Raw genomic sequence first — 55236 nt, 5'->3', positions numbered from 1 at the left:
ATCTCTATCGGACGCTCACCGAATCTCGCGCAGAGCAAGACTTCGCCGAGCCCGGGCCCGGGCGTGGCCTGTGGTCCGACCGGAGCTTCCTGCCATCTCCCCCGCCGATGCGAGCACGCACAGCGAAGGGCTGAAGTTAGTACCCACTCATAAAAGGAGACACATCATGAGTGACGATCTGAATGCGAAAGTCCGGGAGCGCGCCTATGCCATCTGGGAACGGGAGAACCGGCCCGAAGGCAAACACCTCGATCACTGGCTCTGCGCCCAGGCGGAGATCGAAGCCGAGCAATCGCCCGTAGGGGACCAGCCGGCGTCTATGCAGACCGAGTCGATAGACGCGGCTGAATCCGCATCTGGAGGAGGCGGCGGGGCCAAGAAGCGATCCAGCTGAGCCCGGTGTAGGTCCGTCCGGTCGCTCTGGAAAGCTTGCTTCTTCTTCGTCGACATCAACGCGGACGAGTATGAGACGGGTCCGGAGTGACTGGACCTTTGGGAATTTTCGGCCGCGGCCTACACAGCGACTTTTTCGGCTGATCTCGTTCCGTGGCGCGAGACCAGACCGACCGCGAGGATGACGAAGACAATACCGGCGAGTTGCGGCCACTCCAAGGTTTCGTCAAAGAACAGAGCGCCGATCGTCAGACCAAAAATCGGGATTAGAAAGCTGAAGGCATTGGCCCTGTTGAGCGGCGTCTTCTCGAGCACCGAGAACCACAGCCAGTAGACGAGCGCCGTGCCGAGCAGGCTGAGCGCGAGGAGGATGCCGACGAACGTAAACGACCATCTGACCGTTGCCGGCTCCTCCGTGGCCCAGGCGATAAGAACGAGGGGGATACTGCCGATCAGCATCTGCAGTCCCATGGCCATGAGGGGATCGACCTTGCCCGCGATGCGCTTGATCACGACGTTGCTGACGGTGACGCCCAACGCGGCAAGGATGATATAGGCAACGCCGAAAATGTAGCTCTGCTGCCCCGGGGCTACAAATTGGGGCGCGGCGATGCTGAGAATGCCGATGAAGCCCAGGAGCAGCCCCGTGATCCCCCGTGCCGTGAGTCGTTCATCGAGGATCAGGCCTGCCAGCATCGCCGCCAGCAATGGCTGGGTGTTGGCGATCACCGTGGCGATGCCGGGCGAGACGAACTCCGCAGCATGAAACATCCCCAGGAAGCCCAGGCTCGTCGCTCCCAAGCCTACGATGGCCAACATCGCCCAGTGCGGCAAACCCTTGGGCAGCGGCCGATGCAGCGCGAGGGCGAGCATAGTCAGCGTAAGGCCTGCCAGGAGCGCGCGCATCGCAGCGAAGGTCAGGTGCGGAGCGAGGTCCAGACCGGCGGTGATCAGGGGGAAGCAGGCAGCCCAAAGCAGCATGACCAGAATGATCTGCGCGATCGTTACGGCAGTCATCTCTGAAGGATCTCCTTTTCTGGCCGTCCGCCAAGAAACTGTCCGGCGATACAATCCGCGGCGATCATGATTCCGTGACCGGAACTTCGCGGATAGGCGACAAGCACGACGGTTCCGAATACTCCGCAGCGCTCGTCGACGCCCGTCTGATCTCTGGCCTTCGTGCGATTTGCATTGACCACCGCTGCTCGCTGACGGGGCGCCCAACTTGTATTGAATGCGGCGCGGCGACGCTCCTTTCCGCAGGACCAAGGCGACAACACGCGTCTCCCGCGGACACTCAGGTGACGGACGATGCGGTTGATCACACCATCTTTTCCCGCGGCGTCATGACCTTCGATCAGGACGAGGACCTTGTCGCGCAGCGGATGAAGTGCTTCCGAGCTTTGCCAGTTCGAACGTTCGAACTACAGACTGTGGAGAACGGCTCGGTAGTCGCCCTCCACGGTCTGGTTGTCGGCAGCCGATGGTGCATCCGGCGACGCGCTCTTGAAGTTTTCTTGGCCATGCGAATTACTGATGGGCCGGGCAACGCAGCGCGGAACCTCCCGCTTGATGGAAGCGGCCCGCGCCAGATATCAATCAAAGAGACGCTTCGGTGATGGCGGCATTACACGCTGGTGCATCTCGTCCGCCCCGATGGCGCCCGTGGGACTCCGGCGCGCAATCGCAGTTCCCGAATCCGCCAACACAGCACGCCCCACAGCGCTCCTCGATCTTCTCCTTCAGGGCCCGGCGCGCCCGATGCAGCCGGACACCGATATTGTTGGTGGTGAGACCGAGGTCGACCGCGATCCGCTCGCGCGACTCCTCCTCGAGATCGGCCCGGCGAATGATCTCGGCATAGTCTGGCCGGAGTGTTGGAACGATGTTCCGGACGCAGCTGCATGGATTTTCAAGCTGGACCGTTCCCGGTTGAACCACCGGTTCTGGAGCCTCCGCTTCGTATGCGGCCTCGGCCCGCTGCCGCGCCGCCCGGCGCCGATAATAATCGGTCAGCGTGTTGCGCAAGACCCGACTGAGCCAAGCGTCGATCTTGCCGGTGGTCTTAGGCTTCTCCGTGGCTCGCACCACTTTGAGGCAGAAGTCCTGGAAGGCATCTTCGGCATCCTCCTGACGGCTCAGGCGCCGTCGGAAAAAGCGCACGAATTCCGATCGGCACTCCGTCAGACGCTGAAGGGTAGCAGCGTCGGGAGCGACGCTTTGGGATGGGACAGGATCAGGGCGTGAAAGGGCTGTCATTGTGATGACTCCATGCGCAGAGGATGGTCGAGCGGTATCGCGACGCGCAGGGAGTATCGAAGCCCGCGGGCGCGTCGGTCAGACGTGCACAGGGAGACGGGGCGGGCGGAATTGACGATCGCTGATCGTGGATCGCTGGTAACGCGGCGGTTGGGGAATCCAACCGCCGGATTGCGGTGCGTGGAAGACGGTAGAAGAGCCCACCGGGAGAAAAGCGCAGGACGCCGGCGAGTGGCAGTGGGATACCGTAGGCGATGTGCCGAGCGTTGCGTCACTGGGCGGATCGGAGACGAGTAACACACCGCTCGCTACGGCCGTCTCCGTCCCGGCGGCCGAAGGATCGGCGTGGGCCATGTGGAAACTCAGACCGGCTATAATCAGCAGGGACAGGAGGAACATCACCCAAGCTCGGGGCGCGCTCCTTCTGAATCGCTCTCGATTGTAGTGGTACATCGAACTTCGCACAGACCATCCATCTTCGGCAAGCTTATGCCACAAAGATAGCTTCGTTATTGATCGAGATCAAACGGCGGTGCGAGACGGGCTTCCTGAGACCTTTGAAGACCTCTACAACACGGTCGGGCTTTCTTGCAGGTTCGTCACGATTCTGTCGCAATCGCTCGCACCTGGCTGCGCATTCCCTCATAGAGTCGTTCGACGTCCTCCCGCCGACACAATCCCGTACCGGCTGATAGGACGGCGGCAGCGCCGGCGGCCATGCCATAGGCGAATGCGTCTTCGGAATCGCGCCCTTGAGCCAAGCCTAAGGTCATGGCCGCGGTAAAGCTGTCGCCGGCACCGACGGCACTTTTTGCAACTACGTCGGGCGCGGCCAGGCGCAGCATGCCTTGGCTGGTCGCGAGCAGCGCACCATCACGGCCCAAGGTCAGCGCGACCAGTTCGGCCACGCCCGAGCCGATCAGCTCTCGCGCCGCTTGCTCCTGCGACGCCTGGTCGGGAAGCTTCCGATCGACCAGGGTCTCGAGTTCACCGAGACTGGGTTTCACCAGATGGACGCCGCGTGCGAGCCCGGCACGAAGCGCGCTTCCCGAGGTATCGAGCATAAGCTTGGCGCCCTTGCGGCGGGCGAGGTCCGCCACGGCGACGTAGAAATCATCGGGGACGCCGCGCGGCAGGCTGCCGCTCGCGACGAAGTAGTCGCAGTCAAGATCCTCCAGCGATTCCAGGAACACTCGCCATTCCGATTCCCCGACCAAGGGGCCAGTGGGCACGAAGCGGTATTCCTGGCCGCTCGATCGCTCATAGACTGCGTGGCTGATGCGGGTGTGGTCCTGGATCGGGACGCGCCGCCGCGGGATGGCCGCGGCGTCGAGCAGGTCGTCGAGAACGCCGCCGGTGGCGCCGCCTGCGAGATAGATGGCGAGCGTCGGGCCGCCGAGTTCCTGGACGACCCGCGCGACGTTGATGCCGCCGCCACCCGGATCGTAGCGTTCGTCCGAGGTCCGGATCTTGTGGATAGGACGTACGACCTCCGCCTCGGCGGCGCCATCGACCGACGGGTTCAAGGTCAATGTGACGATGGCTTTCATCTCATAAATCCTCACGATCGTCGTGCTACAGGGTGGCGGCGCAGTTCAAGTGCATGGCGGCATGCAGGATTTCCCACCGGGATTGGCAAGACACATCTAAACCGACGCCACCACCCTGAGGCGGGTCGCGGCGATAGCTAGAAGGACGGCGCTCGTGCGTGTCCATTACGCCTCGGCATAATGACAAGCTCGGTTGCCCGGACGTACGAAGCGCTCTCAGGAGGGAGAAGCACGGCGTCCCAAAAACGTAGTCCCGGCCCTCCCGACTGTAAGACCGGCGCTACCTTTGGCGTCCTTATCTTCGACATGCGCGATCAACGGTGCGGCCAAGTTCCGATCCGACCTGCATTTGCAGTGGCGCTGCAAAGCCGTCTCAACCTGTTCTTCCGTGATCTATCGGCGCGAGATCTATTGGCTTTGCTTCGCCGGAAGTCGCTGGGGTATCCACTAACGCAGCCTCGCAGGGGACGGTCCTTCCATCCTCGTCCATCGGCGAAGTGCGAAATCATGACCACACAGCCGCTGAAACAAGAGTTCGAGATGTTCCTCAACGCCGCATGGCCAAACCGGGATATCGCCTATCGAGAGGAGGAGCATTCCAGAATTACGGATCCGGAAACTGCGCAAATCTAACTCTAAATAGACAAAAGCAGCGACAGCGACGAATGACGATCGATGTGCGACATCTCGATTACCTTGTCGCCGCCGCCGAGAGCGGGAGTTTCCGACGGGCCGCAGAAGCGCTTCATGTGCGACAGTCGAGCGTCAGCCGGGCAATCCGACAACTCGAGGATGATCTGGGTGTCTCGCTGTTCGAACGACGAGCTACGGGTGCACATCTGACGGACGCCGGACGGCGCCTACTGCACGAGGTGCGACCAGCGCTAGAGCAACTTGAGTTCGCCCGCAAGGCAGCGACCGCCGCTGGCCGCGCGGAGATCGGCGTCGTGCGCGTCGGGATTCTCACTTCGCTCGCCGGAGGATTCTTAAGGGAACTCGTTCGCTACTACGGCCACCGGCACCCTGAAATCACGATCGACATCCGGGATGGCGGCCGTAACGATCATGTCAGCGCGATCAGGAGACGAAAGCTGGATGTGGCGTTCGTGACCGGAGATCGTGGCATTGCAGATTGTCAGATCGCGCCACTTTGGGAGGAGAGGGTTCACGTCGCGCTTCCTGAGGGACATGACTTGGCCGGCAGAAGGCAGGTCGACTGGCCCGACCTGCAAAGCGAGTGCTTTATCGTTAGCCGGTCTGCGCCCGGACCGGAGGTGCACGATTACATCGTCCGCAGGGCGGCCGACTATAGCACCTACCCGAAGGTCCTTTACAAGGCGGTGGTGCAGGAGACACTGATGAACCTCGTTGGCCTTGGGCAGGGGATCACGTTGGTGTCTGCCGCTTGGGCGGATGTAAAGTTCCCCGATCTCGTGCTGCGTCCTTTGAGCGATCCGGCCGACATCGTGCCGTTCAGCGCCGTCTGGTCCCCGGCGAACGATAATCCCGCCCTGCGTCGTTTCATCAGCGTCGCCCATACCTTGGCCGGACGCGTTCGGCGTGGCACCTCCGATTGGGCATCGGAAGCGCTGGCGCTCACTCGAACTGGGCGCGAGTCTTCCGCAAGCGGGCAAAAGCCCGATCCGTCGCCATGAATCGCTTCAGCATGGGCGGAATGAGCTTAGTCGGTTCCGGCGTTGCCTGACCCGTTTCCCGGGCCATGATCTCCGCATAGGCGAGAAGGTCGCGATGGACCTCCGGGGCAAGCTCCACGGTCAGTTTGATGGGCTTGTCGTCAGGAACTGACGAGAGCTTCAACTTAACGGTCATGGCTCAGTTTCTCCATACGGTTCGAGCATGAGATCCCTGGTGACGATGACGCGGACCGGGAAGCCCGGCCTGATCGTCAGCGTCGGTGCGACCTGCAACTGGCGCTGGACGATCTGTTGTCCGGCATCGTTGACCGTGTCCTGCGCGCCGTTGCGGATCGCCTGGATCAGGCGGCCGTCGTCGTCCATGGTGAGTTCGGCTCCGACCGAAAGCAGCGTGGAGAGCCCGGCGGCCTTGGCCAGATCCCACCAGTGGTAGTCCACCCCGTCCTCCAGGCCGGCATAGCCTTGGGTGTCGGCCCCCGGTTGGCGTTCCAGGACGATGGAGCGGCCGTTGGGAAAGATCAGCCGGTTCCAGACGAGGAGCACGCGTCTATCACCGAAGCCGACGTCATTGCTGTACTCGCCGATGATGCGTGTGCCCTGCGGGATCAGCACCATGCTGCCGGTCGGACTGTCATAAATGTGCTGGGTGACCTGTGCCGTGATCTGCCCAGGGAGATCGGACCGGATGCCGGTGATCAGCGCTGCGGGAATGACCGAACCCGCTTGAAGCACGTAGGGTGACGCTGGCGCCATCACCCGATCGGGCGCGACGGTGCGACGGTCCACGGGACCATTGAGGAAAGCGAGATCGCTGTTCTGAGCGGCTGACGGCTGAGCGCCGAGGTTAAGCCCTGCGATCGTTGGCGTTGGGGTTTCGCGCGCTGCACCCGGTGCGGTCTGGAAGAAGACCCGGCTCGTGCGCGCCGCCTCTTCCTCGGCCAGGCGACGTTGCTCCTCTGGATCGACAGCAGGTGCGTTGATTGCTGGCGGCGGGACAGGTTGCCCGCGCTCCTGAGCGTCAAGAATCGGACGACCGAGATCGCCGGGCAAAGCAGGACCGAGCATGGGACCGGTATAATCGCTGGGCAACTCGTTGAGCCCATCGGCAGTGTTGCGATTTTCGGTCGAATAGAGTTCGTCACCGCCGTTTCCGTTCTCCGGTGCCTGGAGCGCGTAGATCAGGGCGCCACCGACACCGAGGGCCGCGACCAGGACGAGGCCCGCCACAACACGCCGAGACAGCCGCGTCACGCGCGGGGGATTTCCCCGCAACCGCATCGGTTCGGCGGTATCGGCGGACGTCGATTCGAGCGGCGCGCTTTCTTCCCTGTTGTCGTCGACATCGCTCATGATGCTGGCCTCCCGTCGGTACGTACGATCCTGACGGTCTGTCGCCGGTCGCCACTGCCAAGGCGTAGTTCGGCGGCCGCAAAGATACGGTCCACGATCAGGATGTTTCGGTAGATGCGGCTGTTGACGATTTGCGGCTCGCCGTCGGAGCCGAGCACGAAGAGCGGCGGCATCTCGCCCTGCACGATCCCGGTGGGGAAGACGATGTAGACCCGCCGCCCGTCGTCGAAGACCGAGACCGGCCGCCAGGGCGGGCTGTCGCCCTGCAGGCCGTAGCGGTAGTGGCGTGCGGAGGCCGCCGGAATCCTAGGGGTGGTCGGTGTCGCGCGCTGTGTGGCGGGCGGCTGCGGATAGGCCCAGGCGACGGCCGGCATATAGGGATCGTCGCGCGAGCGCAGCTCGATCATATAGGTCCGGCGATCGGTGGTGATCACCAAATTGGTCGCGATGTCTGGCCGCGTCGGCTTGACGAGGATATGGACGCGCCGGGATGTGCCCGAACCGCTCTCCGTGTCACCGATGATCCAGCGGGCGGTGTCGCCGGCGGCAATCGGCCCGGCGCCGGTCAGCGCTTCACCCGGTTCGAGCGCGATATTGGTGATCTGGCCGGGCGTGGCATAGACCTGATAGAGTGCGCCCTCGCTCCAGGGATAGATCTGGATGGCGTTATAATAGCCTTCCTGTCGGGGTTCGACACGCGCGGCCGCATTGGCATTCTCGACCTTGCCGGCCGGCGTGGACGCATCCGGGCCACCTCGCGCGACCGTCCAGGCCGGCGGCGTCTGGAGCGGACGCGGGCGTTCGTCGGTCGCGGGGCGCTCCACCGTTGGCAGCGGCGGCACGCTGTCGTCGTAGCTGATCTCGGGCGGACGGTATGTGGCGCATCCGGCGAGCGTCGATGCGGAGATCAGTGCAAGCACGGGTCCGGCTTTACGGAAAGCCGGAAGTGCGGGTTTGCGGACAATCGTGCTCATTGGCCCATCTCCCGCGACCAGTTGATGGCGTTGACGTAGATGCCGAGCGGGTTGGCGCGGAGCCTCTCGGCGTTGCGCGGCGGCTGGATGACGATGGTCAGGATCGCCGTCCATCGCTCGGTGGTGGAGAGCTGGCCGTTCTCGTAGTGGCGTTCGGTCCAGGCAACGCGAAAGGAATTCGGCGAGGCGCGAATGACGCTTGAAACCTCGACTGCGATCTGCTGACGCCCGACCCGCGTGAACGGGTCGTTGGCACGGGCATAGTCATTGAGGGCGAGTGCGCCGCGATCGGTGGTGAACTCGTAGGCGCGGAGCCAGTTCTGGCGCACGATGATCGCGTCGGCGGGGATCGCGCGCACCTGCTCGATGAAGCGCGCGAGATGGAAGGCGATCTGCGGATCGCTGGGCTCGAAGTCGGCTGCCGCGGGGCCGACCGCGTGCGCCTCGCCGAGATTGTCGACCTCGACGACCCAGGGCACGACCGAACCGGTCGTCGATTGCCAGACCAGGGCGCTCGCGAAGCCGCCGGAGAGGATGAGGCACCCAAACGCCATCAGCCGCCAGTTGCGCGCCTGGACCCGCGCCGACCCGATGCGCTCGTCCCAGACCTGGGCCGCGCGCTGATACGGTGTCTCGGGATCAGCGGACTTGCCGTAATGGGTGGTGGATCTCTTGAAGAAGCTCATGAGCGATTCCCCTCGGAGAGATTGACAGAACTGGCGCCGCCATGGCTGTCGCCCGAGCGCACCGCGTGGGCGGCGGCCTGGACGCCATGGGAAAGGCGCTGCGAGCGCTTCATGCGCTTCGCCCAATCAGGCGCACCGTCAGTGGGTGTGGATGGGATTGCGGCGGACCCCGCCGTGCTGCCGCCGTCGCCCAGTGTCCCGCCGGTCGTCTCGAATGCCGATCGAGCGCCCGACTGGAAACTTTGCCCTGCGCTCTCGGCAGCCCTCGTGCCGGCGCGGCGCAAGGGAGAAGTCGCTGCGCGTGCGCCAGTGCTCGCAACCGCGCCGAGACCGGACCCAACGCCTGCCACGCCGGATTGCCCGGCTGAACCGAGACTATAAGCGGTCGCCGCTCCACCTGCTGCTGCAGCACCGCCGCGCGCAGCGGCGGCCGTACCCAAGAGCGCCATGCTGCCGCCACGCGCAGCGAGACCGGCTGCGCCCACACCTGCGAGAGCGGCACCGCCGACGGCCAGGCCGGTGCCAACGGCGGCGCCTGCGCCGAGCTGCGGTCCGCCGGAGACGAGGCCGTTGGCGATGCCCGGGCCGAAGATGCCGAGGCCGAGCAGCGACAGAGCCGCGAGCACCACGGCCATGGCCTCGTCGATCGTCGGCGTGACGCCGCCAAACCCGGCGGTGAACTGTGAGAACAGGGTCGAGCCGATACCGATGATCACTGCCAGCACCAGAACCTTGATACCCGACGAGATCACGTTGCCGAGCACGCGTTCGGCCATAAAGGCGGTCTTACCGAAGAGGCCAAACGGGATGAGGACGAATCCGGCGAGCGTCGTCAGCTTGAACTCGATCAGCGTGATGAAGAGCTGGATGGCGAGGATGAAGAAGGCGAGCAGCACCAGCGCCCAAGCGAAGAGCAGGCAGGCGATCTGGACGAAGTTCTCGAAGAAGGCGACCCAGCCCATCAGGTCGGAGATGGATTCGAGCAGGGGCCGCGCGGCATCGAGCCCGGTCTGAGCGACACGGCCCGGCCGCATCAGGTCAGCGGCGGTGAAGCCGGTGCCGGACGCCATTAGGCCGAGGCCGGCGAAGCTCTCGAAGACAATGCGGGCGAGGTTGTTCCAATTGCCGATGATGTAGGCGAAGGCACCGACGAACAGGGTCTTCTTGACGAGCCGTGCAATGATGTCGTTGTCAGCGCCCCACGACCAGAACAGTGCCGCGAGCGTGACGTCGATGACGATCAGGGTGGTGGCAATGAAGGCCACCTCGCCACCGAGCAGGCCGAAACCGCTATCGATATAGCTGGTGAAGACCCCGAGGAAGTTGTCGATGACGCCGGTGCCGCCCATGGATCATTGATCCTCGTTGTTTCGTTCGGTGCCTGAGGGCGCGTGGCCGAGGAAGCGGTCTCGGGTCTCCGCCCATACCGCGAGGCAGTCGGCATCACGCACCGCCGCCTCTCCCAGCCGCTGGCAGCGGCGTTGTTCCGCCCGCAGTGGATCGACGGAGGGCGAAAGCGCCGGCGCGGACGCCGGCGGTCCCGGATCGTCCTCGCGCGTCATCTCGATCGCCGTCGCCGTGATGGCGAAGGCGATGAAGACGATCGCTCCGATCTGCGCGAGGGTCTTGCCGTCCATCTCTTCCCCCTTTCCGGCCCCTCGGCCCGTCAGTTGCCGTCGTTGAACATCTGCGCGTTGCCGGGCTGGTAACCGCTGCCGGGCGTCAGGAAGCGCTCGCGCTGAACGCGGCCCCGTTCGGCCGCCGCCGCGCGCTCGGCATCGGTGAGCGCCTGAGCCCGGCCGTTGGCGGCGACGACGGCGGTGAGGTCGGCGAGTTGCTGGGCCTGCAATGCGAGGAGTTGGTTGCCGGCCTGGGTCGCCTGCAACGCGCCCGTCGCGCCCTGGCTCTGGCCGACCAGCGCGGACATCTGTGCACGGTTGGTTTCGATATTGCCGACGACGCCGGCCTGGACACGCATCGCGTCCTGCAGACCGCCGACGGTGTTCTCCCAGCGTGAGCGCGCATCAGCGACGAGCTGCTGCTCGGAGGCGTTCATGTCGATATTGGCGTATTTCTGCTGGAAGGCCTGGTCGATCTGCTGGACGTCGAAGGCGATGTTCTGCGCCTGCTGAAGCAGGGACTGCGTTCTTCCCACCGCCTGCTGGATCTGCTGCAAGGAGGAATGCGGCAGGCTCGCGAGGTTGCGCGCCTGGTTGATGAGCATCTGCGCTTCGTTCTGAAGCGAGGTGATCTGGTTGTTGATCTGCTCGAGCGCCCGCGCCGCCTGAAGGACGTTCTGCGCATAGTTGGTGGGATCGTAGACGATCCAGGCCGCAGAGGCCGGCGGCGCCAGCACCATCGGCAGCACCGCGACCGGTGCGGCGATGAGCGTGGCGGCGAAGCGTGCAGCACGCACGCGAGGTTCACGAATCTTCATGGTCAGTCTCCTTCTGGGCTTGGGGGGTGAGATTGCTGAGTTCGGGAATGAGATCGGCTGCCCAGTCGACGCCGCGCTCGCGCAGCCAGGCGGCGAGGAAATCCTTGCGGTCATGTTCAGCGAGGACGCGCGCGATGGCGGTCTGATCGGTCTTGGCGGAGGTCGCGCAAAGCGCCAGCGCCACTTCGCTGAGGCCCAGTTCGAAGAGCCGGTTGCCGCGCCGCGACTGGCAGTAATAGTCGCGTTTGGGCGTGGCCCGCGCGAGGATCTCGATCTGCCGGTCGTTGAGACCGAAGCGGCGGTAGATCGCGGTGATCTGCGGCTCGATCGCGCGCTCGTTGGGGAGCAGCAATCGCGTCTGACAGCTTTCGATGATGGCCGGTGCAATGGCCGAGGCGTCGATGTCGCTGAGGCTTTGAGTCGCGAAGACGACGGAAGCATTCTTCTTTCGGAGGGTCTTCAGCCATTCGCGCAGCTGGCTGGCAAAGCCTTGGTCGTCGAGCGCCAGCCAGCCCTCGTCGATGATGATCAGGGTCGGCGAGCCGTGGAGCCGGTCCTCGATGCGGTGGAAGAGATAGGCCAGAACAGCAGGTGCCGCCCCTGTGCCGATCAGACCCTCGGTCTCGAAGGCCTGGACGCTCGCTTCGCCGAGATGATCGGTCTCAGCATCGAGCAGGCGCCCATAGGCGCCACCGACGCAGTAGGGCCTGAGCGCCTGTTTGAGATCGTTGGATTGGAGCAACACGGCAAGGCCGGTGATCGTGCGTTCCCCGGTGGGCGCCGAGGCGAGCGACGTGAGTGCCGTCCAGAGGTGCTCCTTGACCTCCGGGGTGATCTCGACGCCTTCGCGCAGCAGGATCGCCACGACCCAGTCGGCGGCCCAGGCGCGCTCGGCCGCCTCCTCGAGACGCGAGAGCGGCTGCAGCGAAACGCTCTGGTCATCGCCTTCGGTCAAACCGCCGCCGAGATCGTGCCAGTCGCCGCCCATGGCGAGCGCGGCGGCGCGGATCGAGCCTCCGAAGTCGAAGGCGAAGACCTGGGAACCGGCATAGCGGCGGAACTGCAGCGCCATCAGCGCGAGCAGCACGGACTTGCCCGCGCCGGTCGGGCCGACGACGAGTGTGTGCCCGACATCGCCGACATGGAGGGAAAACCGGAACGGGGTTGAGCCTTCGGTCTTGCCGAACAGCAGTGGGGGCGTCGCAAGGTGCTCGTCCCGTTCCGGCCCCGCCCACACGGCACTGAGGGGGATCATGTGGGCGAGATTGAGCGTGGAGACTGGCGGCTGGCGGACATTGGCGTAGACATGTCCCGGCAGCGAACCGAGCCACGCATCGACGGCGTTGATAGTCTCGGGCATCGCGGTGAAGTCGCGGCCCTGGATGACCTTCTCGACGAGGCGCAGTTTCTCGTCGGCGACGCGCGGGTCGGCGTCCCACACCGTCACCGTCGCGGTGACATAGGCGACGCCAGCATAGTCCGCTCCAAGCTCCTGGAGGGCGAGGTCGGCATCGGCCGCCTTGTTCGACGCGTCGGTGTCGACCAGCACCGAGGCCTCGTTGGTCATCACCTCTTTGAGGATCGCGGCGATCGACTTGCGCTTGGCGAACCACTGGCGCCGGATGCGGGTCAGAAGCTTGGTCGCATCGGTCTTGTCCATCAGGATCGCGCGGGTCGACCAGCGATAGGGAAAGGCGAGCCGGTTGAGCTCGTCGAGCAGGCCGGGAGTCGTCACCGTCGGGAAACCGGTGACCGTCAGGATACGCAGATGCTCGTCGCCGAGCCGGGGCTCGAGCCCGCCGGCGAGCGGCTGATCGGCGAGCAGTGCGTCCAGATACATGGGCGTCTCGGGCACTCTAACGCGGTGGCGTTTGGTGGAGACGCAGCCATGCAGATAGGTCAGAGTCTCGGCATCATCGAGCCAGTGGCATTCGGGCATGAAGGCATCGACCAGGCGCAGGACGCGATCGGTGCGGTCGGCGAAGCCGGTCAGGATTTCGTGCGCATCGACACCCTTGGTCTCGCGGCCTTCATAGAGCCAGCTCTCGGCGCGCGCGGCATCCTCGGCCGGCGGCAGATAGGTGAAGGTGAGGAAGTAGCTCGACTCGAAATGCGACCCGGCTTCCTCGAAGCTTGCCTTGCGCTCGGCATCGACCAGCGCGGAGGCGGGGTCGGGAAAGCGACTGTTGGGATAGAGGTTCGAGGGATGGCGCTGCGCCTCGACGAAGATCGCCCAGCCCGACCCGAGGCGGCGAAAGGAGTTGTTGAGCCTCCCGGCAACCGCGATGAGCTCTGCCGGGACCGCAGAATCGAGATCCGGTCCCCGGAAGCGCGCCGTGCGTTGGAAGCTGCCGTCCTTGTTGAGGACGATGCCTTTGCCAACGAGTGCCACCCAAGGCAAATAGTCGGCGAGCCGGGTGTTGCGGTTGCGGTACTCGGCGAGGTTCATCATCGGCGCGCGCTCCGCTTCAGACGGTCAGATGCGCGGGAATGCGCAGATGGCGGCGGCCGACCTCGACAAAGAGGGGATCGCGCTTGGCGGCCCAGACAGCTGCGAAATGACCGATCGCCCAGATCGCGATGCCAACCAGCCAAAGCCGCAATCCGAGGCCGACCGCACCAGCGAGCGTGCCGTTCATGATGGCGATGGCGCGGGGCGCGCCGCCCAACAGGATCGGCTCGGTCAGTGCCCGGTGAACGGGCACGGAAAAGCCGAGCAGTTCTCCGCCCTGGTCATCCGCACCCGCCATCAGACCAGCGCCCCGCCGCCGAAAGAGAAGAAGGACAGGAAGAAGGAGCTCGCGGCGAAGGCGATCGACAGGCCGAAGACGATCTGGATCAGGCGCCGGAACCCGCCCGACGTGTCGCCGAAGGCCAGTGTCAGGCCGGTGATGATAATGATGATGACGGCAAGGATTTTGGCGACCGGACCCTCGATGGATTCGAGGATCGACTGAAGCGGTGCCTCCCAGGGCATGGAGGAACCGGAGGCATGGGCGGCAGACGCCATCATCAAGGTAATGACCGCAACCGACGTTACGGTCGTCAGTCTCTGACCGGCGTTATGCAGGGTCTGGTTCATGGGAGCGTTCCTTTGCGGCTGGGTTGGAAAGGGCTGTGTCGAGAGCCTCGACAGCGGCCACGACGCGGTAGTCGCCATCGGGGCCGAGGCCTTCGATGCGGGCGAGCTCGGAAAGACGACGGGCGGAACCGCGTCCCGACAGCACCGCCACGAGATCGATGGTCTCCGCGATCAAAGCGCGCGGGACGGTGACGACGGCTTCCTGGATGAGCTGTTCGAGACGGCGCAGCGCGCCGATCGCCGAGCCCGCATGGATTGTCCCGACGCCGCCCGGATGCCCAGTGCCCCAAGCTTTCAGGAGATCCAGCGCCTCGCTGCCGCGTACCTCGCCGATGGGAATGCGATCGGGGCGCAGGCGCAGGGACGAGCGGACGAGATCGGAGAGCGAGGCGACGCCGTCCTTGGTCCGCATGGCGACGAGGTTGGGCGCAGCGCATTGCAGCTCGCGCGTGTCCTCGATGATGACGACGCGGTCAGAGGTTTTCGCGACCTCGGCCAGTAGCGCATTGGTGAGCGTGGTCTTGCCGGTCGAGGTGCCGCCGGCGACAAGGATATTTGCGCGGTTCGCGACGCCGGCCCGTAAGGTGATTGCTTGCTCGGCCGTCATGATGCTGGCGGCGACATAATCGCTGAGGGTGAACAAGGCGACAGCGGGCTTGCGGATGGCGAAGGCCGGCGCCGCCACGACCGGTGGCAGAAGCCCCTCGAACCGCTCCCCCGTTCCGGGCAATTCGGCTGAGACACGCGGGCTTCCGGTATGGACCTCCGCGCCGACATGGTGGGCGACCAGCCGGATGATGCGCTCGCCGTCCTCTGACGACAGGCATTCGCCCGTATCGGACAGGCCCTCGGATAGGCGGTCGATCCAAAGCCGTCCGTCGGGGTTCAGCATCACTTCGACGATGCCGGGGTCTTCCAGGAACGCCGCGATGGCGGGACCGAGCGCGGTGCGCAGCATCCGCGCGCCGCGAGCCATCCCTTCCGATGTGTGAGACGAACTTGCCATTTGATCCCCGAGCTTCTGCGGGGACAATTCAGATGATCCCCATGCGGGGACGATTAAAAGAGCCTGATTTAGAGCTGATTCAACAAGTATTTAACGTCGTAGTAGCATAGCGTGCAAACACAGGAAAATGGCGGCGAGTATACCAAGGCAAGCACCATCCTCCCAAAATGAGAAAGGGAGTTGCATCATGCCGAAATTCATCACGATCGGATATGGCGATCAGGCCGGCTATGACCGGACGCAGGCCGTCAGAGATGCAGCTCACGCACAGGATGCAAAGCTTGTTTCGGAAGGTGCTCTGATGCTGATGGGGTCGCCGGCACCCCGATGCGGGTGCGCAATCCGCATGCCGCGGGTTTGGAAACGCGGGACAGCCCCTTCATCACGTCCGGCTTGCTGATTGCCTGATTCGCCGTGATCGAAGCCCGCGAGCTGGAAGAGGCTGTCCAAAAGCCTCGCGTGCTCCGTGGCTGTCGAGCAGGCGTGGTCCAGGTGTGGCCGCTGAAATAGCCATGGGCCGATGGAAGCGGTGTCAGTTCCGACTGCTGGCGAGGCAGTGGCGATGTTAGTCGAGGATGCCCAGCAGGCGCGCCCGCCCTATTCATCGCCTGGGGCGCCGACATCCTCGGAAATCTCCTGCCGGAGTTTCGGTCCCTTGGCGAGACGGCGGCCAAGCGCAGTGATGAACGCCTCATAGCGTTCCCCAGCCTTGGCGCGTGCGGCCTGGGCGGCCGGTTCCGGCAGGGCCGGCGTTGTCGCCAGCCAGAAGCGAATGAAGATGGCCAGCGTCTCGACGGAGATTCCAACGTCCCGCTCAAGGCGAGACAAGCGGCGGTCGAGTTGATCCAGCCGCTTTGCGACGACGGCCTCACGTCTTTCGGCGTCGTCGGGTGACAGGAAGGAGGCGATCGCCGCCTCCGCGATCATCGACTGCGTTTGCTCTCGGCGCGCCGCATAGTCTGCCAGCATCGCCATGATGTCCGGGTCGAGATAGACGGAGATCTGTGTCTTCTTCCTGCGGCCAGGCATTGGCTAGAGTTCCATCCCGTCCTTGGAGTCGAGTGAGACTTGCCGTGCGACGCGTTGCATCGTGCGGGTCATCCGGCTGTTGCGAGCAGTTTCTTCCTGATCGACATCGACGGGATCGATCTCGAATTCGTTCTCGAGCGGCTCCTTTTTCTCGACGGATCGGGTGCGGCGAAGCTCCGGCTGGTGCCGCCGTTCGGAACCGGTGGTGTCGTCCTCCTCGTCGTCAGCGCTGCCCAAGATGGCGGCCTCTAGCGTCGGCTTCGGCGGCAATGGCAGCGCTGTCCATTCGTCATCCCCGGTCTCGACGGGCTCTGCCTTAGACGGTGGGGGCAGAATGCGATCCTGGAAGCGCCGGTCCTCGTAATAGCGGACCTTCTTCGCGCGGATCGGCGAGGTGCCGGCGACCATGACGATTTCGTCGGCGGGTGGAAGCTGCATGACTTCGCCAGGCGTCAGCAGCGGCCGTGCCGTTTCCTGCCGCGATACCATCAGGTGACCAAGCCAGGGCGAAAGCCGGTGGCCGGCATAGTTCTTCATCGCGCGCATTTCGGTTGCCGTGCCGAGGGCGTCCGAGACGCGCTTGGCGGTGCGTTCGTCATTTGTCGCGAAACTCACTCGGACATGGCAGTTGTCGAGGATCGAATTGTTCGGCCCGTAAGCCCTTTCAATCTGGTTCAGCGACTGGGCGATCAGGAAACTCTTGAGACCGTAGCCGGCCATAAAGGCGAGCGCGCTCTCGAAGAAGTCGAGACGCCCGAGCGCGGGGAACTCGTCCAGCATTAGCAACAATTTGTGCCGCGCTGTCCTGGCCTGCAGGTCCTCGGTGAGCCGCCGGCCGATCTGATTGAGGATGAGGCGGATGAGCGGCTTGGTGCGATTGATGTCGGACGGCGGCACGACGAGATAGAGCGTCGCTGGACGCTTGCCGCCGACCATATCGGTGATGCGCCAGTCGCACCTCCGCGTGACCTTGGCGACGACGGGATCGCGGTAGAGGCCGAGGAACGACATGGCGGTGGAGAGGACGCCGGAGCGTTCGTTGTCCGACTTGTTCAGTAGTTCGCGCGCCGCGCTGGCGACGACAGGGTGCGGGCCTGCTTCGCCGAGATGCGTCGTCTTCATCATGGCGGCGAGCGTGGATTCGATCGGGCGCTTCGGATCGGACAGGAAAGCGGCAACGCCGGCGAGCGTCTTATCTGTCTCGGCGTAGAGGACATGGAGGATGGCGCCGACCAGGAGCGCGTGGCTGGTTTTCTCCCAGTGATTACGCTTTTCCAGCGAGCCCTCGGGGTCGACGAGGATGTCGGCGATGTTCTGGACGTCGCGCACCTCCCACTCGCCGCGTCGAACCTCGAGCAGTGGATTGTAGGCCGACGATTTCGGGTTGGTCGGATCGAACAGCAGCACGCGGCCATGCCGGGCGCGAAAGCCTGCCGTGAGCTGCCAGTTCTCCCCCTTGATATCGTGAACGATTGCCGAACCCGGCCAGGTCAGCAGCGAAGGGATAACCAGGCCGACGCCCTTGCCCGAACGCGTCGGCGCGAAACACAGGACATGCTCCGGTCCCTCATGGCGCAGATAATCTTCCCTCAGCTTGCCGAGGACCACGCCATCGGGTCCGAGCAAGCCGGCAACCTTGACCTCCTCCGGTTTCGCCCAGCGCGCCGATCCATAGGTGTCGACATTCGGCGCCTCACGCGCGCGCCAGACGGACATGAGGATCGCCACCGCGATGGCGAGGAATCCGCCGGAGGCAGCGATGATGGCGCCCTCGATGAAGATCGGCGGGGCATAGGCGTCGTAGAAATACCACCACCAGAAGAAGGCCGGCGGATGGTAGATCGGCCAGCCTGATATCTCGAACCAGGGCGCGCCGAGCTGGGCCTGAAAGCCCAGACGCCAGGCCGTCCACTCCGTCGCCGCCCACGTTGTGGTGAGGACGATCGTGAAGATGATGAGGATTTGGCCCCAAAGGATTTTCGTACCCGACATAGCTCATGATCCACGCAAATACGGGTAGGCTGAGGAGCGCGAACGAAACAGACAAGCCGGTTCCCTCTCAGGTCGCAGGAATGGCGGCTCGCGGATAAACAACGGCGCATCGGGTCGAAGGGAACGGCACTGCATCCATGGGCGCAGTGCGTCGCGCACGCCCGTTCGCAGGATTGCCGCCTATTGGCGGGATGTCGGCGATACCGGACACAGCAAGCCTTCACTGACCCCGTGCTCACCTGCCCAGCCCCCGCTTGCGGCCAAAGCTCCAATCGATGCCACCGTCGCCGCGCGCGACTCCCGAGATGTGGCGGCCGAGATGCTTCTCCATCGAGGGCGTCCAGGGCACGAGCTGGAAGCCGAGGCCGTCATCAATCATCGCGAAGCGTCCGGAGGCGAGCGACAGGCGCTGGCGATACGTGCCGGCGACATGTTCGCCGGTGGCTGCGCGCTGGAAGGACTGCCCGGACTGAGCCGCCATTTTCTCTCCCAGTTCCTCAACCTCGCGCCTGCGAAGCGTGTCGATGAGGTTGCGGCTGAAGACGATCCGACGGCCCTGCCGCTCGGCGAAGCCTTCCCCGATGAGGTGATCGACCCGCCTGTCGAGGGCGCCGCGAACCTCCGCGCCGAACCCGTTTTCGGAGAGTGCGGCAGGCTCGCGCGCGATGTTATGCCGGTCGAGCCAGGTCGCGCCTGACGCGGTCACCTGCCGTTCGATATCGAGATCCGAGCGTACCGCGAGCGCCACGCGGCGCTGGCCGCGGGAATCGTCATAGGCACGCAGCTCGACGATGGAGCCCGGCGCGCTGTCGCCGGCGGCGTTGAGATCGGCGAGCTTGATGTGGTGACTCCGTCCATCGACGCCGTCGACCACGGCGTAGGCGGTGCCTTTCATCTCGTCATCGAGCCCACGCTCGACCAGGCGGCCGACGATGGGCGCGTCGAGGCTTTCGGCCACCAGCACATAGTCCGCCGATCCGCGCTCGATGCCGCGCTCGGTCAGCGCGCGGTGCATGCGCTTGATGATGTCGCGGCGCTCGCCGAGCTCTCGCAGCGTCGCCTCGGCCTTGTCGCCGATCACCCACTGACCGGGGCCGACCTGCTCGGCCAGGCCAAGCGTCTCCAACTTGCGCAGGCGCCCGACCTTCGGAGCATGGAACTCGTCCGGCCGCTCGCCCGCCTGTGGAGCAAGGTCGATAACGCCGCTGCGCCGGCCATCGCGCACGAGTTGGCGGTCTAGTTGCGTCCAGCGCTCAGTTTCGATCTGGCTTTCGAGTGTCCGGCGGATATCGAGGTCGGTGCGAAGGCCAAGCTCCTGGGTGATGAGATCGCGCGCCCGGTCGCGCATCCCTTCCTTGATGTAGTCCCGCGAAATCACGAGGTCTTCGCCATCGTCGCGCAAGCCGCGCACGATTAGATGGACATGCGGGTGTTCGGTGTTCCAGTGATCGACGGCCACCCAGTCGAGCTCGGTGCCGAGATCCTTCTCCATCTGTCCAACCAGATCACTGGTGAAGGATCGCAGGTCGGACATTTCCAGCGCATCGTCGGGCGAGACGATGAAGCGGAAATGATGCCGGTCGTCCTCGCAGCGCTCGGCGAAGGCGCGGCCATCCGCCTCGTCCTCTCCCGGCCCAAACAGCCGCGCCTTCTCTCCGTCCCGGGTGACGCCATCGCGGCGCAGATAATCGAGATGCGTGCCGAGCGGCGCGGCGCGGGCGGAGTGCCGCACGACGCGCGCCTTGACGAGAGCGCCGCGCGAGCGCGCCGTGATGTGGCGATTGGCCTGGATGCTGGCGCGCTGGCCATGGCCGAAGCGCGAGCGGCTGCCGGACGTGACGCGCCCGGATCGCGAGACACCGCCGCCCGCCTTCTTCGCGGCCGCCAGCGCCTGGGCGATGAAGGGCCGCGCCGCCTGGGCTCGCGTCGAGCGGATGCGGCCAGGTCGGATGCGGAACTCGCGGTCATCGACCATGGCATCGCTCCGCAATGTGCGGAAAACCCAACAAATCTAGAATGTTGAACGCTGGGCGCACATTGCGGCGGAGATGGGCAATGTGCGAAACGCGCCAGAAAAACCTACAAAAACAACCGACCGACCGGCGCGCAATGTGCGCCCTTTTATCCTGCCATCGGTCGGTTGTGGCGGCTGCCGCTCCCACACTCGCCCGCCATGACACGCCAGAGCCCGCTATCATGCAAAATGAGCTGGTACACGTCATGGGGCGTCCCTCGGCGCGTTCTGTACGACGAACATCGTCTTCGGATCGGAAGAGTCCTCGGCGTGATGTTGCACCGGCACGGAAGCGGAGTTGCGCGCCGATGGCTTCTCGGTAGTGCGGTCTGCGGCCATACGACGGTCGTTCGAGCGCGGAACGAACAGCGGTGCTTCGCGCCAGTCCGGTGGCGGCGGCGGTCCGGCCGGGGCGTTCACCGACTGCGTTGCGACACCCAGCGCTGGCGCAAGCTGATTGACATACGCGCGGGTTTCGGCGGGCAGCGGCCGACCTGTGGCAAGGTGTTCGTCATAGCGATCAGGTCCCGCATTGTAGGCCGCCAGCATCGCCGGGATTGTGCCATAGCGGTCGTACATTTCGCGCAGATATGCCGCGCCCGCAAGGATGTTGTCGCGCGGATCGAAGGGATCGGATCCGAGGCGATATCGAGCGCGCAGGTGATCCCAGGTCGCCGGCATGACCTGCATCAACCCCTGCGCACCAGCGTGTGAGATGGCGTGCGTATTACCCGCGCTCTCGGCGCGCATGACGGCGACGATCCAGCGTTCGGGAATGCCGAAGCGTTGCGCCGCCTCCGCAACAGGTGCGTCAAAGGGATGATCGGCCTCCTGCTGCATGGTGGGCACCGGCTGAGCATATACGCCGCCGCTCTCGATCAGGCCGAGAGACAGGCCGGAAAGGAGAAGGAGGGCAATGCGGCCGCGATGGCCGCACCGCCGCAGTGCAGAAGGGAAGTGGGCGACGGGCATGGATCAGTCCTGCTCGTCGCGTTTCTTCGGGCGAGTCCAGTGCAAGCCCCAGTCGCGTCCATCCTCGTCCGACTGGAACAGTCGGGCGCGGACCGGAAACGGAAAGGCAGGGTCGTCGAGGACGACGGAGATATAGGTGCCGGCCCGTTCGCCGGTATGTTTCCAGCCGGCACCGACCTCGGGGCCGGTCTCGTCGCCGAGATGAACCCGATAGGCGGGCGCATTCTCGCTGTCGGCATTATCGGCGGTGACGAAGGTGAGTTCGCAGTCGAACGAGAGCGAGCGGATACGTCCGGCATAGCCGGTTGGCGTGCGGGTGAACTGACCGATCTGGGGCATTGTGAACTCCTCTTTGGTTGCGGTGGGTTTGCGGAAAGGCGCGCGTCGTCACCGCGTCCGCGCGCGCCAGACGAAGCGGCCGTTGCCGTCCTCGTCGGTGTAGAGAGGGATGGCCCGGCCGATGACGGTCGTGGCCGGAAGCGGGCCGAAATAGCGGCCGTCCAGACTGTCGGGGACTTGCCAGTTCATGAGGAAGAGTTCGTCGTCGGCAACGACGCGGCAGCCGCTCCAGACAGGCAACGGGCGGTCGAGCCGATCGTGGTCGAGCGCCTTGCCCATCGCGATCCCGTCGACCGTGATGGTGCGGCCGATCCGGCATATACGCTGCCCCGGCAGGCCGAGGACGCGCTTCAGGATGGGCACGTCGCGGCCGATATAGCCGCGCTCGACCATGAAGCCCTCGAGCGGGTCGGGTGGCATCACCGCAACCAGATCGGGAACTTCGAGGCGTTCGGCCGGATCGATCCGATATAGCCCGATGGGTGCGCTGGCCGACACGTTCCAGACGAGCCTGGTCGATGTCGGAACGACGGCGGCCGCGGCGACACCTATGGCGGCGAAATACGTCAGCATGACATAGCCGAAGCGGGTCATTGCTCGATCTCCCGCCGCTTGAGCCAGGCCTGATGGCGGGCTAGCGTGTAGGGACGCGGCTCCTGGCCGGCGCTCATCCGGTGCGCCACATGACGCCAGTGATCGGGTGCGGCGTCGCAGGGATCGACGCCGGCGGCTTCCACCGCGTCGATGTGCTGGAGCACTTTTTCGACCTTGGGCCAGCCTTCGATCTTGAGCAGGATTTCGCCGCCGGGGCGCACGAAAGGCAGCGTCTGATAGGCAGCGCCTGGTGCGACGGCACGCACGATGTCGATGCGCGAGATGACGGTGCCATAGTCGTTGGCCGCCCATCGCACGAAGGCGAAGACGGCGCCGGGACGGAAGGAGACGACGCGCCGGCGGCGGTCGATGATCCGCTCGCCGGCCTCGCGCCCGAAGCGAATCCAGTATTCGATCCGTTTCTCGATCCAGGTCAGTTCGACATGGGTGAGCGCATCGGAATTGTGGGCAGACGGCATCGGGCCGCCGCCAACGCGGGGGGCCGCGGTGCCGGTCATGAGGGGTCTCCTTCGTCTGTCGGGAATTCACGGGCGAGCAGGTCGCGCAGCATGTCGGCAACGGTGATGCCGCGCTGGAACGCGGCGATCTTGATGCGGCCGCGCAACTCGGGCGTGATGTCGATGGTCAATCGCGCGGTGTAGCCGGCTGGCCTGCCGTCGCGAGAGGCGGCATTAGCGGATTTGATCCACTGCTCGGGATCGGCGGGTCTGGCGGCGAATGCGCGGCGGCTCGGACGATCGCTCATGGCGAGGGCTTTCCGGCGACGATGCGGGCGATCTCATCGGCCAGGGCGGTGATCTCGCGCGCGGCCGCCGCGGCATTGTCGATTTCGGAGACCAGGCGGCCGGTCTGCGCGGCCACCGCGAAGGCGATGCGCTGCCCGACGGTGGCGGAGAGAACCGGCGGATCGTGATCGGCCAGCGCCTCGGCCGTTTCGCGTGCGAGTACGGTGCGCGCCGCGCATCGATTGAGGACGAAACGGCCGACGAGTTCGGGCCGATAGACGCGTGCCTCGTTGACGAGCGCCAACATCTCGGCCGACGCCCAGCCATCAAGCGGCGACGGCTGCACGGGAATGAGAACGAGATCGGCGGCGAGCAAGGCCGAGCGCATCAACCCGGCGACGCGCGGCGGGCCGTCGATGACGACATGATCGGTGTTGCGTGCGAGCTCGGGAGCCTCGCGATGGAGCGTATCGCGTGCCAGGCCGACGACGCCGAAGCGGCGCGGAAGGTGTTCACGGGCACGCTGCTCGGACCAGTCGAGGGCCGAACCTTGTGGATCGGCGTCGATCAGCGTGACGCGATTCCCGCGCCGTGCCCATTCGCCGGCGAGATGCAGGGCGAGCGTCGTTTTGCCGGTGCCGCCCTTCTGGTTGAGTAGGGCGACGATCATTGCTTGCCTCCCGAGCTATCGGCGAGAGGCAGCGTCGGTGTTCCTGAGGACGTCGCGGAAGCGTTGGCGCCACGCCCTTTCGAGGCACCTGGCGCAGCGTCTTGAACGATGTTTTCCACATCGCGCTCGCCCTCTACAGAGTTAGATTCTTTGTTAGACTCTAAGTTACGGGCGCGATTCTGCCTTTCCGCTCCAGACCTTAGGTCTGATTTGGGTTCCGGATAGCACGAGCCTCGAGTTCCTGATGGCACGATAGTGCGGGTTCCCGATAGCACGACGCCGTCCACAGGGTTCCCACAGGCCGGGACCGGCTCGAAGGCGAGCAGCGTGCGGCCGCCCGCCTCGACTTCGAGAAAGAGCGTGTAGCCAGGCAGCGGCTGGCGGCGGACGATATGGCGCAGCTCGAAAGCGAAGCGCTTGTAGGGCGACAGGCTGCCGGATTTCTGATGAAGATGGCGGAAATCGAAGCGCCAGCCCCTGCGCTGGCGACCACCATGCTTGCGCACCAGGCGATAGAGCCAGCGATCGAGCCCGCCGGTCAGGCCGAAATAGGCGCGGTCGATGGTCAGAACGAGCCCGTCGTCGAGCACGGCGCGATAGAACCAGTCCGGCACGATCAACTCGATGCCGTCCGGCCGGCCTTGGTGGTCGGTGCGCTCCTGCCATTCGTTGATCCAAGAGAACCGGTGACGCCGGCCTTCGCTTGGCTGCCGGATCGAAGTGGAAACGGTGGTGGACTGGAGACGGTCGAGGGCAGCCTTGAGGCGCTGGTAGTCGCGCATCGACGTGCCGCGGCCGACGAAGGTCAGGATTTCATAGGGCGTTGCTGCCATCAGGCGCGACGTGCCAAATCCCGCATCGCGCGCCTCGACGATCTGGCTTGCAGCCCAGATCAGGATATCCGCATCCCAGATGGTCGCCATGCCGTGGTCCGGCACGGCCTCGACGCGGATCGAGACGCCGCCGGCGGAGAAATCGATCGGCGCGATGCGATGGGATTTGGACAGGGAGAAGAAGGGATAGGCCATGAGATCCTGCGCATCTCGTGGCGCGAAGTCGCCTGGAAGCGCCCGAAACAGATCGAGCTGTCCACGCTCCGACAGGGATCGGCGTCGCGCCGTCATTCACGAACCTGCTCGCGCTCAGCGTGCGTGGCGGCCAGGTTGCGGACTGTCAGGGAGCGTCTGGGGCTTCGCGGGCAACACACGCCCGCGTGGGTCCGAGGTGGACGTTACGGCGCCGCGCGCTGCCCAGGCTTCGAGGTCATCGACCGAATAGACGACGCGGCCGCCGAGTTTTCGGTATGCTGGACCCGTTCCGTAGGTGCGGTGTTTCTCCAAGGTGCGTGCGGACAGGCTGAGGAATTCAGCGGCTTCCTTCGTGCGCAGGAAGCGCGGTGGCAGTGCGGCTTGATCGGTTCGCATGGATAAGGCCTCCGTGGGGTAGCCGGTGACCGCTGCGGTTCAGCGGCGAATGGCGACCACGGTGGCGGAGAAGGAACGGCGCGAGGGAGTGCGAAGATCTCCGAAAAAGTTCGCACCCGTCCGAGCGTCGAGGTTCATCGAGTCAGAGGGGTATCGGCACCCGTAGCGTCTCAGTTAGAAGTTCCGCTTGGCGGGGTAGACTCTGGGCATCTCACAACTGTTCACCCCGTGGTGGTGGCTTAGATGGAGGCCGAGATGACAGAAGACGAACGAGCGATCCGGCAAGTCGTTGCTACCTGGATGCAGGCGAGCCAGTCCGGTGATACGGCCACAGTGCTCTCACTCATGACCGAAGACGTGGTTTTCATGGTTCCTGGCCAGGAGCCGTTTGGCCGAGAAGGTTTTGAGGCAGCCGCCAGCCAGCCCAGCGCGGCCCGACCGCAGATCGACGGGACCAACGATATTGTCGAAATTCAGATCCTGGGAAGCTGGGCGTTCACGCGCAATCGGATCGACTTAAATATTACGCCGCCGACCGGCGAGCCGGTACGGCGCACCGGCTGCACCCTGACACTGTTCCGTAGGGAAGCCGACGGCCGCTGGAAACTTGCGCGTGACGCCAACCTCCTGATGGAGAAAAGCTGAGGTAAAGGCCCTAGGAGGGTGGGAAGCCGAGATTCGAACTGAGACGCGACCCAACGCCCGCGCCTTTCAGCCCGGAGCAATGGCAGTGCTCGACGTATTGGGCAGACGTACTGGCTCTGGCGTTTATCAGGCTCGGCGTTTGTGGAGCAGCGTACGGTAGCCGCCGGCCACAAGGTCGAATCCGGTGCGTGCCCGGCGCATCACGACGTCGCGCAACGGCATCGATTTCCACAGAGTTGCGCTTTCGCGCTCTGCGCTGAACACGGCCTCCGCTATGTCCTGATATGTGGCGCCCGCCCGCCGGCCATCGATCGCCCGAAGCATTTCGATGAGATGACGCCTGCGTTGGGCGGTGAGGCGCGTATCTGGTGTCGCCCGGTGATGGACGAGAGCATCGCGGAAGCGAAACAGCGCATCGACGCGATCATGGAGAAGCGGATCGACGGGCGTGGTGACTGCCACGGTGCCGCGTGGTGCCTTGCCGTCAAGGGCAATGGCAGAGAAGCGCTCACCGGCGAGGACGAAGCGGAGATAGAGGCCCTCTTCAGCCGATCTGGCGCTGATCGGATCGACGGCGATCGTCGCCGTGATCAAGCCTGGTACGACTACCGGCGCCAGAATGACTGCGGCCGGATCGACGGCGGGGCTCCAGAAGATGTCGGCGCTCGTGGCGGGTAGGTCCGGAGGTATCGGGAAAGCGCAACCCCCAGTGCGCGTTCAGCGCCGCTACGGCTCGGTCGTCCAACGGATCTGAGGCCGCGATGTCCCGCTGATAGTCGGAATTGCGCCGGAGGAACTCCCAAGCGAGTTCCGCCGAGTTCAGGTCTTTCAGGTATCGATAAGTCTCGGCGTTTCGCCAATTCCCCTGCGCCACCATGCCGATTTCCTCCCCGCGCCTATGCAGTGGGTCCGCATGTCCTTGGAAGATCGCGGCAAAATTGAATTCTGGATAGCGGGGCAACCGACATATCGCGATGCGATCTATGCATCACCCCCCGGCGTCTAGTGGTAGGCGGACCGCAGGAGGTCGCGGTAACCGTTCTCCGTCATCCACCGGGCACGGGCAAGATGGGTTTCGTGAATCCGCATGGCGCGTTCGGGTTGTTTATCGGGATCGAGACCGAAGACCACGCGAACGACTTTACGCCAATGTGCAGCGTCCGCCTCGGCGTCGAGCAATCGCAGGTAGGTCACGACGTGGGCGCGATCATAGTCTGTCAGATGCTCACTCTTCGGTGGTTCATCCAAGAAATCGGCTTTGCCCATGTGCACTCCTGTATCTCGGCGCGGAGCCGCAACTGGCTATGGTTAACGCACTCTCACCTGGATTGTAGAGGGGCACCGCGAAATCACTGTGGCGAAGACAGGCGCCATCGGCAGGTTCTTTGTCAGGCCGACGTTTTCTGATCCTGCCTCGCCGCAGCATGAACGATCATCACCCCTTCGCCTCGGTCAGAGTTCAGGAGAACAACGCCATTGGCTTCAAAGGCGCGGCGAACCTGATCGCTTGTGCTCTCGTACACCCTCAGATCGTTTTCCGATTCGAGGCGCTTGAGAGCGGTCAGCGATATTCGGGCCTTGTCAGCGAGCGTCTCCTGCGTCCAACCCAGCAACGCGCGCGCGGCCCGCGATTGTCGGGCGGTGATCATGCATGATCACCTCCTACAGTCACGAATGCGCACGCCAGAACTACGGCTATTTTAGTCGTTCTTGGCGGGATTCGCTACCGAATTCTCGTTATATTGCGGGTTGAAGCCGGAAAGTCGGTGGACTGATTCGGTTGCCCGACGGCGTGGGCCCCGCCCGGACCTGCCGGGCGGGACCTCGCCGGACCTCACTCGCCGTTGCGGCGGGTGGGACGGGACCAGATAAGGCTGTAACCGCCATCCTCGTCGTCGAAGAGGTTGGCGTAGATCGGAGCGGTGAAGCTCGGATCGTCGAGCTTGAGGCCGAGATAGTCGCGGCCCTCGTTCGACTGCTTGGACCAGGCTGCCCCGATCTCGGCGCGGCCGACCAGGACGCGGTGGCTGGGAGCGTTCTCGCTGGTCTGGTTGGTCTCCGGGACGATGCGGACGTTCTTGGCCTGCACGTTGAGGGTGACGATTTCGCCGGTGTATTCGTTGCCGGACTTTTTGAAGGTGCCGATGGTCGCCATGATTAAGTCTCCTTGATCTTGAGTTCGAGCCCGCACCATGCGGCCTCGATGGCGATCGGAGAGGCCGGAGGCGATCGACGGCGCATCGCTTGCGACCGGAGCATCAGCGGAGGATGGCGGCCGGGGAACTTTCTTGTCTCGCGAGGAATGACGGCGCAGCCGGCAGGGGAAGAAAGTTGACCGGCGCCATTGCGGCAAAGGCGATCGAGGCGCAGCCGGCCTTCGGCCAGATCAGCCCATTGAAGAGGCCGTATGGAGCGGTCGGCTGTCAGGATCGTTCGAGGAGAACATGGCGATACCGTGCGCTCAAGCTCCTGTCCGCCGAAGGAACACAAGTCGTCCCCTGCCCTGCAGGCCAGACTGCATCGTATCCGGCGCCGCCGGCGGACGTGGACTCCCAGCCATCCTCGATCATCCCCGGCTATGCTGTTCGGGGCGCTTGCGTCATGCCGCACGTGGGCACCGATCCTCGGCCGCACCTCGTCGGTCCGGTACGTACCGCGCGTCTGCTTCCCAGCCGTCGATGTGGGCGCGGCGGAAGATCTCGGCCTTCCCGTACCGGCTCGGCCTGCGACGGCGTTCAGAGACTTGCGGGGTTCTGCCCGGCGGGTTCGGGTGCGGCCATGGAGGTCACGCGCATGAACGCGGTGATACCGACCGCCACCGCGCCGATCACGGAAAAGACGGTCTGCCAGGTTTCCGACGGCATGAGATGTTTGACGATGCCGTGCGTGGCGTGGAAGCCGGCGATCGCCGCCGGCGCGACGAAGGCGAGCGCGACGGCGAGTTTCATCCACATGGGCCGTGCGAACAGGATGAGGAACTGCGCGATGCCGAGCACAAGGCTCGCGCCGACAAGTCCGACAAGGACGCTGCCCGGCAGGCCCGCGCCGGTCTGATAGGCCCACATTCCGGCTGCCACGCCGCCGAGCGCAGGTAGAGCATAGGTGGCAAGCGTGAACAACAGCCAGCAGATGGCGCCAATCGCAGCGATAGATCCGAGGATTGCAATAATCATGGTGGCGTCTCCGTAAGATGAGGTTCGAACGGTCGCGCCTCCACCACCACCACGGCGCGGTCAGAAGTATATCACAGTCGCGGTTTACCTTCGAGCGTAGAAGGGCTGCTTCGAGGTCAATGTGCAGTATGCTGGAGCTGCTATCGGACTTGTGTGCGTTACGGATCGACTGCGAGCAGGTGTACACCATGGAAAGGAGTAACGATCATGATTGTCACGGTAGCTAAAGTGACCGAACTTGATCGGTTTCTGGAGATTTTTCGAACCTTGGGTGCTGACAAGCGTAGGGAGCACGGATGCCGGAGTGCCCGCGTCTACATCGACCCGGGCGACGCTCAACGGGTTTGGTCGATCTTCGATTGGGACGACAAGGACTACGCTGGGTTTCTCGCGGACCCAGAGATCCCGGCTATCGCGCGACAGCTCGGGCTGCAGGACCCGCCGGTTCACGCTGATGCTGCGATCGAACTTGACGCATGATCGCGTCGCTGGGCGAGACTTCAACTTGGCGCTTCTCCCTATTGCGGCTCCGCCGGTACGGTTTGATGATCGGCGAGAACGCCGCGTACTTTGGAGGCAGTCGGCTCGACGAACATCCGCGCATCGTTGGTCAGAGTTCAATTATTCGAGCTGTGAACCCGTACGATGGCTTCAGTTCCGCTGAGCTACCAGACTGAGCGGTTCATGCGAACCGCCACACCGGGATGCCGAGCTTCCTGGCCTTGTCGGCGAGGTTCTCCTGGATGCCGGTGCCGGGAAAGACCATGACCCCGATGGGAAGGACATCGAGCATCTGGTCGTTGCGCTTGAACGGTGCGGCGCGGCCATGCTTCGTCCAGTCCGGCGCAAAGCCGATCTGCGGCGCGTTGCGGTGATCGGCCCAGCGGGCGGCGATCTTTTCGGCGCCTTTCGGTGACTTGCCGTGCATCAGCACCATGTCGGGGTGCTTGGCATGGACCTGGTCGAGTTTGTCCCAGATCAGCCTGTGGTCGTTGAAGTCGAGCCCGCCGGTGAGAGCGACCTTCGGACCATCGGGCAGGAGCACTTGTGCGTCGGCGCGTTTGCGGGCGGTGATAAAGTCGCGGCTGTCGATCATGGCCGACGTCAGCGCGCGATGGTTGACCCGTGATCCGGTTCGCGGTGACCATGGCGTGCCGGTGGTGCGCAGATAGTGCTCGGCAGCGCTGTCGCGGAAGACTTCCAGGCTGTCGCGGCGTTCGATGAGGTTCTTGCCGACCTCGATCAGCCGCTCGAGCTCAACGGCTTTGACTTCCGAGCCGTCCTGTTCGCGCTGCCGGCGCTTCTGCGCCTGCTCGTTGTCATCGAGCTTGCGTTCCACCCGGTCGACGGCGCGGTGAAAGCTGTTGACGGTCGACCAGAGCAGGTCGTCGAGGTCGAAATCGAGCGCTGTGTCGGCCATCGTGGCGATCAGGGCGTCGAAGATGTCGGAGACGGCGCCCTCGATGGTGCGATCTTCAGGCACGGGTCTCGGGTCCGGCGTGCTCTCGTCGTGGCGATAGCCGTAGAGCTGCAGTTCGCTCAGAGCGTGGTCGGTCGGAGAGGCTTCGTGGTGGGGCTCGAAGGTGTCGTCGTCTTCATGCACCATGGGGATGCTCCCTTTGTCGGTTGGCCGCGCCCGCCGCGGCCTTCATGGCGCCGCAAGACGGCGGGCGGGCCGGGCCTGCATCCGGGAGCGACAGCGGACGGGCCGAAGCGGGAGCGGAGGATGGCGGAGGCCGGCGATTTTGCTTCGCGATGGAAAGGCCCGCAGGGCCGCCGGAAAATCGTTGGCCGCAGCCATTGCCGGACCGGGCCGCCTGCCGTCCGGTCGCCCTCTGAAGAAGGCCGGGGCGCGGCCCTCTGCGACATCGATGGGAGAGCCCGCGTGTGACGACGGTGACACCGACGCTCACCATGCCGCTTCCCGTTCAGGCCAACTGAATGGTCTTCTGAAAGCGTGCGACATCCTGCGGGGCGAGTTGGACCCGAACCGATGCGGTGAGCGCATCCAGTCCGCGCAGCCGCAGATCCTCGTTGAGATCGCCCAGCATCGGCGCGACGGTCAGCGTCTCAATCCCCTCGGCCTCGGCGCGTTCGCCCAAGCTGTTACGCGCCTCTTCGCCTGCCGGATCGTCATCGCACACGATATAGAGACGGCGCAGCGTGACCGGGAGTGCGAGGGCGGCGAGATGGGCGGCTGAAAGCGCTGCCGCCATCGGCATGTCGGGCAGGACGCATCGCAGCGATAGCATGGTCTCGATACCTTCGCCCGCCGCCATGACCTCGTCCGCCACGCCGAAGCGCACCGCATTGCCGAGCAGGTCGCCCATTGCCCGTCGCGGCGTCTCGATCGGCGCCTTGCCGAGCCTCGCCTCGCTGAACCCGTTCGGATCGAGCCAGGTTCGATGTGCGCCGGTCTGGTGTCCATCGAGATCGGTGACGGAGGCGATCAGCGCTGGCCAGGTCTCCGTCGGCGCATGCTCATCGGGCCGGTAGTAGCAGCGAGGATGGAATCGCAGCGATCCGGCTCCGTGCAAAGCCGTAACGCCGCGATTACGGAAATACGATTCAGCAAGCGTGCCCGAAATCGGCCGGGCCATTGAGAACAGCCGCTTGGCTGCGAGCGGCGAACTTGTTGGTGCGGGTGTCTTCCGTCCACATCGTGGTGCGGACTCCGGTTCGGGATGCGGTAGAGCGAGGAACCGCCGCGCCTCGTCGGCAACGTCCTTGAATTCGACAAGGCCGCAGCTCTCGCGGATGACATCGAGAAGATCGCCATGCTCGCCGGTGGCGGCATCGGTCCATTTGCCGGCCGCGCCCTTGCCGGACTCGGGGCCGACGAGGCGCACGAACATCGAGCGTCCCGGCGTGTTGCGAACGTCACCGACCATCCAGTAGCGGCCCTCGCGCCGTCCGGCAGACAGGTATTCGCGGCATACCGCCTCGGCCTGCCGGCCGAGACGGTGTGCGAGTTCGGATGCGTAGCGGGTCATTATGCAGCCTCCCGCTCGGCGATGCGCTCAATGGGAAACCGCTCCAGCAGCCTGGCGAGAATCGCGGGGCCGGAGTTGTCGGTCGGGACGAACAGTCGGAGCTTCCAGGAAATGATCTCGCCAAACAGGCCATAGGCCTTGAGGCGGTCGCGCATCGTGTCGGCGAAGCCGGTGAGCTCGATGCGGTTCGCGCCCATGACGCGGGCGCGGCGAAGCTGCAATCCCTCGGCAAGGTCGAGGATCGTGCGGCCGTCCATCAGCGCGGCGAAGGCATCGTCGGGGGCGAGCGCCGTCGTGCCGGTTGTGGTGGCGGTCGCGGCCCAGGCCGGAGAGACCTTGCGGCCGATGATCCGCTCGCCGTGATCGGTCTGCAGACGGTAGACCCGCGTCGACTCGTTCGGCAGGCGCTTCCAGATCGGCAACAGGAGGCCGGCGACCATGTGAATGGTGCTGTCGGTGAACTCGGGCACCGATCCGACTTCCGCCTCCCAGGCTCTGGTGAACGTGGTGCGGTCGGCCTCCACCCAATGGGTGTCGCCCATCATGGCAACCGGCACGTTGGTCGCCTCCATCGGCCGGATCAGGCGCACCCGCCGTTCGACCGAGCCGTCATCGTTGATGAGGCTGGTGGTGGGGACGCGCACCGCCGCGCGCCCGGAGCGCTCGTTGACCAGTGGGCAGGCGCGCGGATCGGTCAGATTGTCGAGCGCGTCATCGAGCGCGACCGGGCGGTTGCGCTCACGCTGGGCGATGGTCAGCAGTGTCGTCACCGCGCCCGTCGCGGCATGGGTATGGATGGGCTGGCGCTCGAGAACGGTGAAGCGTTCGGCGCGCAGTGTCTCCAGCCCGACGTCATAGGTGCCGCTGGCGATGGCGCCTTCGATCCGCGCCGCGAGAAGCTGCTCGAAGCGCGCGAACAGGGTGTTCTGCAGATTGATGGTGAGCGCCAGGAGCCGGTTGAGGAAGGTGGTGATCGGCGGCAGATCGTCCTTGATGCCGGTATCATCCGTCAGCTTCAGTCCCGTCGACGTCTCGAAGGTCTGGAGCGAGCAGCCTTCGACGTTGCCGGCGACGATCAACAGATAGAGCCGGCGCAGCGCGTCGCGCGCATAGGGGCTTTCGAGATTGTCCTCGGCGCGGAACAGGCCCTGACCGCCGGTCTGGCGCTGGCCGCGCGTGATGGCACCGAGCGTGTCGAGGCGGCGGGCGATCGTGGAGAGAAAGCGTTTCTCCGCCTTCACGTCGGTGGCGACCGGCCGGAAAAGTGGCGGTTGCGCCTGGTTGGTGCGGTTGGTGCGCCCCAGGCCCTGGATCGCGGCATCGGCCTTCCAGCCCGGCTCCAGCAGATAGTGGACGCGCAGCCGCCGGTTCTTTGCCGCGAGGTCGGCATGATAGGACCTCCCGGTGCCGCCGGCGTCCGAGAAGACCAGGATGCGCTTGGCGTCGTCCATGAAGGCGGCGGTCTCGGCGAAGTTGGCGGCGACGGCGCGGCCTTCGACGACGAGACGGTCGGCCGTGGCGCCGGCACCCGGCTTGCGGACGATGCGCCGCGAGCGGCCGGTCACCTCGGCCACCTGATCGGTGCCGAAGCGCTGGATTATCTGGTCGAGCGCGCCGGGCACCGGCGGCAGCGAGGCGAGCTTGTCGATCAGCCGGTCCCGCCGGGCGACAGTTTCACGGCTCTCGACGGGCTGGCCGTCGCGGAACACCGGCCGCGAGCACAGATTGCCCTCGCTGTCGGTGAAGGGCTCATAGAGCTGCACCGGGAAGGAATGCGCCAGATAGTCGAGCACATATTCGCGCGGCGTGATGTCGACCTGGACGTCGTTCCAGTCCTCGGTCGGAATTTCGGCGAGCCGCCGCTCCATCAGCGCTTCGCCGGTCGAAACGATCTGGATGACGGCGGCATGGCCAGCTTCGAGATCGGCGTCGATGGCGCGGATCAGCGAGGGCGTCTTCATCGCCGTGATGAGGTGATTGAAGAAGCGCTGCTTGGCGCTCTCGAAGGCCGAGCGGGCGGCGGACTTGGCCTGCGCGTTCAGCGTGCCCTCGCTGCCCGTGACGTTGGTCGCCTGCATGGCTGCGTCGAGATTGTTGTGAATGATCGCGAACGCACCGGCATAAGCGTCATAGATGCGCCGCTGCTCGCCGGTGAGCTGGTGCTCGACCAGCTCGTATTCGACACCTTCATAGGAGAGCGACCGGGCCCGATAGAGGCCGAGCGCCTTCAAATCGCGCGCCAGCACCTCCATCGCCGCGACCCCACCATCCTCGATCGCCTCGACGAATTCGGCGCGGGTAGCGAAGGGGAAATCCTCGCCGCCCCACAGGCCGAGCCGCTGGGCGTAGGCGAGGTTGTGGACCGTGGTGGCGCCGGTCGCCGAGACATAGACCACGCGCGCATCGGGCAATGCGTGCTGCAGGCGAAGCCCGGCGCGGCCCTGCTGCGAGGCGGCCTGGTCACCCCGTTCGCCCTTCGATCCGGCGGCATTCTGCATGGCGTGGCTTTCGTCGAAAACGATCACTCCATCGAAGTCCTTTCCCAACCAATCGACGATCTGCCGGACGCGCGAAACCTTCGATCCGCGCTCGTCGGAGCGCAGCGTGGCGTAGGTCGTAAAAAGGATGCCTTGCGAGAGGCGGATCGGCGTGCCCTGGCGAAAGCGCGAGAGCGGCGTGACCAGGAGTCGTTCCTGTCCGAGCGCCGACCAGTCACGCTGCGCGTCCTCGATCAGCTTGTCGGATTTGGACACCCAGACCGCGCGGCGGCGGCCCTTGAGCCAGTTGTCGAGCAGGATGCCGGCGACCTGGCGGCCCTTGCCGGCGCCTGTGCCATCGCCGAGGAACCAGCCGCGCCGGAAGCGCACGGCTCCGTCGTGATCGTCGGCGGCCGCGGTGACGACATCGCAGGTCTCATCAACGGTCCAGGCGCCGGCGAGATGCTGGGCATGGGCTTCGCCGGCATAGATCACGCTTTCGAGCTGGGCGTCGGACAGAACGCCATCGGCTATGAGGTTCGGCGGCAGATGCGGACGATAGCTCGGCTTTGGCGGGGCGACCGAGGCCATGGCCGCCGATTGCACGAGCTTCGTCGGATGCGCCTGTGACCCGGGAATACGGACCGACTGAAGCGCGTAAGCCTCATAAAGCGCATCGGTGAGCCGCGCGCCTTCCGGCGGTGTCCAATCGACGGTCTCGTAGGTGAGTTCTTCGCCCTCCGGCGCGGACAGGATCGGCGCCGGCGTGGTATCGACCCGCCTGGAGATCGCCCCGTTCAGGGGAGCCGGGCGGTTCACATGCACGGAGCCTGTCGGCAGCGTCACGGGCGGACGCGGCGGCATTAGCGCCCGGACCCAGGCGAGCAGCGTGGCCGCATCGGCGGCAACGCCGGGCGATGCCGGGAACACGGTCGGATCGTCGGCTGCGATCTTGTCGATCACTGTCAATCGCGTGTCGATGGTCGTGCCGTGCCGCGCGTAAACCGCGCCATCGATGGCGGCTGTGAAGGCGACGCGCCCGCTTCCTTGAAGACCCACGAAGGCATCCCGCCATCTGGGCGCATCGGGCGCGAAGCTCGCGCCGGTGATGGCGACGAGCCGTCCGCTGGGCGCCAGGCGCGCCAGCGCCGAGGCGACATGGCGATAGGCGGCGTCGGCCATGCGTCCCGACACGTTTGCCATTGCCGAGAATGGCGGGTTCATCAGCACGACGCTGGGCACGATAGCGGCGTCCAGATGATCATCGATCTGGGCCGCGTCGAAGCGCGTGACGGATAGAGCCGGAAAGAAAGAAGACAGGAGATCGCCGCGTGTCTCGGCGAGTTCGTTGAGGCGGAGGGCGCCTCCGGCGATCTCGGCGAGAACGGCGAGCAGGCCGGTGCCGGCGGACGGCTCCAGCACGATGTCTTCCGCCGTGATGGCGGCGGCGGTCGCCGCGGCGAAGCCGAGCGCGAGCGGCGTCGAGAATTGCTGGAAGGCCTCGCTCTCTTCGGAACGCCGTGTGTGCGACGGCAGAAGATCGGCGATCTTTGCGAGCAGCGGGAGCGCGGCGGCCGGAGATCCGGCTTTGCGCAAAAGCGCCTTTCCGTATTTGCGCAGGAACAGGACCGCCGCGCCCTCGCAGGCATCGTAAGCTGTCTTCCAGTCCCAGGCGCCATCGGTGTCGGAGCCGCCGAAGGCGGTGTCCATCGCGGCGCGCAGGGCCGGCGCATCTATGCGGCGACCCTGTTCGAGATTAGGCAGAAGAAGACGGGCAGCCTCGGCCAGGACGGGCGTGGAATTGGCCGGGGCGAGCGGTTGGGCGGCGCTGGCGAGCGCCGCCGTCGAAGCGAGCTGTGTCATGGAGGGAACCTCGGGAGAACGGGAACGGGCGAGCCGGCCGGCGCTCTCTCTCGGACCGAACCGGCTCAAACCCGTCCCGGCCAACCTCTCCCTCTCACGGCTCGGGCGGCAGATAGGCGTCGTAGGGGTTGCCCTCGGCGAGATGCCCGAACGGCGTGAAGAGGAATTCCTCGCCGTCCCGGCCGACGGCGCAGACGACGTAACGCGGGGCGCCCGTCGCGGCGTCGGTGCATTCGAGCAGCGCGAGATTGCCGTCGGCGGCGGCGCGCAGCAGCGTCTGGAAATTGGCGCGGGCATGGTCGGGAATGCTCATGGCCGGCCTCCCTCGATCGTATCGTCGAGCCAGCCATGCGTGCCGATCCATGCTGCCGTGTCGCGACGTCCGAGATCGAGCACATGCGCTCCGCCGCCGAAGGCGTCCACCCGCGGACGCGAGCAGGTATTGGCCCATTGAAATCCCCAGCGACCGGTGAGCGCGAAGGCGTCGGCGCAGCGCAGGACGAAGTCGATGACGCATTGCGGATCGCCGGTGCCGTCGTCCCGCATCCAGAGGTTCGAGCCTCTGTGGGCGGGATCGAGCGACAGGAGAAAGCCATCGGAGGGCGGGTCTTCCGCGGCGCCTTCCGCACAAAGGTCATTGAACAAATCCAGCGCGCGGGCGGCGTTGTCGGGCGTGCCAACATCGAGCAGGCAGGAGAAGTGCGTGAAATAGTCAGCCATGTTGGGCTCCTGAAACGAGGAAGCCCGGCGCGATGGCCGGGCGTTGATCGAGATTGGTGGGAAAGAGCGGCGGGGCGGCTGGAGCCGCCCCGCCCTCGGTTCATTCGGCCGCGACGGGCTGCGGATCGTCAGCGCCGGCGGCTTCGGTGTCCTCGCCCTCGGCGAGGAACGCCGGAAGCGCATCGGACTCGGCCCCGTCATCGCCAGCGTTGACGTCATCGGGCGTGGAAAGGCGCAGCGGTTCGGGAAGCCAGCCGCTATCGGCGAGCAGACGTTCGGCTTCCTTTGCCATGTCCGGCTTCTTCAGATGGTCGATGAGCTGCGCAGTCTCCTCGCCCTTGGCCTCGCGCACCGCTTCGAGAATGCGTGGCTTGGTCACGCGGCCGAAATAGTTGTCGACCGTCGGCCGCCAACCGGCCTCCACCATGTCGAGCCCCACGGCACGGGCCAGCCGGTTCGCTTCGCTGATGCGTTGCTGCACGCCATGGGACGTGGGACCCGCACCACAGGGATTGGCCTTCTCGTAGAGCGCGTTCACGCCGAAGGAGACGCAATGGGCGAGCAGCGCGAGCCGACTTGCCTCGTCGAGCCCGTCGATCTTCGTCCAGAGTGCCTCGTCATCGGTTGGCAGGTCGGCCTGCCATGCCTCCTGCCGCTCTTCGACGGACCTGGCCAACGGGCTGTCCTTCAGATCGTCGGCCTGAACGGAGAAGAATACGTGGCGGACGGACGCTTCGAGGCAACCGGTCGAGGAGACGTGCCGGAAGGTATCGCGCACCAGCTTGTGGAGGAGCGCCGTCATCGCGACATGTGGATTGTTCGCCAAAGCGTCCCGCAAGGCGAGCGTACGATGCGCGGTGAGCTCGGTCACGAGCCGCTCGGGCAGCGGCTTGACCGCGTCTTCCTCCTCATCCGGGTTCTCGACCTCGCCGGCCACGGTGATCACCGTGCGCTGCACGGTGCCGGGATCGGTCGCCGTATCGCCATCACCGCCTGCACCCGCGTCACCGTCACCCTCGGCCGCCTCGTCCTCGGGGCGGACATAGCCGCGATCGACCGAAAGCTGCCCGTCGTGCCGGATGCTGACGAAGGCGCCGGCTCGGCCGACCTCGGTCGGGTCGTAGTGCATGGGCCGGTCCTCGAAGGCTTCGAGCGCCGCCTCGATCTCGCCGAGCCGCTCGTCCACCTCGTCGGGCAGTTCGTCGGCCTCGGCATATTCGGCTTCGAGCCGGCCGAACTCTTCGCGCAAGGCCTCGCGGCTGGCGCGCTCCTCGTCGGTCAGATCGACCGGCGTGCCGGCGAGCTGCCGGAGCCCGTGCGTATGGCCATAGGGAAAATCGGCCGCGACCTCGATCCACTTCCAGCCTTCCTCGGCGATGGTTTCCGCCTCCGCCTTGAGCTTGTCGGCGACGAGCCGTTCGAGCAGTGGCACATCCTCGATCCAGCCACCGTCATCGTCCTGGAACAGGTCGCGCATGACGGCGCCGCCCGCCTCTTCATAGGCTTCGATCGTGACGAAACGCACACGCCGGTCCGACGCGCGGACGGTGTTCTCCGTCAGCATGCGGCGGATCTGATAAGGTTCCTTCGACCAGCTATGCTCGATCGCCTCCCAGACCTGCTCCTGGCGCGCGGGATCGGCCGAGACGGTGAAGGCCATGAGCTGTTCGAGCGTCATGCCATCCTCGGCATAGAGGTCGAGCAGCTTCTCGGAGACGGAGACGAGCTTGAGCCGCTGCTTGACGATGTTGACCGAGACGAAGAAGCGCGCGGCGATCTCCTCCTCGCTCAGGCCCTGCTCGCGTAGCGTCCGGAAGGCGCGGAACTGGTCGAGCGGATGCAGCGGAGCGCGCTGGACGTTCTCGACCAGTGAATCCTCCTCGGCCGAAATGTCGCTGCCCGACTCGCGCACAATGCAGGGCACGGGCGTGGTCTTGGCGAGCCGCTTCTTCTTGGCGAGGAGCTCGAGTGCCCGGTAGCGGCGGCCGCCGGCGGGAATCTCGAACATGCCGGTCTCCTTGCCGTCGCCGTCCATGACTGGGCGGACGTTGAGACTCTGCAGGAGGCCGCGCCGGGCGATGTCCTCGGCCAGTTCCTCGATCGAGACGCCGGCCTTGACCCGCCGGACGTTGGACTGGCTGAGCACCAGCTTGTTGAAGGGGATGTCGCGCGAGGCGCTGAGGGTGACTTTTTGACTGGCAGTTGCCATGGTGAGTTACTCCGCGACGGGCGCCGTGAGCCTCTCTCTCGGCTTGAAACCCGTCACGGAAAAGGGCGCAGCCCTCTCACTCTTCTTTCTGAGGCTACGGCGAGAAGACCGAGCCGATGGGGCGGAACGGAAGTCAATGTCCGCCCCGCAGAGACCGCAGAGACGCGGCAGTGATCGTGAGCAGCCGTTCGCTCTCCACGATGCTCCCCGCCTGACGCGCCGCCTCGGCATAAACCGATAGCGGGAATGCGGCTTCGAACAGGATGTCCCGTTCGATACCCATGCCGAAGGGCAGGCGCACAGAGGTCAGCTCGGACAGGCTGAAGCTGCCGAGCTCCGGACAGCCGAAGCCGAGATCGGCGAGACCGAACAGTGTGTCGCCGTCGGGTTCCACCTCGGTGATGAGCCATGTGCCGGCGCCGATGGGATTGAAGAACTTGACCACCGGCACATGGTCGAAATCGCACTGCCGACCATTGGCGAGCAGGAGATCGCGCAGGTTGTCGGTCAGGAGGATCATGCCCCCCTCCTGTCGAGAGAGAGTTCTTCCTCATCGCGCCGCTGCTCGTCTTCAGGCAGGAAGGCCAGAAGCCAGTCGGCGGCCTTGCTTGCCTGGCTGGCAGCGCGGACGATGGCGCGATTGTCTTCCCGCAGAACCTCCAGCCAGGATCCGATGTAATCGGCGTGCCGGACGGTCGGCTCAATGCCGAGCGAGGCGCAGCAGAATGCGGCGTTGATCTCCGCGATCAGCTCTTCGAAGGCGTATTGCTTCGATCCGAACGATCCGGAGAGATCGCGATTGAGCCGGTGGGAAGCGCCGCTGGCATGACCGAGTTCGTGCAGCGCCGTACGGTGCCAGTTGACCGGCTCGAAATAGGCCTGCGGCGGCGGCACCTGCACGTAGTCGTGCGCCGGCACATAGAAGGCGCGATTTCCGCCGATGCGGAAATCGATGCCGGAGGCTTCGATCAGGGCCTCTACGCGCGGTTCTATCAAACCCGTCGGCACCTGCGGCGTAGCCGCCGCGACATCCTCGGGCAGGTTCTCGCACTGATCCGTGTTGAAAACGGTGAAGCGCTTCAGGAACGGGATCGCCTGGGCTTCCTCGCCGGTCTCGCGAGCGTGCCGCTTCTCGTCCTCCGGCACGAAGCGATCAGCATAGACGACGGTGGTGCCGCGTTCGCCCTTACGGACATTTCCGCCGAGCGACAGCGCCTGGCGGAAGGTCAGCCAGCTCTGGCCGGAAAAGCCGCGCTCAATGACGGCGCCCCAGAGCAGCAGCACGTTGATTCCGGAATAGGTTCGGCCGGTCGAGGCGTTCTTCGGAAGGCCGAGCGGCGCCTTCGCCGCCGCCGTGCCCCATGGCTGGACCCAAGGCACGCGGCCGGCCTCCAGCTCGGCGATGATCTTGTCGGTGATCTCGGAATAGAGATTGGTCCGGTCGCGCCTGGCGCGGGCGTTTCGCTTGTGTCTGGACATCGCGGTTCTCCGCGACGGGCGCCGAGAGCCTTTCTCTCGACTTCCAACCCGTCACGGCAAACCGGTCCGCACTCTCACTCTCGGGGCGTTGCGGGGTGTCCCCGCAGAAGGGGTCGGGCGAGACTACGGGCTCGGCCGCAGGGGAAGGCTTTCCCCTCCCAACATCTCATGGGCGGTACGAGATTTCCGTTCGCTGTGGGAACCTGAAGTCTTAGAGACCTGAGCGTTCTGCTGGCATATTGTTTGTTGATCAGAGGATAGGCCATGGGCAACCCGACTCATTTCAGTCTCGAGGTGCCGAAACGGGCGCACCAACTCCTTCGCGACCTGTACGAGCAGCTAAGCGATTCCGACGGAACGAGGCTTCCATTGAAGGCGACGTTTCTGCTGTCCATCTCTATGCCGATCGTGATCCTGCCGATCGAACGCATTCTGAAATACAAGCAGAAGCGCGCCGAAGGTCATATGAACGACGCGGTCCTGAACCCAAGACTCGCGGACGCCGTCGATCGTGCGATCGACCTCAAGGGAAAGGTTCACGAGGCGAAGTTCTTCACCGGCCCGTGGCAGTACGCGACGCTGGAGAGAGGGGCGGGCTTTCCGAACTTGGCGGTAGAGGGCTTGCCGGATTCCGTCGCGGCGCAACTCGATGCACCAGAGGCAGTTGAACGTGCGAGGTCCCTTGCCGCCGATACTTTCTGTCGTATCCTTCGCAACGCCTTGGCTCATGGCGGTGTCTTGTACCTGGATCAGCATGGCCGCTCGAATTCGGGTGCTCCGGTGTGTCGCTTCGCCTTTGTGAGCACGGACAGGCTAAACAATCCGACGAAACTCCACTTTCTCCGGATCAAGATGGCCGATTACCGGGCGTTCCTGCAGCTCTGGGTCGATTGGCTGAACCGCGAAGCGATTGACGAGGTACTGGCCGAAGATCTGGGGCTCGATGAATCCGACACCGAGGCGGTGGCGATCCCCGAAGCGGCTGCCAACGCGGCGGGTGATTGAACGTGGACGCGGCATACTTTCTCCGTCTGCGAACCCGCTTCATCGGGCGCTACTATTTCACGGGGGTCGGCCCGTTCCGCGAAATCCAGCGGAAGATCGATGCCGAGGAGAGCCCCTATGATGAGCCACCGCCGTCCTTTGATCCCGAATACGGCGAACCAGCCTTCCTGGAGGAGTGGATAGAGGCGGATGACGCCGCACAGGTCGTTGGACGGTCGGCCGTCTCGCTCCTGTCGGACGCCCTCAAACTGTACTGCAAGGCCCTTGAACAGCAGTTGGGATTCCGACTGAGTGCGGAAGGCAAGGCGATCGCGAAAAAGGAAGGCTTCCTGTCGGCCTACAAGGGCGCGCTTGGCGAACTTCTCCAACTGACTGGACCGACTGCCCGGTGCGTTTCGACGTCATCGAGCAGATCGTGCTGGCGCGCAATCGCGCGCAGCCTGGCGAGCACCTGTCAACGCTCGGTGCCCGGCATGATCCCAAGACGCTGACAAGGCATCGCGACCTGATCTTCGCGAGCGAAGGCGAGCTCAGGATGTGGGTCGACGACGGTGCCGACCCCGACACTCTGCTTGCCCCCAGGCTCGAGATCACCGAGGAGAACCTGGGCGCGGCGATTACAGAGGTGGAGAAGCTCGCGGATTGGATCGAAGAGCGGATCACGGATGTCTCGGCGCGCCGCCATGATCCGGTCAAGCAGGATCCTGAGGCCTCGGCTTAGGCCGGTTCGCAAACGACAATCTGATCGCGTGAGGCGACCTCGCATGTGCCGGCAGAGGCCAAGCTACACCCGCGGTGGCATGTGAGCCTGGTCGAGGCGGCGGTGGATCAGCGAAACGATTGTCAGCAGATCTTCCGCGTCCTCTTTTGTCATGACCCAATGAATGCGCGCCTCGTGAGCCGTGGGGTTCCGAAACATCCCGAAGGTTCCGCGCACCAGATTGGCGAAGCCCTTCTGTTCGCTGTGTTCGCTCGCGCTGGTCCGCGAATTGATCGCCAGCAGCGGAGGATCGCCGCCGAGAACCCGATCGACGAGCGCGGCGCCGTCATCGGTCAACCCGGTCCGGCTGCGCATCTTGTCGGCGACGCTCTTCACGGCCTCCTGGACCGCATGGAAATAGTTGTCCGCCAGGAGCTCGGCGCGACAGAATTTCAGGACGTCCGGATGGACGCCCCGTCCCTCGAGGTCGGCCCTCAGGTCTCGGGCCCGGCGCTGTGCCTCCGGCAATGTCTGCGCGGCCTCGGTCGATGTCAGGTTGCCGGCTTCGTCAACGACGAGACCGGCAAAGGCCAGCGCCTGGTTCAGGAGCGCGCGCATGGGTTCGTAGCGTTCGGGCTGACGGCTGTAGCGCGCCGGCCTCATCGCGAGGCGGATGAATTCGAGTATGTTTGTGCGGTTCTTCTTGGTGTTCTGGCTCGCGGCGAAAGCGTTGTAGATGCGGACACGCTTGGTGGCGGGGCCGGGGTCCGTCATCTTGCTGGACGCGAGCAGGTGTTGAATCTCGGCACCGGTCAGGCCGGCATCTGTGTCGCCGAGCGCTCCGGCGATCGCCTCCAACTGGTCCCGTGTGAAGAAAGCCATGTTCGTTCTCAGTCTTTTCCGGCATCATCTGCACGCCCAGACAATTCTCATATGTAGAACTTGAAGGGGAGTTTGGGTTCGCTATCGATCGGCGCGGAGATCAGGACATCGCCGACGGCGTTGGCGAACCGGATCGTGACGGGTAGCCGATCGTTGTGCAGGCAGGAATTGAAGTTGATCTTCGTGAGGCCGAGCACGTCCGACAGGACGGTCTTCAAGGCGCATTCGCCGCGGAGAACGCGCACGGAGATCGGGTTCGGCGTCTCCGGTCCCATATAGGTGTCGAGCCGCGGCACATAGCCTGATGTCCAGAGCAGGGCATGGCGTTCGCCGATCTGGAGCGCCGTGCCTCGGATGACCGGATATTCGCCGGGGCGGTAGAGCTTCAGGTCGTCGCGCGCGTCGGCGATCTGCACGCCGACGAGATTGGTTTCATCGTCGCAGCCGGCGGCGAAGCCACGCCACTCGTCATCGGTGAACGCGGATTTCGCGTGGATGAAGAGCTCGGATGGCGGACCGTCATGCAGCCGTGAGTACTCGCCGACCACCATCTGAATGAGGTTCCTGGCCGCATCGTGATCGAGGTGGAATTGCTTCGTGTCCGTCTGGAACCACGGGCCGAGCGCGCCGCGGAAGACTACGCCTTCCCCGTCAGACAGGAACATTTGCGCCGCGCAGCAGGCGTGCCGCTTGTCGCTCATCAGTTCGCTGCGCTTGTAGACGAGGCCGACATAGCAGACGCCGGGCCGGACATCGGCCAGCTGCCAGGGTTTGCCGCCCGCCTTGTAGTAAGCTCCGGTTCCGAGCTTCCAGGCGATCGTTGCCGGATCCTCGACGCGTCGGACCGGCATTCCGCTCTCGCGGCGAAAGTCGCCGGGCGCCAATGTGGTCTCGCGGACGATCTGCGTGACGATCCGCTCCTTCAGCAGGCGCGCCTTCAACTGGCGCCGGAAATGCGTCGCATACTGGTAGACCTCGGCCTCGCGTTCGTCGTCGCCGAACAGGGTGGGCTGGGTCTGAAGTTGCCGGGCACGGCGCTGCGTGATGGTCACCGTCCCGGCCACGCGATCGTCGCGTCTCACGGTCGACTGCGGGCGGCCGAGGTCGTAGACGCGCTCTGGAATGACGACGAACCAGAATTGCGGCGCGCTCTCGAGGCGATTATTTTCCGCGACGAGGCGGGACAGGAACAGATCGACGGTGCTGCGGATCGCCTCGTGACGGTTGGCGATCCGGAGGGTGCGCTCGATCTCCGCGTCGTCGAGATCGTCGATGAGACAGGGCGGGTCAATTGGCCAGTCGGCGTGAAAGGCCTCGGCGAAGCCGGGGAAGGGCACATGCTGGGGTTCGACCGCCCGCGATCGCGGGCCCGGCGGCGGGATGTCGATGAAGCCGGCCATGGTCATTGCCCAGGCTCTGAAGCGTTGCACGCCGTCCGGCGTGCCGATCACGCCATAGCGGATTGCTGGCAATTGTTTCGTCTCGCCGACGGGGCCGTAGAGAAAGAGGCCGTCGCGGGGGTAGACGAGACGCTGGCCGTGACGGAACTCGAGCAGGGGTTCTTCCAGATAGAGAGTCCGGGGCTTGAACGGGAGCGGCCTAGACGTCATCGCCAGCCTCCTCCGGACCGTCGTCGTCACGCGGGCCGTCCGCATCGTCCGGCTCGTCGTCGTCGCTCGGATCGTCGTCGTCGGGCTCGGGGATTTCGTTCTCGACCGGCAGGCTGACGGGGACCTGCCAGGCAATCGGCGGCAGGCCGAGGACGATCCCCTCTTCGGAGCTGACGGGCACGGCGATGGAGTCGCGACCCTCGGCGAGCCAGTACAGGAAGGCGAGCAGCATGTCCCGCCAGCGGGCGTTCCGCCAGGTCTTGGCGAAGGAGCGCCGCAGGCGGTGCATCCTGGCGGGATCGTCGAACGGCTTGAGGCCATCCTCCGTGAAGATGAGGCGGCTGACGATGCGTACGTGGCGGACCGGCGCTGACCGTGCCGCGACGCTGACACCGAAGTGCCAGTTCATTTGCCGCTTGAGCGACACGCCCTGGATCTGGCGCAGACCGGCGACTTCGCCCCAGCGGAAAGAAATCTTGGTGGTGGGCGCGACATCGACGGGCGGCCACCAAGCGGTCTGGGCGCCCGAGAGCCCGTAAGGCTTATGACCGCGCGCTGCGAACAGCTTTTCGAACGCCTGGCGTGCGAGGTCGCTGAAGTGATTGCGGGCGTCGCGCCGTTCGATGCCGAGCTTGGACCATCCGTCATCGAGGAAGCCCGCGACGAGCCGTTCGCCTTTCCGGTTGATGGGGAGATTCGGTCCGAAATGGTCCTGCAGGTCGTGGATACGCGCGAAGGCGAGGAATCCCCGGCGGAAGGGCTTGAGGGGCCACGGCGCCTCGGCCATGCGCGATTGCGCCTGGCGGTCCGAAACCTGTCCCTTGAATTCGTAATAGCGGATCTTTTTCGGCAGCCGATCGATCGGGAGCCAGTTCGAGATCAGCCGTTCCGGCGTGGAGACGAGCGTCTTGCCGTGGATGAGCTGGATTTCGCGCCAGATGGCGTCGCCGTCGCCAGCATTGTGCGGGACGCGATAGGTCTCCCGGAGCGTCTCCAACAGTTCCGTCAGTCCGCGCGCCCAGCCGTGTGTGAAGTCGATGTATTGCGCGTGCGCGATGAGGAAGGGCGCCTCGAAGGGCTCCATGCGCAGCGGGATGATGAAGGCGTTGTCGCCGATTTTGCGGGCCACCTCGGTGGCGATCTGGATTTCATTGCGCACGCCCTGCTTCTCGACCGCACGGGGATTTGCGACGAGCAGTACTTTGCAGGCGCGATGGCGCAGTGCGTTCTCGAGTTTGCGTTGCCAGTCCTCGCCGCCCTTGAGCCGGAGCACATCGGCCCAGACCTCGTAGCCCATCGCGGCGAGCTTCGCGCCCAGCCAGATCGTGAAGGCGTTGTCCTCGGGCGCGGCGTGGCTGATGAAGATCGCCTCGCGAGGTTCCGCGTTTGCGTCCGCACCTGTGTTTGGAGACTGTGAACTCACGAGGCAGCCTCCGTGCGCGTCCAGGGACCGCCGGGCGACCACGATGCGAGTTGCTGCCGTTCCAGCACGGGGAGTAAGAATGCCCGCAGATCTTCGGTGACCTGGACGAGCGAAGCGGGCGCGGCCGCAAGCCGATCGCGCGCCAGAAAGGCCCGCCACTGAGCGTCCCGCTCGCTGGCAAAGGCTTCGCCGAGGCCGGAGGGCGTTTGTTCGGGCCAGGATGTCCGGCGACGGTCGAATGTCTGCTGGATGGCATTCGCGAGAACGAGCCCTTCGAACGGGAACGTCTGCGCGATCATCCAGAGGTCGTAGAAATCCTTCATCCGGCTGTTGGCGACACCGAGCGAAACGATCGCCTCTAGCTTCTCGGCGACCACCGTCTCGGGTGGATAGGCGCGCAGAACCGGCGCCGGCGCGTCGAGCAGGGCCGGGTATTCGATCTCGACCGGGTCGGGGGTGATGGCGTCGCCGAACCCGACGTCGACCTGTATGGGCAGGCGCGCGCCGGCGATCGTGGCGCTGGTCCTGACACGCACGCCGGCATACTCGGCCTCGTCACGGATTGCGGCGGCCTCGATATGTTCAACGTCGAAGACGACGCCATCGTCAGGCACGGCCACAGAGCAGATCGCCCGGACGCTCTCGGCGACCGCCGCGGGATCGGCGTCGCCATGGCCCAGAAGATCGAGGTCGCGGGTGGGACGGAAGGGATCGTCCCGCCAGGTCGCGAAGAGCATCGCCCCTTTCAGGACAAACCGTTCGCGCTGATCGGAGACGCTGAGGCGGTAGAGCAGCCGCTCCAGCGCATATCGCGTGAGGAGGATCTGAAAATCAGTCTTCTCCGCGCGGGCGCGATCGAGAAGCCGCGCGCGGACCGAGGCCCCGACATTGCGAACCTCACGCGCCATCAGCGACCATCGCTTCGACATAGGGGCGCATGACCGACCAGACACGGGCCGTGCGGGCAAAGTCCCAGAGTTGGTCCGGTGTCACCCGCTTTGTTCGCAGCGCTTCGCGCAGCCCCTCCAGGGCGATGTCAAGACCGATCTTGTTGCGATACCGGAAGCAGTCGACGAGCGTCTTGGCGGGTTCGAAGATCGGCACCTCGATACCATCGATAAGGTGTCGCTTCACGCCCTCCTTGAGCGCTCGGCTGCTGAACCGGACGAAGCGGATGGGCGGGTATTCGACCTTGGGCTTCCAGCCGGTGCGGTCGATGGCGATCCACACCGCGGAGGGCATCTGCAGTGTCAGTTCATGAAACTGAAGCGCGGATGTGAGGCAGATCACGCCTCTGGGCACGAGAGCTGAAGCCTCCGCGAAGCTGCGCCGGGCATCGGGCATGTGGTCGGCCAACTGGTAGAGGCCTCGCGCCACGCGCGTGACCGCACCTTCACGAACGAGGCGCGCAATGGTTTCGGATCTGACGCCGGCTTCGCGCATATCGCGCATGCGGACGAGCCCCTTCTCGCGGAAAAGGTCGCGGGCCGTGTCACGCTGCGTCCTCGGTTGTGGTGACATTTGCTATGCTCTTAGAAAGAAGTGCAGAGGTTTTATCACAAGATCATGTAGGAATTCAAAAATTCGTTTGGAGCTGCCGAGGGGGGGCGTGGGCGGCGCACTACTCCACGGGCGCTTGCTTGTGGTCTTCGCTCTCGACGGCGATCGCCGTCTGGGAGAAGTACGGGTGGAATTCAGGCAGGAGCGACATGATCCCTCCATCCCCTTGCAGGAACTCGTGATTGGCTCCCGGAATCAGGGCGGGATCGAGCGGGATGCGTGCATTCGGATTGTGGAGGACGACCATGCCTTCGACCCAGGACTCGTCGTAGTCGGGAGCGTGGACGGCATGTGAGAACGGCTTGGGCATCGGTCCGTCATCGTCGAGTTCACCGCGTCGCATGCCAGTGCGAATCATGCGGACGCGCCGGCTGCCGAAACCGGCAAGGTAGCCCATGCGATTGAACTTCGTGATGGTCCCTTGCGGGTTGACGACCACGGCGCTGATATTCTCGGCGCCGGGCAGGGAGAAGAAGCCTGAGCCTTCCACGGAACGACCGAAGCGATGTTCGGTGATGCGCTCGATCTTCCGCCTGCCGTTCACCAAGCTATGGCGAATACCAAAGACATATTCTGTGGTTGCGGGAACGACCATGCGCATGGAGCCTGGCCCATGAAAATCCTGGACGGCCAGAAGGAAGGGAATCTCCCGCAATTCCTCTGTGTCACAATAGGGCGGTGTCTTGTTGAGCTTACGTGTCAGCGCGCGTGCGATCTTTATTGGGACGTAGTCCTGCAAATAGGCTGTGAACTCATCTGGCGTGGTTGGATTCGGAGGAGGCGGCGCACCACCACCGGGAGGATTGGCAGTGGTCGCTTCGATCGCAATCCGGCCGGACAGGCCGGTCAAGACAAAGTCTGGCACCGCAATTGCGGAGTCTCGAGCGTAGCCTAACTCATTGAAGGTGGCGAAGAGGTAGAGCTCCCACAGCCGCGGGTCGAAGCCCGTCGTCTGGAACTGCTCGACGAAATTCCCGTCGGCATCTTCGTGGAAGCGCATCATCGCCGCGATGAGATCGCGAGCCGGCGAATAGCGTTCCTCCGATGTCAGTATGTTGAAGGTTGGATGCAGACGCTCGGCTGGGACGAGCGGGGCGAAGAAGTCGACGGGCGCCCGCTCCGAATCGCCTTGGTGGAATTCGACGTCCGGCGCTGCAGCGAGCACACTCATGCGTTCGAGCAGTTGACCGCGTGCGGCGTCAGCACTTGGCAGTGACGCATTCACTGCTACGGCCCGGAACCGCAGCTGCTCATCACGTCCGAGCGCGACCCATCCGAAGTCGTGATCGATGCGATCCCGCGTCACGACGCCGAGGACGCGCTCGTCCGAGGATGCGTGCCACTCGATCTCTTCCGTGACGAGGAGGATGAACGGCTGACGTGTGTATCCGGCGAGAGCGTCGAATCGCCGTCTTGGAAGACATGCGGTTTGAAGATGATTGGGGGCGGTCAACTGACTGGGCCTCGATGACGGCGCCTCGCCTTTGCGCCAGGACAGGTGTGTACTCGCTCGAATGATTGGCTCCGCACGGTGACGATGGCGCAAACAGCGATCGCGAGTGAGAAATCGACCGACGCGCGTGACATTTCCTCGCCTAAAGCATATAAGTGCAGAGGTTTTATCACAGGTGGGATTAGCTTGCCATAGCTTGGGAAAAAGCCGGTAGACCAAGCGCCAGTGCGGCAATGGAAGAACCCACCCGGGAGGGTCAAAGATGCGATCGGTCCCGCGGCCGTGATTGGTGGAAATGGTAGCTCGGAGGGGCAGCGTGACTCGATACTTTACGGACCGCGAGTACGGTGAACGCCCCCGCACAATCGATGTGATCGATGAGCGCTTGTGGGGAGGTCTCCACGGTCTGATCGACACGCGGCTCGGGGACGGGTCTTTCGGATATCGCTTTCCCGAGCAGTGCCCCGATGGATACGGCCCCTGCGGGTGTGATAGTCAGGCGTTCGCGCGGGTGCTGCGGGCGGAAGTGCCGTTTGTCGAGTGGCCAGTCTCACATTCGGATCTGCCCGAGACCCCGGCCATCCTTGATCTCCTCGAGTTTTGCGCGACCGCAGTTGGTCAACCGATTGAAGGTTCGTACCATTCCTTCTTCGGCCATCACCACCTCAGCTGGGATCGCGAAGCCGGATTGACGCGCCTCGTCGGAGACGTGAACCTTCTGTTCGCTCGTAACGGCGTCGCTTATGAGCTATCGGCGGAAGGGCAAGTGCGCAGGCTCTTGCCGCAACCGTTGGCGGACGCACTGAGTTGGACACAGTTCACGACGGGGGATGTGGAAACCGACCGCTTGCTCGAAATCGCCCGACGGAGGATCGCGCTGCCCAAATCCGAGGACCGTGTGGATGCCGTGGAAAAACTCTGGGACGCGTTCGAGCGTCTCAAGACGCTCGAGCCCGGCGCTGATAAGCGTGCGCAGGCCGATGCGCTGTTGGACCGAGCCGCTGCTCCGGGATCGAATTTTCGCCGCGTCCTGGCGGAAGAGGCTGCCGCTCTTACGAAAATCGGCAACGGATTTCGCATCCGGCATTCCGAGACAACCCAGGAGCCGCTCACCTCGCTCGATCAGGTCGACTATCTCTTCGGGCGCATGTTCTCGTTCATTCGTATGGTTCTGAGAGCCACCGGCCGTGGCGGATAAGTCGAAGACCAGAAGCACAGAGGCGCGGTTGGGCAAGGCGAACGCCAAGAACCGTGGTCCCACCGCGCTTCCCAGGGGGAGGAAACGTGGTGCTGGCGGCAATCCTGGCTATGCTGGATACGAGTACCAAATCGAAGTGACGATCTGGATAGCGCTCGATCTGATGCTGGCCAAGGCGGCGACGGATACGCTCAATATCGAGCCACCCTCGCATGAGGACATAGAGGCCTCAATTCAGAAGCCCGCCGATGCACTTCTTGGTCTGATGGCGCAGGTGGATGACCGGATGGATTTGATCTTCCAGGTCAAGACGCGTTCGAGCTCGCCGTGGTCGTCGAAGGACTTTGCAAGAATCCTGACCGGAACGGCGAACAAGAAGGACAACGACGGTGGGCAACGCTCGCGCCCGCTCGAGATGCTCAAAGCGGATACGCGACGGCGATACGTATTCATCACGAACGAAGCGCTCTCCCACTCTCTCCGTGTGCACCGAGGGGAGGAGATTCTCGATTTTCCGGAGGTCAGCGACCTGCCGCCCTATGCGCGTCAGGGCCTCGATGCGGCTACCCAGTCTGAGTTGGCGCCAAGGATACTCCTGTGCGCCGGCGTGACGGAGGAGGTTCTGCGGTCTCGTATCGAACGCCTGCTCTCGCGCCACGGTCATGTTCCGAGCGTGAACCAAGCAGCGTGTCTGCGGGACCTACGCGAGGCAGTACGGAATCGTATTCGTGGGCAAAACGGCGGTCGATGGTCCAGAGCTGAGTTGGTGTCTGTGCTCACGCACCATGGAGGGTCAGTCGCACCGACACGTGCAATGGACCACTATGTTCCTCCGCGATCATTTGATCACATACTGCGGAAGCTGGACAGTTCCCACGCAGTAATCATCGCCGGACCATCCGGAACGGGGAAAACGCTGACGGCGGATATTCTTGAAGCACGACTGCGGAAAGCCGATCCGCCGTTCGAAGTCGTCGGTGAGGAACACGGTCCAGGCCCAATCCGTCAACGACTGATACAGTCCGGTGCCGTTCTCTTTCATTTGCGTGACCCGTGGGGCGGCAACCGTCTGACGCCGGAGGCGGAGCGCTGGACCGGGGAACTTCCGAAGCTGTTGAGTAGCGCCGGACCGGAGCGGAAGTTCGTGGTCACATCACGGTCGGATGTTCTGCAGAGCGCGGGCGCCGAGCTCACGAAAGAACTCACGCCCTATATGGTGCCAATTGAAATCGACGATTATGGTTCGGAGCGTATCGGGAGAATTTACGATGGCATCGCCGGCGATGTGACCGGGCATGCTCGGTCTTTGGCACGCGACTATCGCGAGGCCGCGCTGAAGGCGTTGCATCGGCCCTATGAGGTTGACCGCTTCCTCGTCGCGCTCACCCGCGAAGATGCCCTGAAGCCGCGCAAGGTTGAGGAGATCATATCCGATTCCCAAATTGACGCGATTTCCGGTGTCATCGCCAAGCAAATTGTACCTTTGGGCGCTGAAGGTGTTGCGGGCGCGGCGGTCATATGGGCGTTGCTGATCGCCAGGGGCGCTGTCCTTCGTGACGTGTTCGCAAGGCTGCTAAGGCGAATACGTGTAATCGATAGCACCGTTCGGCCTGACGTTGATGGAATGATCGACTTCCTCGTTGCGGGGCGCAACCTGCGGCAGGATGGTCGAAGCCTTTCTCTCTACCATCCCAAGGTGGAGGAAGGTTTGCGCATGGCGTTCATGCGCCAGAGAGTCGAAGCGGAGCACGTCCTCTCGCTGGTCGTAGATGGTCTCGCAGCGCTGGACGCGCAGAGCGACGATTGGGGAATCGAGTCAGGACTTGCGGCCCTGCGGGAAGCGGCAAAGCTCGATGGCATCGAACTGTCGTTGGCATCGACAACTCAGGCGCAACTCGACGACCATCTCGAAAAGAAGGCGACCGATGCCGACAGACGCTACGACTTCGAGCGGGCGTTGGCCGATTTAGCTCGTTTCGGGTCGGATGCGCACGTGCCGAGCCGCTTGGCGCAGGCTCTGATCGATGGTGGTCCGGAAACGGAAGAGACTGCCTTTATGGAGCGGTGGCGGCCGCCAGCGTTGTCCGAAAGTGACGTGGCCGAGCTGAAAGACGATGCGCGCACGGCAATTCTCGTCGAGCGGTTCGTGCGAGAGGTGTTGCCATTTGCGCGAACGAACTACGACCCAGCGGTCGCCGCGCTGCTCTTACAGCTTGTGCCCGGCATCGCTCCAGCATTTTGGGACGCACTGGACACGGTTGCCGGGCCCGGCGGGCCTAACGAGAATATCGAGGCGATCGTGGCGGGCGCCTGCGCGGGTGACTCGCCGGACTTTGATCGAGCTATCACACGGTTTGCCCAGTCCGAAGCTGAAGCTGACGCCTGGATGGAGAAGGAATACGCGGAGCAGGGACGTCAAGCCGAAGAGCATGAAGTCGATGCCGTCGCCGCCGATCATATCCTCGAGGAGCCCCAGGAGCGTTATTACAATGCGCAATGCGGGATGAAGGAGATTGTGAAACTGCGTCGTCGTCGCGGCGGGCTCTCCTGGATCGTCGGACATCCGCATCGTCAGTCGTTGATTTCGGCGGCATCGGAACTGATTGGTCAAAGCCGCCGCAGACCAGATTCCGGTGACCTTCGGCTGTTGCTGCAACACGCCGAGGGTTGGACGCGAGCAGCCGCTTGGCATGCCGTCCAACAACATTGGAGCGGTGATTTCGCAGACCTGCTCGAAGCCGAATTGGCCAAGGAGAACCTTGGTAGTGGCTTGCGCGGTACCTTGATCGAAATTGCCGCTCAATCCAGTCAGCCATCCGGTGATCCCGTTTCCCTGCTTGCCAAGATCATTCCTCGCGTCACAACGGAGCGCCAACTCGAGCTTGTCTACGATGTGATCCGCACATCCCTCGATAGCGATGGCCGCGGCGAAGCCGGCAAGGTGGCTCGACGCGCGCGGGCGCAACGCGTGTGCGATATTTTGGGCGCACCGGTATACGAGTGTGGGCGCCTGCTGGTCGCGTTGCTGAGCGAAGAAGAGATTACGGCCGCAACGCGGAACATGTCCGAGTCGGCCACGAATTTGCTGGCGTCTTTGCTGCCGACCTTGTCGAACGATGTGGCCGGGCCGCTCGTTTGCGCTGCCGCTGCGATTGGCATTGACATCGATGCCGCGGCGGAACGCTTGTTGGCGGAGGGCGATGCGGACGACGGGACCGCTGCGGTCCATGCCCTCGTGATCTCTCGAAAGCCGAACGCACAGACGGTGCTGCGGAAGGCATTTGGACATGAGCGGTATCCTGTACGTCGGGCAGCGCTTGAAGCGGTTATGCAATTGGGGGCGTCACAAGACAGGGATCGGATTCTGGGAGCAGCGAACGACCGGAGCGCGGATGTGCGTCTTGCTTGGGCGCGACTCATGCAGGAATACAGATGGCCAGAAGCGATCGATGCGCTCGTGAAGTTGTTGAGCGATGAACGCGACTTCAGCAGTGATCCCGGCTATCTCCGAGGGTCTTCCTGGTCGGAATTTCGAGTCGCGCGCGCCGCTGCGCGTGCTCTGGGGGCGTACGAGCAACTGCCAGAAGATGCCGTCACTGCTCTGCTTGATGCCATTCAGGCGGAAACGCGTGATCCGTTTGTGGCCTGTGCGGCGATCGCGGCCTTAGCCGACAAGGACGATGATCGGATCTCCGATGCGATAAATGTCGCGCTCGAAAGCTCAGGAATGAAGTGCGCGCCTGAGCACAGGCCCTTGGCCCAGGCGGCCGCCTGGTCGGCCTTCGATCGGGCGGTTGCGAACAAACCGATGCAACTGAGTTCGACCGCGATCGGCATGGCGAACGAAGACTCGCCTGTTGTCGCCGGGCCGCTCCTGATGGCTGCGGGAGTTCTGGGAGGGGAGACGCAGAAAGTTCTTGCTCGCCGCCTTGAAGGTCCGAAATTTGCCGCGCGCGCAGCGCTGATGAAAGTGTGTGCGGTGGTCGCCGAGCCAGAACGGGATACGGAGTTCACGGGGTTGGAATCGATTCTCGCCGAGCTTGCCAGCGGGACCGAATGGAAAGACCTCAGCAAGAAGCGCCAAGCCGAGGTCCAGGGTTGGTCTGACAGCCTCGATCCCAGCAACGATGTAGAACGCTTCACGGCCTGGGTGCTCGACTCGGTCCTGGGTGTTCCGGTGCCGCGAGAGGTCGGCGATCCCAGAGCTTTCCACCTGCCGCAACGCATTGGTGTGATGACTATGCGGTCGCTATCTCCTGCGCGGGAGGAGGGGCCAAGGCAGGACGACGGCTTTTGAAGTATCGCGAAATCTTGGCTCTTTGGGCGGAGCGCGGGGAATTGGGTCTGCCGATGCACGGCTTCGGAACCTATTTCATTAAGCTCAAGCTAACACTGGCCGGTTGAGCCAACCAGACACGCAACAACTCGATCGCCGTTACGTGCGTGACATTTCCTTGCCTAAAGCATACAAGTGCAGAGGTCTTGTCACGTCAGGGGCTTCGACCGGCGCAAGTGGGCTCGGAAGCCGTAGCAAGGGCCGCTATGATCGTCGCCGACAACGAAACGTCCGTTGATCTTCTCTACTACGAGGCCATCGTGTGATCCGGCGTGGAATTTTGACCCCATAGAGCGGGGGATCGGCGTCCAATTTTGACCCCCTGAGGCGCGGGTTGC

Annotated in this window: 55 protein-coding genes (1 of these 55 only partly in view); 9 read left to right on the top strand and 46 right to left on the bottom strand. The window is 64.4% G+C overall.

What is annotated here, in order from left to right; translation table 11 throughout:
* Positions 1-134, top strand: partial view of a glycogen synthase GlgA gene (gene glgA / locus DLJ53_RS08545; RefSeq protein WP_111346152.1) — the 3' portion only. It extends 1420 nt beyond the left edge of the window; 134 of the gene's 1554 nt are visible here — the last part of the coding sequence; its start codon lies beyond the left edge, outside the window; the stop codon is at positions 132-134.
* 32 nt (positions 135-166) lie between these two features.
* Positions 167-394, top strand: a complete 228-nt coding sequence (locus DLJ53_RS08540) for a DUF2934 domain-containing protein (RefSeq protein ID WP_111344318.1) — start codon at positions 167-169, stop codon at positions 392-394.
* Positions 395-513: 119 nt separating this feature from the next.
* Here DLJ53_RS08540 and DLJ53_RS08535 read toward each other — a convergent pair whose 3' ends face one another.
* The 4 genes from DLJ53_RS08535 to DLJ53_RS08520 all read right to left on the bottom strand — a co-directional run bounded on the left by DLJ53_RS08535 (position 514) and on the right by DLJ53_RS08520 (position 4202).
* Positions 514-1410 (bottom strand): DMT family transporter, encoded by an 897-nt coding sequence (locus DLJ53_RS08535; RefSeq protein WP_111344316.1) that lies wholly within the window; start codon positions 1408-1410, stop codon positions 514-516.
* Positions 1407-1751, bottom strand: coding sequence for a hypothetical protein (locus DLJ53_RS08530; protein WP_244935068.1), 345 nt, complete (start codon positions 1749-1751; stop codon positions 1407-1409). The genes DLJ53_RS08535 and DLJ53_RS08530 overlap by 4 nt, the downstream gene beginning before the upstream one ends.
* A gap of 241 nt (positions 1752-1992) precedes the next feature.
* The gene (locus DLJ53_RS08525; RefSeq protein ID WP_111344312.1) at positions 1993-2652 is read right to left on the bottom strand and encodes an RNA polymerase sigma factor; all 660 of its coding nucleotides are present in this window, start codon (positions 2650-2652) and stop codon (positions 1993-1995) included.
* A 599-nt stretch (positions 2653-3251) separates the two neighbouring features.
* Positions 3252-4202 carry a 1-phosphofructokinase family hexose kinase gene (locus tag DLJ53_RS08520; RefSeq protein ID WP_111344310.1) on the bottom strand — a complete coding sequence of 317 codons (951 nt, stop codon included), beginning with the start codon at positions 4200-4202 and terminating at the stop codon, positions 3252-3254.
* A 665-nt stretch (positions 4203-4867) separates the two neighbouring features.
* Between DLJ53_RS08520 and DLJ53_RS08515 the strand changes: the two genes are divergently transcribed.
* Positions 4868-5857: a LysR family transcriptional regulator gene (locus tag DLJ53_RS08515; RefSeq protein ID WP_111344308.1), complete on the top strand. Its 990-nt coding sequence runs from the start codon at positions 4868-4870 to the stop codon at positions 5855-5857.
* On the opposite strand, the gene DLJ53_RS08510 is transcribed toward DLJ53_RS08515, so the two are convergent.
* From DLJ53_RS08510 to DLJ53_RS08400, 22 genes are all read right to left on the bottom strand, one after another.
* Positions 5799-6032 carry a DUF2274 domain-containing protein gene (locus DLJ53_RS08510; protein WP_111344306.1) on the bottom strand — a complete coding sequence of 78 codons (234 nt, stop codon included), beginning with the start codon at positions 6030-6032 and terminating at the stop codon, positions 5799-5801. The two genes, DLJ53_RS08515 and DLJ53_RS08510, sit on opposite strands and share 59 nt — an antisense overlap.
* Positions 6029-7207, bottom strand: coding sequence for a TraB/TrbI/VirB10 family type IV secretion system protein (locus DLJ53_RS08505; protein WP_111344304.1), 1179 nt, complete (start codon positions 7205-7207; stop codon positions 6029-6031). Before DLJ53_RS08505 ends, DLJ53_RS08510 begins: the two co-directional genes overlap by 4 nt.
* Entirely contained in the window at positions 7204-8181 is a 978-nt protein-coding gene (gene trbG / locus DLJ53_RS08500) for a P-type conjugative transfer protein TrbG (RefSeq protein ID WP_111344302.1), read from the bottom strand. Before trbG ends, DLJ53_RS08505 begins: the two co-directional genes overlap by 4 nt.
* Positions 8178-8867: a conjugal transfer protein TrbF gene (gene trbF, locus DLJ53_RS08495; RefSeq protein ID WP_111344300.1), complete on the bottom strand. Its 690-nt coding sequence runs from the start codon at positions 8865-8867 to the stop codon at positions 8178-8180. Before trbF ends, trbG begins: the two co-directional genes overlap by 4 nt.
* On the bottom strand, positions 8864-10216 hold the full coding sequence (gene trbL / locus DLJ53_RS08490) for a P-type conjugative transfer protein TrbL (protein WP_111344298.1): 1353 nt from the start codon (positions 10214-10216) through the stop codon (positions 8864-8866). The genes trbF and trbL overlap by 4 nt, the downstream gene beginning before the upstream one ends.
* Before the next feature lie 3 nt (positions 10217-10219).
* The gene (gene trbK-alt, locus DLJ53_RS08485; RefSeq protein ID WP_111344296.1) at positions 10220-10504 is read right to left on the bottom strand and encodes a putative entry exclusion protein TrbK-alt; all 285 of its coding nucleotides are present in this window, start codon (positions 10502-10504) and stop codon (positions 10220-10222) included.
* 29 nt (positions 10505-10533) lie between these two features.
* The gene (gene trbJ / locus DLJ53_RS08480) at positions 10534-11304 is read right to left on the bottom strand and encodes a P-type conjugative transfer protein TrbJ (protein WP_111344294.1); all 771 of its coding nucleotides are present in this window, start codon (positions 11302-11304) and stop codon (positions 10534-10536) included.
* Positions 11291-13756, bottom strand: coding sequence for a conjugal transfer protein TrbE (trbE, locus tag DLJ53_RS08475; RefSeq protein ID WP_111344292.1), 2466 nt, complete (start codon positions 13754-13756; stop codon positions 11291-11293). The genes trbJ and trbE overlap by 14 nt, the downstream gene beginning before the upstream one ends.
* A 16-nt stretch (positions 13757-13772) precedes the next feature.
* Complete coding sequence (locus tag DLJ53_RS08470) at positions 13773-14054, bottom strand: VirB3 family type IV secretion system protein (protein WP_111344290.1); 282 nt, start codon at positions 14052-14054, stop codon at positions 13773-13775.
* Positions 14054-14386, bottom strand: coding sequence for a TrbC/VirB2 family type IV secretion system protein (locus DLJ53_RS08465; protein WP_111344288.1), 333 nt, complete (start codon positions 14384-14386; stop codon positions 14054-14056). The genes DLJ53_RS08470 and DLJ53_RS08465 overlap by 1 nt, the downstream gene beginning before the upstream one ends.
* Positions 14367-15392, bottom strand: coding sequence for a P-type conjugative transfer ATPase TrbB (trbB, locus tag DLJ53_RS08460; RefSeq protein ID WP_111344286.1), 1026 nt, complete (start codon positions 15390-15392; stop codon positions 14367-14369). Before trbB ends, DLJ53_RS08465 begins: the two co-directional genes overlap by 20 nt.
* 597 nt (positions 15393-15989) lie before the next feature.
* Positions 15990-16421: a CopG family transcriptional regulator gene (locus DLJ53_RS08450; protein ID WP_111344284.1), complete on the bottom strand. Its 432-nt coding sequence runs from the start codon at positions 16419-16421 to the stop codon at positions 15990-15992.
* A 3-nt stretch (positions 16422-16424) separates the two neighbouring features.
* A complete protein-coding gene (locus DLJ53_RS08445) occupies positions 16425-18413 on the bottom strand; it encodes a conjugal transfer protein TraG (protein WP_111344282.1) in 1989 nt (662 codons plus the stop codon).
* Between the two features lie 235 nt (positions 18414-18648).
* Positions 18649-20388: a relaxase/mobilization nuclease domain-containing protein gene (locus DLJ53_RS08440; RefSeq protein ID WP_111344280.1), complete on the bottom strand. Its 1740-nt coding sequence runs from the start codon at positions 20386-20388 to the stop codon at positions 18649-18651.
* Between the two features lie 243 nt (positions 20389-20631).
* Positions 20632-21399, bottom strand: coding sequence for a lytic transglycosylase domain-containing protein (locus DLJ53_RS08435; protein WP_111344278.1), 768 nt, complete (start codon positions 21397-21399; stop codon positions 20632-20634).
* Positions 21400-21402: 3 nt separating this feature from the next.
* Entirely contained in the window at positions 21403-21738 is a 336-nt protein-coding gene (locus tag DLJ53_RS08430; RefSeq protein ID WP_111344276.1) for a DUF736 domain-containing protein, read from the bottom strand.
* A gap of 48 nt (positions 21739-21786) precedes the next feature.
* Positions 21787-22332, bottom strand: a complete 546-nt coding sequence (locus tag DLJ53_RS08425) for a S26 family signal peptidase (RefSeq protein ID WP_111344274.1) — start codon at positions 22330-22332, stop codon at positions 21787-21789.
* Entirely contained in the window at positions 22329-22850 is a 522-nt protein-coding gene (locus tag DLJ53_RS08420) for a DUF2840 domain-containing protein (protein ID WP_111344272.1), read from the bottom strand. The genes DLJ53_RS08425 and DLJ53_RS08420 overlap by 4 nt, the downstream gene beginning before the upstream one ends.
* Positions 22847-23098, bottom strand: a complete 252-nt coding sequence (locus DLJ53_RS08415; protein WP_111344270.1) for a ribbon-helix-helix protein — start codon at positions 23096-23098, stop codon at positions 22847-22849. The genes DLJ53_RS08420 and DLJ53_RS08415 overlap by 4 nt, the downstream gene beginning before the upstream one ends.
* Positions 23095-23748: a ParA family partition ATPase gene (parA, locus tag DLJ53_RS08410; RefSeq protein ID WP_111344268.1), complete on the bottom strand. Its 654-nt coding sequence runs from the start codon at positions 23746-23748 to the stop codon at positions 23095-23097. Before parA ends, DLJ53_RS08415 begins: the two co-directional genes overlap by 4 nt.
* The gene (locus DLJ53_RS08405; protein WP_111344266.1) at positions 23745-24872 is read right to left on the bottom strand and encodes a replication initiator protein A; all 1128 of its coding nucleotides are present in this window, start codon (positions 24870-24872) and stop codon (positions 23745-23747) included. Before DLJ53_RS08405 ends, parA begins: the two co-directional genes overlap by 4 nt.
* Before the next feature lie 18 nt (positions 24873-24890).
* Complete coding sequence (locus DLJ53_RS08400) at positions 24891-25172, bottom strand: helix-turn-helix transcriptional regulator (protein WP_111344264.1); 282 nt, start codon at positions 25170-25172, stop codon at positions 24891-24893.
* 255 nt (positions 25173-25427) lie between these two features.
* Here DLJ53_RS08400 and DLJ53_RS08395 point away from each other — a divergent pair, with 255 nt between their 5' ends.
* Positions 25428-25817 (top strand): YybH family protein, encoded by a 390-nt coding sequence (locus DLJ53_RS08395; protein WP_111344262.1) that lies wholly within the window; start codon positions 25428-25430, stop codon positions 25815-25817.
* A gap of 126 nt (positions 25818-25943) precedes the next feature.
* Here the strand turns inward: DLJ53_RS08395 and DLJ53_RS35740 are convergent, their stop codons facing one another.
* The 6 genes from DLJ53_RS35740 to DLJ53_RS08370 form a co-directional block, all read right to left on the bottom strand.
* Positions 25944-26411, bottom strand: a complete 468-nt coding sequence (locus DLJ53_RS35740) for a DUF2285 domain-containing protein (RefSeq protein ID WP_244935043.1) — start codon at positions 26409-26411, stop codon at positions 25944-25946.
* The gene (locus DLJ53_RS36645) at positions 26362-26694 is read right to left on the bottom strand and encodes a transcriptional regulator domain-containing protein (RefSeq protein WP_425320961.1); all 333 of its coding nucleotides are present in this window, start codon (positions 26692-26694) and stop codon (positions 26362-26364) included. Before DLJ53_RS36645 ends, DLJ53_RS35740 begins: the two co-directional genes overlap by 50 nt.
* 125 nt (positions 26695-26819) lie before the next feature.
* The gene (locus tag DLJ53_RS08385; RefSeq protein WP_111344258.1) at positions 26820-27083 is read right to left on the bottom strand and encodes a DNA -binding domain-containing protein; all 264 of its coding nucleotides are present in this window, start codon (positions 27081-27083) and stop codon (positions 26820-26822) included.
* A 122-nt stretch (positions 27084-27205) separates the two neighbouring features.
* Complete coding sequence (locus DLJ53_RS08380; protein ID WP_111344256.1) at positions 27206-27466, bottom strand: helix-turn-helix domain-containing protein; 261 nt, start codon at positions 27464-27466, stop codon at positions 27206-27208.
* 185 nt (positions 27467-27651) lie between these two features.
* Positions 27652-27972: a DUF736 domain-containing protein gene (locus DLJ53_RS08375; RefSeq protein ID WP_111344254.1), complete on the bottom strand. Its 321-nt coding sequence runs from the start codon at positions 27970-27972 to the stop codon at positions 27652-27654.
* A 580-nt stretch (positions 27973-28552) separates the two neighbouring features.
* Positions 28553-28990: a hypothetical protein gene (locus DLJ53_RS08370; RefSeq protein ID WP_111344252.1), complete on the bottom strand. Its 438-nt coding sequence runs from the start codon at positions 28988-28990 to the stop codon at positions 28553-28555.
* A gap of 207 nt (positions 28991-29197) precedes the next feature.
* On the opposite strand from DLJ53_RS08370, the gene DLJ53_RS08365 reads away from it, so the two are divergent.
* The gene (locus tag DLJ53_RS08365) at positions 29198-29470 is read left to right on the top strand and encodes an antibiotic biosynthesis monooxygenase (protein WP_111344250.1); all 273 of its coding nucleotides are present in this window, start codon (positions 29198-29200) and stop codon (positions 29468-29470) included.
* A gap of 202 nt (positions 29471-29672) precedes the next feature.
* Here DLJ53_RS08365 and DLJ53_RS08360 read toward each other — a convergent pair whose 3' ends face one another.
* The 8 genes from DLJ53_RS08360 to DLJ53_RS08325 all read right to left on the bottom strand — a co-directional run bounded on the left by DLJ53_RS08360 (position 29673) and on the right by DLJ53_RS08325 (position 40731).
* Positions 29673-30596: a DUF2493 domain-containing protein gene (locus DLJ53_RS08360; RefSeq protein ID WP_111344248.1), complete on the bottom strand. Its 924-nt coding sequence runs from the start codon at positions 30594-30596 to the stop codon at positions 29673-29675.
* Positions 30597-30918: 322 nt separating this feature from the next.
* On the bottom strand, positions 30919-31983 hold the full coding sequence (locus DLJ53_RS08355) for a DUF7146 domain-containing protein (protein ID WP_111344246.1): 1065 nt from the start codon (positions 31981-31983) through the stop codon (positions 30919-30921).
* Complete coding sequence (locus DLJ53_RS08350) at positions 31983-36323, bottom strand: strawberry notch family protein (RefSeq protein ID WP_111344244.1); 4341 nt, start codon at positions 36321-36323, stop codon at positions 31983-31985. The genes DLJ53_RS08355 and DLJ53_RS08350 overlap by 1 nt, the downstream gene beginning before the upstream one ends.
* Positions 36324-36417: 94 nt before the next feature.
* The gene (locus tag DLJ53_RS08345) at positions 36418-36636 is read right to left on the bottom strand and encodes a DUF6117 family protein (protein ID WP_111344242.1); all 219 of its coding nucleotides are present in this window, start codon (positions 36634-36636) and stop codon (positions 36418-36420) included.
* A complete protein-coding gene (locus tag DLJ53_RS08340; protein WP_111344240.1) occupies positions 36633-37043 on the bottom strand; it encodes a hypothetical protein in 411 nt (136 codons plus the stop codon). The genes DLJ53_RS08345 and DLJ53_RS08340 overlap by 4 nt, the downstream gene beginning before the upstream one ends.
* Positions 37044-37143: 100 nt before the next feature.
* Positions 37144-39252 (bottom strand): ParB/RepB/Spo0J family partition protein, encoded by a 2109-nt coding sequence (locus DLJ53_RS08335; RefSeq protein ID WP_111344238.1) that lies wholly within the window; start codon positions 39250-39252, stop codon positions 37144-37146.
* A 133-nt stretch (positions 39253-39385) separates the two neighbouring features.
* Positions 39386-39772, bottom strand: a complete 387-nt coding sequence (locus DLJ53_RS08330; protein WP_111344236.1) for a DUF2958 domain-containing protein — start codon at positions 39770-39772, stop codon at positions 39386-39388.
* A complete protein-coding gene (locus DLJ53_RS08325) occupies positions 39769-40731 on the bottom strand; it encodes an ArdC family protein (protein WP_111344234.1) in 963 nt (320 codons plus the stop codon). Before DLJ53_RS08325 ends, DLJ53_RS08330 begins: the two co-directional genes overlap by 4 nt.
* Before the next feature lie 264 nt (positions 40732-40995).
* Between DLJ53_RS08325 and DLJ53_RS08320 the strand changes: the two genes are divergently transcribed.
* On the top strand, positions 40996-41736 hold the full coding sequence (locus tag DLJ53_RS08320; RefSeq protein ID WP_111344232.1) for a hypothetical protein: 741 nt from the start codon (positions 40996-40998) through the stop codon (positions 41734-41736).
* 388 nt (positions 41737-42124) lie between these two features.
* Positions 42125-42457, top strand: a complete 333-nt coding sequence (locus DLJ53_RS08315) for a hypothetical protein (protein WP_111344230.1) — start codon at positions 42125-42127, stop codon at positions 42455-42457.
* 63 nt (positions 42458-42520) lie between these two features.
* Here the strand turns inward: DLJ53_RS08315 and DLJ53_RS08310 are convergent, their stop codons facing one another.
* The 6 genes from DLJ53_RS08310 to DLJ53_RS08285 all read right to left on the bottom strand — a co-directional run bounded on the left by DLJ53_RS08310 (position 42521) and on the right by DLJ53_RS08285 (position 49364).
* A complete protein-coding gene (locus tag DLJ53_RS08310; protein WP_111344228.1) occupies positions 42521-43318 on the bottom strand; it encodes a TIGR02391 family protein in 798 nt (265 codons plus the stop codon).
* A gap of 47 nt (positions 43319-43365) precedes the next feature.
* On the bottom strand, positions 43366-44928 hold the full coding sequence (locus DLJ53_RS08305; protein WP_111344226.1) for an argonaute/piwi family protein: 1563 nt from the start codon (positions 44926-44928) through the stop codon (positions 43366-43368).
* Positions 44918-46351 (bottom strand): toll/interleukin-1 receptor domain-containing protein, encoded by a 1434-nt coding sequence (locus DLJ53_RS08300; protein WP_111346150.1) that lies wholly within the window; start codon positions 46349-46351, stop codon positions 44918-44920. Before DLJ53_RS08300 ends, DLJ53_RS08305 begins: the two co-directional genes overlap by 11 nt.
* A complete protein-coding gene (locus tag DLJ53_RS08295; protein WP_111344224.1) occupies positions 46348-47259 on the bottom strand; it encodes a nucleotidyl transferase AbiEii/AbiGii toxin family protein in 912 nt (303 codons plus the stop codon). Before DLJ53_RS08295 ends, DLJ53_RS08300 begins: the two co-directional genes overlap by 4 nt.
* Positions 47249-47872 (bottom strand): type IV toxin-antitoxin system AbiEi family antitoxin domain-containing protein, encoded by a 624-nt coding sequence (locus DLJ53_RS08290; RefSeq protein ID WP_111344222.1) that lies wholly within the window; start codon positions 47870-47872, stop codon positions 47249-47251. The genes DLJ53_RS08295 and DLJ53_RS08290 overlap by 11 nt, the downstream gene beginning before the upstream one ends.
* A 100-nt stretch (positions 47873-47972) precedes the next feature.
* Positions 47973-49364: a hypothetical protein gene (locus DLJ53_RS08285; protein WP_111344220.1), complete on the bottom strand. Its 1392-nt coding sequence runs from the start codon at positions 49362-49364 to the stop codon at positions 47973-47975.
* A 316-nt stretch (positions 49365-49680) separates the two neighbouring features.
* On the opposite strand from DLJ53_RS08285, the gene DLJ53_RS08280 reads away from it, so the two are divergent.
* Entirely contained in the window at positions 49681-50562 is an 882-nt protein-coding gene (locus DLJ53_RS08280; protein ID WP_202913073.1) for a hypothetical protein, read from the top strand.
* A gap of 28 nt (positions 50563-50590) precedes the next feature.
* The gene (locus DLJ53_RS08275; protein WP_146619914.1) at positions 50591-54859 is read left to right on the top strand and encodes a HEAT repeat domain-containing protein; all 4269 of its coding nucleotides are present in this window, start codon (positions 50591-50593) and stop codon (positions 54857-54859) included.
* The last annotated feature ends 377 nt before the right edge of the window (positions 54860-55236 follow it).

Source organism: Acuticoccus sediminis, assembly GCF_003258595.1.
Classification (GTDB): domain Bacteria; phylum Pseudomonadota; class Alphaproteobacteria; order Rhizobiales; family Amorphaceae; genus Acuticoccus; species Acuticoccus sediminis.
The sequence above is the reverse complement of the archived record's forward strand: the minus strand, read 5'-3'. Positions and strand labels throughout refer to the sequence as shown.

Excerpts from the sequence above, each read along its gene's own strand:
- DLJ53_RS08540 (WP_111344318.1), top strand. The coding sequence starts at position 167 with ATGAGTGACGATCTGAATGCGAAAGTCCGGGAGCGCGCCTATGCCATC.
- DLJ53_RS08535 (WP_111344316.1), bottom strand. The coding sequence starts at position 1,410 with ATGACTGCCGTAACGATCGCGCAGATCATTCTGGTCATGCTGCTTTGG.
- DLJ53_RS08525 (WP_111344312.1), bottom strand. The coding sequence starts at position 2,652 with ATGACAGCCCTTTCACGCCCTGATCCTGTCCCATCCCAAAGCGTCGCT.
- DLJ53_RS08520 (WP_111344310.1), bottom strand. The coding sequence starts at position 4,202 with ATGAAAGCCATCGTCACATTGACCTTGAACCCGTCGGTCGATGGCGCC.
- DLJ53_RS08515 (WP_111344308.1), top strand. The coding sequence starts at position 4,868 with ATGACGATCGATGTGCGACATCTCGATTACCTTGTCGCCGCCGCCGAG.
- DLJ53_RS08510 (WP_111344306.1), bottom strand. The coding sequence starts at position 6,032 with ATGACCGTTAAGTTGAAGCTCTCGTCAGTTCCTGACGACAAGCCCATC.
- DLJ53_RS08505 (WP_111344304.1), bottom strand. The coding sequence starts at position 7,207 with ATGAGCGATGTCGACGACAACAGGGAAGAAAGCGCGCCGCTCGAATCG.
- trbG (WP_111344302.1), bottom strand. The coding sequence starts at position 8,181 with ATGAGCACGATTGTCCGCAAACCCGCACTTCCGGCTTTCCGTAAAGCC.
- trbF (WP_111344300.1), bottom strand. The coding sequence starts at position 8,867 with ATGAGCTTCTTCAAGAGATCCACCACCCATTACGGCAAGTCCGCTGAT.
- trbL (WP_111344298.1), bottom strand. The coding sequence starts at position 10,216 with ATGGGCGGCACCGGCGTCATCGACAACTTCCTCGGGGTCTTCACCAGC.
- trbK-alt (WP_111344296.1), bottom strand. The coding sequence starts at position 10,504 with ATGGACGGCAAGACCCTCGCGCAGATCGGAGCGATCGTCTTCATCGCC.
- trbJ (WP_111344294.1), bottom strand. The coding sequence starts at position 11,304 with ATGAAGATTCGTGAACCTCGCGTGCGTGCTGCACGCTTCGCCGCCACG.
- trbE (WP_111344292.1), bottom strand. The coding sequence starts at position 13,756 with ATGATGAACCTCGCCGAGTACCGCAACCGCAACACCCGGCTCGCCGAC.
- DLJ53_RS08470 (WP_111344290.1), bottom strand. The coding sequence starts at position 14,054 with ATGGCGGGTGCGGATGACCAGGGCGGAGAACTGCTCGGCTTTTCCGTG.
- DLJ53_RS08465 (WP_111344288.1), bottom strand. The coding sequence starts at position 14,386 with ATGAACCAGACCCTGCATAACGCCGGTCAGAGACTGACGACCGTAACG.
- trbB (WP_111344286.1), bottom strand. The coding sequence starts at position 15,392 with ATGGCAAGTTCGTCTCACACATCGGAAGGGATGGCTCGCGGCGCGCGG.
- DLJ53_RS08450 (WP_111344284.1), bottom strand. The coding sequence starts at position 16,421 with ATGCCTGGCCGCAGGAAGAAGACACAGATCTCCGTCTATCTCGACCCG.
- DLJ53_RS08445 (WP_111344282.1), bottom strand. The coding sequence starts at position 18,413 with ATGTCGGGTACGAAAATCCTTTGGGGCCAAATCCTCATCATCTTCACG.
- DLJ53_RS08440 (WP_111344280.1), bottom strand. The coding sequence starts at position 20,388 with ATGGTCGATGACCGCGAGTTCCGCATCCGACCTGGCCGCATCCGCTCG.
- DLJ53_RS08435 (WP_111344278.1), bottom strand. The coding sequence starts at position 21,399 with ATGCCCGTCGCCCACTTCCCTTCTGCACTGCGGCGGTGCGGCCATCGC.
- DLJ53_RS08430 (WP_111344276.1), bottom strand. The coding sequence starts at position 21,738 with ATGCCCCAGATCGGTCAGTTCACCCGCACGCCAACCGGCTATGCCGGA.
- DLJ53_RS08425 (WP_111344274.1), bottom strand. The coding sequence starts at position 22,332 with ATGACCCGCTTCGGCTATGTCATGCTGACGTATTTCGCCGCCATAGGT.
- DLJ53_RS08420 (WP_111344272.1), bottom strand. The coding sequence starts at position 22,850 with ATGACCGGCACCGCGGCCCCCCGCGTTGGCGGCGGCCCGATGCCGTCT.
- DLJ53_RS08415 (WP_111344270.1), bottom strand. The coding sequence starts at position 23,098 with ATGAGCGATCGTCCGAGCCGCCGCGCATTCGCCGCCAGACCCGCCGAT.
- parA (WP_111344268.1), bottom strand. The coding sequence starts at position 23,748 with ATGATCGTCGCCCTACTCAACCAGAAGGGCGGCACCGGCAAAACGACG.
- DLJ53_RS08405 (WP_111344266.1), bottom strand. The coding sequence starts at position 24,872 with ATGACGGCGCGACGCCGATCCCTGTCGGAGCGTGGACAGCTCGATCTG.
- DLJ53_RS08400 (WP_111344264.1), bottom strand. The coding sequence starts at position 25,172 with ATGCGAACCGATCAAGCCGCACTGCCACCGCGCTTCCTGCGCACGAAG.
- DLJ53_RS08395 (WP_111344262.1), top strand. The coding sequence starts at position 25,428 with ATGACAGAAGACGAACGAGCGATCCGGCAAGTCGTTGCTACCTGGATG.
- DLJ53_RS36645 (WP_425320961.1), bottom strand. The coding sequence starts at position 26,694 with ATGGTGGCGCAGGGGAATTGGCGAAACGCCGAGACTTATCGATACCTG.
- DLJ53_RS08385 (WP_111344258.1), bottom strand. The coding sequence starts at position 27,083 with ATGGGCAAAGCCGATTTCTTGGATGAACCACCGAAGAGTGAGCATCTG.
- DLJ53_RS08380 (WP_111344256.1), bottom strand. The coding sequence starts at position 27,466 with ATGATCACCGCCCGACAATCGCGGGCCGCGCGCGCGTTGCTGGGTTGG.
- DLJ53_RS08375 (WP_111344254.1), bottom strand. The coding sequence starts at position 27,972 with ATGGCGACCATCGGCACCTTCAAAAAGTCCGGCAACGAATACACCGGC.
- DLJ53_RS08370 (WP_111344252.1), bottom strand. The coding sequence starts at position 28,990 with ATGATTATTGCAATCCTCGGATCTATCGCTGCGATTGGCGCCATCTGC.
- DLJ53_RS08365 (WP_111344250.1), top strand. The coding sequence starts at position 29,198 with ATGATTGTCACGGTAGCTAAAGTGACCGAACTTGATCGGTTTCTGGAG.
- DLJ53_RS08360 (WP_111344248.1), bottom strand. The coding sequence starts at position 30,596 with ATGGTGCATGAAGACGACGACACCTTCGAGCCCCACCACGAAGCCTCT.
- DLJ53_RS08355 (WP_111344246.1), bottom strand. The coding sequence starts at position 31,983 with ATGACCCGCTACGCATCCGAACTCGCACACCGTCTCGGCCGGCAGGCC.
- DLJ53_RS08350 (WP_111344244.1), bottom strand. The coding sequence starts at position 36,323 with ATGACACAGCTCGCTTCGACGGCGGCGCTCGCCAGCGCCGCCCAACCG.
- DLJ53_RS08345 (WP_111344242.1), bottom strand. The coding sequence starts at position 36,636 with ATGAGCATTCCCGACCATGCCCGCGCCAATTTCCAGACGCTGCTGCGC.
- DLJ53_RS08340 (WP_111344240.1), bottom strand. The coding sequence starts at position 37,043 with ATGGCTGACTATTTCACGCACTTCTCCTGCCTGCTCGATGTTGGCACG.
- DLJ53_RS08335 (WP_111344238.1), bottom strand. The coding sequence starts at position 39,252 with ATGGCAACTGCCAGTCAAAAAGTCACCCTCAGCGCCTCGCGCGACATC.
- DLJ53_RS08330 (WP_111344236.1), bottom strand. The coding sequence starts at position 39,772 with ATGATCCTCCTGACCGACAACCTGCGCGATCTCCTGCTCGCCAATGGT.
- DLJ53_RS08325 (WP_111344234.1), bottom strand. The coding sequence starts at position 40,731 with ATGTCCAGACACAAGCGAAACGCCCGCGCCAGGCGCGACCGGACCAAT.
- DLJ53_RS08320 (WP_111344232.1), top strand. The coding sequence starts at position 40,996 with ATGGGCAACCCGACTCATTTCAGTCTCGAGGTGCCGAAACGGGCGCAC.
- DLJ53_RS08310 (WP_111344228.1), bottom strand. The coding sequence starts at position 43,318 with ATGGCTTTCTTCACACGGGACCAGTTGGAGGCGATCGCCGGAGCGCTC.
- DLJ53_RS08305 (WP_111344226.1), bottom strand. The coding sequence starts at position 44,928 with ATGACGTCTAGGCCGCTCCCGTTCAAGCCCCGGACTCTCTATCTGGAA.
- DLJ53_RS08295 (WP_111344224.1), bottom strand. The coding sequence starts at position 47,259 with ATGGCGCGTGAGGTTCGCAATGTCGGGGCCTCGGTCCGCGCGCGGCTT.
- DLJ53_RS08290 (WP_111344222.1), bottom strand. The coding sequence starts at position 47,872 with ATGTCACCACAACCGAGGACGCAGCGTGACACGGCCCGCGACCTTTTC.